Annotated in this window: 53 protein-coding genes (2 of these 53 cut by a window edge); 20 read left to right on the top strand and 33 right to left on the bottom strand. The window is 32.9% G+C overall.

What is annotated here, in order from left to right; genetic code table 11:
* Both nrdE and nrdI read right to left on the bottom strand, forming a co-directional pair.
* Window positions 1–362, bottom strand: partial view of a class 1b ribonucleoside-diphosphate reductase subunit alpha gene (gene nrdE, locus D9V42_RS06590; protein ID WP_122064036.1) — the 5' portion only. 1,744 nt of this gene lie to the left of the window's left edge; only the first 362 of its 2,106 coding nucleotides appear in the window; the start codon lies at window positions 360–362; its stop codon lies beyond the left edge, outside the window.
* Window positions 325–723 (bottom strand): class Ib ribonucleoside-diphosphate reductase assembly flavoprotein NrdI, encoded by a 399-nt coding sequence (gene nrdI, locus D9V42_RS06595; protein WP_017722526.1) that lies wholly within the window; start codon window positions 721–723, stop codon window positions 325–327. Before nrdI ends, nrdE begins: the two co-directional genes overlap by 38 nt.
* Window positions 724–1,443: 720 nt before the next feature.
* Between nrdI and D9V42_RS06600 the strand changes: the two genes are divergently transcribed.
* From D9V42_RS06600 to D9V42_RS06620, 5 genes are all read left to right on the top strand, one after another.
* Window positions 1,444–2,325: a DMT family transporter gene (locus D9V42_RS06600; RefSeq protein WP_122064038.1), complete on the top strand. Its 882-nt coding sequence runs from the start codon at window positions 1,444–1,446 to the stop codon at window positions 2,323–2,325.
* A 20-nt stretch (window positions 2,326–2,345) separates the two neighbouring features.
* Window positions 2,346–2,846: a preQ(1) synthase gene (gene queF, locus D9V42_RS06605; protein ID WP_029377697.1), complete on the top strand. Its 501-nt coding sequence runs from the start codon at window positions 2,346–2,348 to the stop codon at window positions 2,844–2,846.
* Between the two features lie 184 nt (window positions 2,847–3,030).
* On the top strand, window positions 3,031–4,545 hold the full coding sequence (locus D9V42_RS06610) for a peptide MFS transporter (RefSeq protein WP_107554932.1): 1,515 nt from the start codon (window positions 3,031–3,033) through the stop codon (window positions 4,543–4,545).
* A gap of 497 nt (window positions 4,546–5,042) precedes the next feature.
* The gene (locus D9V42_RS06615; protein ID WP_122064041.1) at window positions 5,043–6,551 is read left to right on the top strand and encodes a peptide MFS transporter; all 1,509 of its coding nucleotides are present in this window, start codon (window positions 5,043–5,045) and stop codon (window positions 6,549–6,551) included.
* A 622-nt stretch (window positions 6,552–7,173) separates the two neighbouring features.
* Window positions 7,174–8,148 (top strand): diacylglycerol/lipid kinase family protein, encoded by a 975-nt coding sequence (locus D9V42_RS06620; protein WP_167456092.1) that lies wholly within the window; start codon window positions 7,174–7,176, stop codon window positions 8,146–8,148.
* Between the two features lie 158 nt (window positions 8,149–8,306).
* On the opposite strand, the gene D9V42_RS06625 is transcribed toward D9V42_RS06620, so the two are convergent.
* The 6 genes from D9V42_RS06625 to D9V42_RS06650 form a co-directional block, all read right to left on the bottom strand.
* Window positions 8,307–8,855 (bottom strand): 5' nucleotidase, NT5C type, encoded by a 549-nt coding sequence (locus D9V42_RS06625; protein ID WP_017722532.1) that lies wholly within the window; start codon window positions 8,853–8,855, stop codon window positions 8,307–8,309.
* Between the two features lie 249 nt (window positions 8,856–9,104).
* Complete coding sequence (gene hisC / locus D9V42_RS06630) at window positions 9,105–10,160, bottom strand: histidinol-phosphate transaminase (protein ID WP_107554935.1); 1,056 nt, start codon at window positions 10,158–10,160, stop codon at window positions 9,105–9,107.
* 181 nt (window positions 10,161–10,341) lie between these two features.
* Window positions 10,342–11,856 carry an ABC transporter permease/substrate-binding protein gene (locus D9V42_RS06635; RefSeq protein ID WP_107554936.1) on the bottom strand — a complete coding sequence of 505 codons (1,515 nt, stop codon included), beginning with the start codon at window positions 11,854–11,856 and terminating at the stop codon, window positions 10,342–10,344.
* Window positions 11,853–12,815: an ABC transporter ATP-binding protein gene (locus tag D9V42_RS06640; protein WP_107554937.1), complete on the bottom strand. Its 963-nt coding sequence runs from the start codon at window positions 12,813–12,815 to the stop codon at window positions 11,853–11,855. The genes D9V42_RS06635 and D9V42_RS06640 overlap by 4 nt, the downstream gene beginning before the upstream one ends.
* Window positions 12,816–13,248: 433 nt before the next feature.
* Complete coding sequence (gene recQ, locus D9V42_RS06645) at window positions 13,249–15,027, bottom strand: DNA helicase RecQ (RefSeq protein WP_107554475.1); 1,779 nt, start codon at window positions 15,025–15,027, stop codon at window positions 13,249–13,251.
* A gap of 13 nt (window positions 15,028–15,040) precedes the next feature.
* On the bottom strand, window positions 15,041–16,921 hold the full coding sequence (locus D9V42_RS06650; RefSeq protein ID WP_122064046.1) for an ABC-F family ATP-binding cassette domain-containing protein: 1,881 nt from the start codon (window positions 16,919–16,921) through the stop codon (window positions 15,041–15,043).
* A gap of 112 nt (window positions 16,922–17,033) precedes the next feature.
* Between D9V42_RS06650 and D9V42_RS06655 the strand changes: the two genes are divergently transcribed.
* Window positions 17,034–17,852, top strand: a complete 819-nt coding sequence (locus D9V42_RS06655; protein WP_017722538.1) for a ZIP family metal transporter — start codon at window positions 17,034–17,036, stop codon at window positions 17,850–17,852.
* Between the two features lie 581 nt (window positions 17,853–18,433).
* Here the strand turns inward: D9V42_RS06655 and ltaS are convergent.
* The 6 genes from ltaS to D9V42_RS06695 form a co-directional block, all read right to left on the bottom strand.
* A complete protein-coding gene (ltaS, locus tag D9V42_RS06665; protein WP_122064049.1) occupies window positions 18,434–20,374 on the bottom strand; it encodes a polyglycerol-phosphate lipoteichoic acid synthase LtaS in 1,941 nt (646 codons plus the stop codon).
* 700 nt (window positions 20,375–21,074) lie between these two features.
* Window positions 21,075–22,079 (bottom strand): 5-oxoprolinase subunit C family protein, encoded by a 1,005-nt coding sequence (locus D9V42_RS06670; RefSeq protein WP_107554478.1) that lies wholly within the window; start codon window positions 22,077–22,079, stop codon window positions 21,075–21,077.
* On the bottom strand, window positions 22,067–22,774 hold the full coding sequence (locus tag D9V42_RS06675; protein WP_107554479.1) for a 5-oxoprolinase subunit B family protein: 708 nt from the start codon (window positions 22,772–22,774) through the stop codon (window positions 22,067–22,069). The genes D9V42_RS06670 and D9V42_RS06675 overlap by 13 nt, the downstream gene beginning before the upstream one ends.
* A gap of 341 nt (window positions 22,775–23,115) precedes the next feature.
* On the bottom strand, window positions 23,116–23,724 hold the full coding sequence (locus D9V42_RS06685; RefSeq protein WP_122064050.1) for an aminotransferase class IV: 609 nt from the start codon (window positions 23,722–23,724) through the stop codon (window positions 23,116–23,118).
* The gene (gene pabB, locus D9V42_RS06690; RefSeq protein WP_122064053.1) at window positions 23,724–24,866 is read right to left on the bottom strand and encodes an aminodeoxychorismate synthase component I; all 1,143 of its coding nucleotides are present in this window, start codon (window positions 24,864–24,866) and stop codon (window positions 23,724–23,726) included. The genes D9V42_RS06685 and pabB overlap by 1 nt, the downstream gene beginning before the upstream one ends.
* On the bottom strand, window positions 24,850–25,443 hold the full coding sequence (locus tag D9V42_RS06695; protein ID WP_122064057.1) for an anthranilate synthase component II: 594 nt from the start codon (window positions 25,441–25,443) through the stop codon (window positions 24,850–24,852). The genes pabB and D9V42_RS06695 overlap by 17 nt, the downstream gene beginning before the upstream one ends.
* Before the next feature lie 256 nt (window positions 25,444–25,699).
* Between D9V42_RS06695 and queC the strand changes: the two genes are divergently transcribed.
* The 5 genes from queC to D9V42_RS06720 all read left to right on the top strand — a co-directional run bounded on the left by queC (window position 25,700) and on the right by D9V42_RS06720 (window position 28,659).
* Window positions 25,700–26,371 (top strand): 7-cyano-7-deazaguanine synthase QueC, encoded by a 672-nt coding sequence (queC, locus tag D9V42_RS06700; RefSeq protein WP_107554484.1) that lies wholly within the window; start codon window positions 25,700–25,702, stop codon window positions 26,369–26,371.
* A 2-nt stretch (window positions 26,372–26,373) separates the two neighbouring features.
* The gene (gene queD / locus D9V42_RS06705; protein ID WP_107554485.1) at window positions 26,374–26,802 is read left to right on the top strand and encodes a 6-carboxytetrahydropterin synthase QueD; all 429 of its coding nucleotides are present in this window, start codon (window positions 26,374–26,376) and stop codon (window positions 26,800–26,802) included.
* Window positions 26,795–27,511 carry a 7-carboxy-7-deazaguanine synthase QueE gene (queE, locus tag D9V42_RS06710; RefSeq protein ID WP_122064059.1) on the top strand — a complete coding sequence of 239 codons (717 nt, stop codon included), beginning with the start codon at window positions 26,795–26,797 and terminating at the stop codon, window positions 27,509–27,511. The genes queD and queE overlap by 8 nt, the downstream gene beginning before the upstream one ends.
* 236 nt (window positions 27,512–27,747) lie before the next feature.
* Window positions 27,748–28,341 carry a hypothetical protein gene (locus D9V42_RS06715; RefSeq protein ID WP_039068792.1) on the top strand — a complete coding sequence of 198 codons (594 nt, stop codon included), beginning with the start codon at window positions 27,748–27,750 and terminating at the stop codon, window positions 28,339–28,341.
* 63 nt (window positions 28,342–28,404) lie between these two features.
* Window positions 28,405–28,659, top strand: coding sequence for a GlsB/YeaQ/YmgE family stress response membrane protein (locus D9V42_RS06720; protein WP_017722549.1), 255 nt, complete (start codon window positions 28,405–28,407; stop codon window positions 28,657–28,659).
* Window positions 28,660–28,838: 179 nt separating this feature from the next.
* On the opposite strand, the gene D9V42_RS06725 is transcribed toward D9V42_RS06720, so the two are convergent.
* The 11 genes from D9V42_RS06725 to norA all read right to left on the bottom strand — a co-directional run bounded on the left by D9V42_RS06725 (window position 28,839) and on the right by norA (window position 42,593).
* The gene (locus D9V42_RS06725) at window positions 28,839–29,900 is read right to left on the bottom strand and encodes a glycosyltransferase family 2 protein (RefSeq protein ID WP_107554486.1); all 1,062 of its coding nucleotides are present in this window, start codon (window positions 29,898–29,900) and stop codon (window positions 28,839–28,841) included.
* A gap of 371 nt (window positions 29,901–30,271) precedes the next feature.
* Window positions 30,272–31,111 (bottom strand): aldo/keto reductase, encoded by an 840-nt coding sequence (locus D9V42_RS06730; protein WP_122064061.1) that lies wholly within the window; start codon window positions 31,109–31,111, stop codon window positions 30,272–30,274.
* A gap of 330 nt (window positions 31,112–31,441) precedes the next feature.
* Window positions 31,442–32,791 (bottom strand): hemolysin family protein, encoded by a 1,350-nt coding sequence (locus D9V42_RS06735; protein WP_107530469.1) that lies wholly within the window; start codon window positions 32,789–32,791, stop codon window positions 31,442–31,444.
* Between the two features lie 268 nt (window positions 32,792–33,059).
* Window positions 33,060–34,220: an N-acetylglucosamine-6-phosphate deacetylase gene (gene nagA / locus D9V42_RS06740; protein ID WP_107554488.1), complete on the bottom strand. Its 1,161-nt coding sequence runs from the start codon at window positions 34,218–34,220 to the stop codon at window positions 33,060–33,062.
* A gap of 189 nt (window positions 34,221–34,409) precedes the next feature.
* Entirely contained in the window at window positions 34,410–36,359 is a 1,950-nt protein-coding gene (locus D9V42_RS06745) for a PTS fructose transporter subunit IIABC (RefSeq protein WP_122064064.1), read from the bottom strand.
* 1 nt (window position 36,360) lies between these two features.
* A complete protein-coding gene (gene pfkB / locus D9V42_RS06750; RefSeq protein WP_122064066.1) occupies window positions 36,361–37,284 on the bottom strand; it encodes a 1-phosphofructokinase in 924 nt (307 codons plus the stop codon).
* The gene (locus D9V42_RS06755; protein WP_107530473.1) at window positions 37,281–38,039 is read right to left on the bottom strand and encodes a DeoR/GlpR family DNA-binding transcription regulator; all 759 of its coding nucleotides are present in this window, start codon (window positions 38,037–38,039) and stop codon (window positions 37,281–37,283) included. The genes pfkB and D9V42_RS06755 overlap by 4 nt, the downstream gene beginning before the upstream one ends.
* A 636-nt stretch (window positions 38,040–38,675) precedes the next feature.
* Window positions 38,676–39,161: a Cys-tRNA(Pro) deacylase gene (ybaK, locus tag D9V42_RS06765; RefSeq protein WP_122064068.1), complete on the bottom strand. Its 486-nt coding sequence runs from the start codon at window positions 39,159–39,161 to the stop codon at window positions 38,676–38,678.
* Between the two features lie 106 nt (window positions 39,162–39,267).
* Entirely contained in the window at window positions 39,268–40,137 is an 870-nt protein-coding gene (gene galU / locus D9V42_RS06770) for a UTP--glucose-1-phosphate uridylyltransferase GalU (RefSeq protein ID WP_107530475.1), read from the bottom strand.
* A gap of 183 nt (window positions 40,138–40,320) precedes the next feature.
* Complete coding sequence (locus D9V42_RS06775; protein ID WP_122064071.1) at window positions 40,321–41,055, bottom strand: hypothetical protein; 735 nt, start codon at window positions 41,053–41,055, stop codon at window positions 40,321–40,323.
* A 377-nt stretch (window positions 41,056–41,432) separates the two neighbouring features.
* Window positions 41,433–42,593, bottom strand: coding sequence for a multidrug efflux MFS transporter NorA (gene norA, locus D9V42_RS06780; protein ID WP_122064073.1), 1,161 nt, complete (start codon window positions 42,591–42,593; stop codon window positions 41,433–41,435).
* A 204-nt stretch (window positions 42,594–42,797) separates the two neighbouring features.
* On the opposite strand from norA, the gene D9V42_RS06785 reads away from it, so the two are divergent.
* From D9V42_RS06785 to D9V42_RS15445, 3 genes are all read left to right on the top strand, one after another.
* Complete coding sequence (locus D9V42_RS06785; RefSeq protein WP_122064076.1) at window positions 42,798–43,217, top strand: PPC domain-containing DNA-binding protein; 420 nt, start codon at window positions 42,798–42,800, stop codon at window positions 43,215–43,217.
* A gap of 387 nt (window positions 43,218–43,604) precedes the next feature.
* Window positions 43,605–44,222 carry a DUF1361 domain-containing protein gene (locus tag D9V42_RS06790; protein WP_107554495.1) on the top strand — a complete coding sequence of 206 codons (618 nt, stop codon included), beginning with the start codon at window positions 43,605–43,607 and terminating at the stop codon, window positions 44,220–44,222.
* On the top strand, window positions 44,219–44,494 hold the full coding sequence (locus tag D9V42_RS15445; protein WP_107554496.1) for a hypothetical protein: 276 nt from the start codon (window positions 44,219–44,221) through the stop codon (window positions 44,492–44,494). The genes D9V42_RS06790 and D9V42_RS15445 overlap by 4 nt, the downstream gene beginning before the upstream one ends.
* A gap of 383 nt (window positions 44,495–44,877) precedes the next feature.
* Here the strand turns inward: D9V42_RS15445 and mdh are convergent, their stop codons facing one another.
* From mdh to D9V42_RS06820, 5 genes are all read right to left on the bottom strand, one after another.
* The gene (mdh, locus tag D9V42_RS06800) at window positions 44,878–45,813 is read right to left on the bottom strand and encodes a malate dehydrogenase (protein ID WP_107530481.1); all 936 of its coding nucleotides are present in this window, start codon (window positions 45,811–45,813) and stop codon (window positions 44,878–44,880) included.
* Window positions 45,814–45,913: 100 nt separating this feature from the next.
* On the bottom strand, window positions 45,914–46,525 hold the full coding sequence (locus D9V42_RS06805) for a DedA family protein (RefSeq protein WP_122064079.1): 612 nt from the start codon (window positions 46,523–46,525) through the stop codon (window positions 45,914–45,916).
* A 33-nt stretch (window positions 46,526–46,558) separates the two neighbouring features.
* On the bottom strand, window positions 46,559–46,858 hold the full coding sequence (locus D9V42_RS06810; protein ID WP_107554499.1) for a hypothetical protein: 300 nt from the start codon (window positions 46,856–46,858) through the stop codon (window positions 46,559–46,561).
* Between the two features lie 25 nt (window positions 46,859–46,883).
* Window positions 46,884–47,792: an aldo/keto reductase gene (locus tag D9V42_RS06815; protein ID WP_122064082.1), complete on the bottom strand. Its 909-nt coding sequence runs from the start codon at window positions 47,790–47,792 to the stop codon at window positions 46,884–46,886.
* Between the two features lie 34 nt (window positions 47,793–47,826).
* Entirely contained in the window at window positions 47,827–48,753 is a 927-nt protein-coding gene (locus D9V42_RS06820; protein ID WP_122064084.1) for a CobW family GTP-binding protein, read from the bottom strand.
* A 227-nt stretch (window positions 48,754–48,980) separates the two neighbouring features.
* Between D9V42_RS06820 and mgrA the strand changes: the two genes are divergently transcribed.
* The gene (gene mgrA, locus D9V42_RS06825; RefSeq protein ID WP_017722569.1) at window positions 48,981–49,424 is read left to right on the top strand and encodes a global transcriptional regulator MgrA; all 444 of its coding nucleotides are present in this window, start codon (window positions 48,981–48,983) and stop codon (window positions 49,422–49,424) included.
* Window positions 49,425–49,713: 289 nt separating this feature from the next.
* On the opposite strand, the gene cydC is transcribed toward mgrA, so the two are convergent.
* Both cydC and D9V42_RS06835 read right to left on the bottom strand, forming a co-directional pair.
* The gene (cydC, locus tag D9V42_RS06830; protein ID WP_122064087.1) at window positions 49,714–51,393 is read right to left on the bottom strand and encodes a thiol reductant ABC exporter subunit CydC; all 1,680 of its coding nucleotides are present in this window, start codon (window positions 51,391–51,393) and stop codon (window positions 49,714–49,716) included.
* Window positions 51,377–53,020 carry an ABC transporter ATP-binding protein/permease gene (locus D9V42_RS06835; protein ID WP_122064090.1) on the bottom strand — a complete coding sequence of 548 codons (1,644 nt, stop codon included), beginning with the start codon at window positions 53,018–53,020 and terminating at the stop codon, window positions 51,377–51,379. The genes cydC and D9V42_RS06835 overlap by 17 nt, the downstream gene beginning before the upstream one ends.
* Before the next feature lie 295 nt (window positions 53,021–53,315).
* Here D9V42_RS06835 and D9V42_RS06840 point away from each other — a divergent pair, with 295 nt between their 5' ends.
* From D9V42_RS06840 to D9V42_RS06855, 4 genes are all read left to right on the top strand, one after another.
* Window positions 53,316–54,191: an undecaprenyl-diphosphate phosphatase gene (locus D9V42_RS06840; RefSeq protein WP_122064092.1), complete on the top strand. Its 876-nt coding sequence runs from the start codon at window positions 53,316–53,318 to the stop codon at window positions 54,189–54,191.
* A gap of 213 nt (window positions 54,192–54,404) precedes the next feature.
* A complete protein-coding gene (locus D9V42_RS06845; protein WP_107554504.1) occupies window positions 54,405–55,106 on the top strand; it encodes a hypothetical protein in 702 nt (233 codons plus the stop codon).
* A 5-nt stretch (window positions 55,107–55,111) separates the two neighbouring features.
* Window positions 55,112–55,576 (top strand): YaiI/YqxD family protein, encoded by a 465-nt coding sequence (locus D9V42_RS06850; protein WP_122064094.1) that lies wholly within the window; start codon window positions 55,112–55,114, stop codon window positions 55,574–55,576.
* A 2-nt stretch (window positions 55,577–55,578) separates the two neighbouring features.
* Entirely contained in the window at window positions 55,579–56,145 is a 567-nt protein-coding gene (locus D9V42_RS06855; RefSeq protein ID WP_122064096.1) for an LOG family protein, read from the top strand.
* 59 nt (window positions 56,146–56,204) lie between these two features.
* Here D9V42_RS06855 and D9V42_RS06860 read toward each other — a convergent pair whose 3' ends face one another.
* Window positions 56,205–56,819 carry a LysE/ArgO family amino acid transporter gene (locus D9V42_RS06860; protein ID WP_107554507.1) on the bottom strand — a complete coding sequence of 205 codons (615 nt, stop codon included), beginning with the start codon at window positions 56,817–56,819 and terminating at the stop codon, window positions 56,205–56,207.
* A 118-nt stretch (window positions 56,820–56,937) separates the two neighbouring features.
* On the opposite strand from D9V42_RS06860, the gene D9V42_RS06865 reads away from it, so the two are divergent.
* Window positions 56,938–57,671: the 5' portion of an aminotransferase-like domain-containing protein gene (locus D9V42_RS06865; RefSeq protein ID WP_122064099.1), read on the top strand. Its footprint extends 718 nt past the window's final position; only the first 734 of its 1,452 coding nucleotides appear in the window; it begins with the start codon at window positions 56,938–56,940; its stop codon lies beyond the right edge, outside the window.

Genomic DNA, 57,671 nt, shown 5'->3' on the forward strand with positions numbered 1-57,671 from the left:
TGCTTGTAATCTTCTAAATATTGACTTTTATCGTTTGTTTTTAAAGCATAATCTTTGAAAAACTTACTTGCAGACATGTAACTCGCAAATTTAAACGGAATACTTTTAGCGTAATCTGTTATTTCTATCAAATCTGCTTCTGAATATTTTGCAAATAAGTCAAAATAGAAATCATTATCAACGAGATAGTGAAGGCGTTCGATTTCAGTATCAAAGTATATCGTTTTGTCTTCTATTTCTTCTAAATATACTGCTAATGCTTCTTGATCCTTTTCTAAATTAAAAAAGCCATTATCTTTACGTTTAGTAACCTCGTTATTTAACTCAATATGATTGTATTTCTTCTCGTCCATAATCTTCATTGAAATGCCCCACCTTATCTTTAAATTCGCTAATATCATTTTGTGTTCCTTGTACCTCAAATTTCATTAATAAAGGAACTTGATATTTTTCTGATATAGACCGTCCAGCTTTCGCAAAGTTTTGACCCCAATTGCGATTTCCGCTCGCTGCAACGCCTTTTAATAAATTTTTATTTACATCTAAAAATGACTGAACTGGTTGTGGTACTTCACCAAATCCTATCGTTCCAGTGACCAATATGAATGGTTCTTCAATTTTCTCAGAACAATTACTCTGTGTAATTTCCATCACATTTGTAAGCTCAGTTTTTTTGATGAATCTGCGCACATTGCCGGAAAATGAAAAATAGACAACCTTCATTGGACCACCTTCTTTCTATATTTAACTCATATTTTATTAATGAAAAATCACAACTATAAAATCGAACTATTGCAATTCATACTTAAAGGATGATAGGTAACATTAACTTTTGGAGTGAACCACTATATATAGTAAACTTGTTATCTATATATTGGTATGTAAAAAATCATTAATTAAGTATTTATGCTTGATTTGTCATTATTAAACGCTCTCAATGGTGTTATTTTACTTAAAATTTGGTTTATTATAAATAAAGTGACCACGTATATAAACCACAATATATTGTGGTTCGTTTTGACCATCAATACTATATTATGTGTTTCATTATACATAATTCAGAACCTTATTTAAAGACCTTTGTTTTTGACAAAATGTTGAAGAACAGAGATAAATGGCACCAATTCAACTTTAAACTGATATTTTCGGTTACAAAAAAATTTTTTTCTAAATTTAAGGTTTTTTCATTTGCTTTTTTTGAAAATCTTGTAACGCTTGATTTAGCGTGGTTTAGGTATTAAACCCCTTCACATTGTCCACAACACATATCACACAAACTATAAATTCTATTTGGATAAATTATAAATCGCTATACCAAAAACAGAACATTTGTTCGTTTATATAATCATAATATAGTTTCCTCAGACTTTCAAGGATATATACATATTCTAGAAATATATGCTAATATATATACGTTAAAAACTAACAATTGAGGCGATACATGTGAATCCTAAAGTTAAGGGTATCATTGCTATACTAATTTCAGCAGTTGGTTTTAGCTTTATGTCTGTTTTCTTCAGGCTAGCTGGTGACTTACCAGTATATCAAAAATCACTTGCTCGAAATTTAGTGGCAATGTTTATACCTATGTATTTTATTTTCAAATATAAACAACCCCTATTTGGTAAACTCAGTAGTCAACCCCTGTTGATTTCACGTTCAACATTAGGTTTGATTGGTGTTTTGCTAAATATTTATGCCATAGATCATATGATTCTAAGCGATGCTGATACTTTAATGAAGTTAAATCCATTTTGGACTATTTTACTTAGTTTAATATTTTTAAATGAAAAGGTTCGTAACTATCAATTTATAGCTATGATCGTAGCTATAGCAGGCATGTTATTTGTGATAAAACCAGAATTTTCATCATCTATGTTTCCAGCTATAGCAGGGTTATTATCTGGTATATTTGCAGCAAGTGCTTACACTTGTGTCAGGGCACTTAGTACACGCGAAGCACCCTATACGATTGTATTCTATTTTTCATTCTTTTCCATTATAGTTCTGATACCATTTACTATATTTACATTTGAGCCAATGACAATGACTCAGGTATGGTATTTAATCGGTGCTGGTCTATCAGCTGCCGCAGGTCAAATCGGTATTACGCTTGCTTATAGCTATGCACCTGCTAAAGATATTTCTATCTTTACTTATGCATCTATTATCTTTACCGCTTTATTTGGTTTCATCTTATTTGGTGAATCACCAGACTTTTACGCAGTACTCGGCTATATGATTATCATTGGGTCTAGTTACTATATGTTTGAAAAAGCACGAAGACAACCTACTACAATTCAAAAAGCAGAACAAAAACCATAAATTTAAAGGAGTTTTCAATTATGAGCGAAGGACGTAACACAGAAGATTTACAAGATATTACTTTACTTGGCAATCAAAATAATAAATATGAATTCGACTATGACCCAGCAGTCTTAGAATCATTTGATAACAAACATCCAGGACGTGACTACTTTGTAAAATTTAATTGTCCAGAATTCACATCACTTTGTCCAATTACGGGCCAACCTGATTTTGCGACAATTTATATTTCTTATATACCAAATGTAAAAATGGTTGAGTCAAAATCATTAAAACTATACTTATTTAGTTTTAGAAATCACGGTGATTTCCATGAAGATTGTATGAATATCATTATGAATGACTTAATTGAATTAATGGACCCTCACTATATCGAAGTTTGGGGCAAATTCACGCCTCGTGGTGGTATTTCAATCGATCCTTATACGAATTATGGTCGCCCAGATTCTAAGTATGAAAAAATGGCAGAACATCGTTTAATGAATCACGATTTATATCCTGAAAAAATAGATAACCGTTAATTCTCTATTTCCATAAACTATCAAAGAAACTTGACTACATGACATCTTTGATAGTTTATTTTTTTATATTTTTTTATCATTAATTAACTGATTATTCATTAAATTTTGTACTTTTCATATATACACTTGTTATTTTTGTAAAAACGGTATAGAATAAATCCAACCGTTTAGGGGGAGGGAATTTATGAAAAAGATTGATTACACACACGAAGAAATAATGAAAAGTATTCCAAACAAAGGTTTCTTCGGACATCCAAAAGGACTAAGCACACTATTCTTCACTGAATTTTGGGAGAGATTCAGTTACTATGGTATGAAAGCCATTTTAATCTTTTACTTATATTATAGTGTAGCTGAAGGTGGTTTCGGATTAAGCCAAGCCGTCGCGATGCAAATCGTTGCAATATACGGTACCTTAATCTACATGTCAGGCGTGATTGGCGGTTGGATTGCTGATAGGGTTACCGGCACTCAAAATGCCGTTTTCTATGGTGGTATCCTAATCATGCTTGGTCATTTATTACTATCATTACCAAATAATTTAACATTAGTCATGATTGCATTAGCTGTCATCATTGCAGGTACGGGTTTGCTAAAACCAAATATCTCAACTACAGTTGGTGAATTATATGATCGTAATGATGTACGCCGAGACGCTGCATTTACATTATTCTATATGGGAATCAACTTAGGTAGCTTACTTGCACCGTTATTAACTGGTTTCTTACAAACTAGAATTAGTTTCCACGCAGGTTTCTTAGCTGCTGCAATCGGTATGTTCTGTGGTTTAGTTGTCTATGCGATTAAACGTAAGAAAAACTTAGGTTTTGCTGGACGTAACGTCCCAAATCCATTAACAAGACCAGAGCTTAAGAAATTCGGTTTTATATCTGGTGGTGTCATCTTATTATTTTTAGTTTATTTATTAGTTTTACATTTATTCAATGCACTGACGCTTGAAAACTTCAGTTTCTTAATTACTATTTTAGGTATCGTATTACCTATTTACATTTTTATTAACATGATTGTAAGTAAAGATGTAACTAAAGATGAGCGTTCACGTGTATATAGTTACGTACCACTGTACATAACATCTGTAGCTTTTTGGATGATTCAAGAACAAGGCTCAACCATTTTAGCAACGTTTGCAGATAAAAAAACACAATTAGAAATGTCAGTCCTTACCAATGGATTATTTGACTTTACAATCCCAGCAGCTTGGGCACAATCCTTAAATCCAATATTTATCGTTGTATTAGCACCAGTATTTGCAACATTATGGATGAAATTAGGCAAACACAACCCGCCTACTGTATATAAATTTGCATTAGGTGCAATTATTGCTGGACTATCATATTTAGTCATGATTATTCCGTTAGCTACAGGCAATGAGTTAATTAATCCATTATGGCTTGTACTGAGTTTCTTATTAATAACAATCGGTGAACTTTGTATCTCGCCTGTCGGTTTATCAACAACTACAAAATTAGCACCTATTACATTCACAGCACGTATGATGAGCTTATGGATGCTTAGTAACGCAACTGCACAAGGACTTAACGCACAACTCGTTGTTGTCTATACTAAAATGGATCAAAGTGATTACTTCTTGTATTCAGGTCTTGTTGCGGTAGTTATCGGTGTATTATTACTGCTCATTTCACCAAAAGTGAAACGCGCAATGAAAGGCGTTTATTAATTAACTTAATTGAACAGATGACTAGGAGAAATAATTTTATATACGGTGTAACTATGCTTCTGTCATCTATATTTAACTTGATTAACAGCCCAAGACAATATTGTCTTGGGCTGTTTTCTCTTACGTTCAATTCTGACTACCTTTAAAAGCAGTTGATTTGAAATATCCCTGCCTTATATCTTTATCCCACTAATACATTGCTGATCCTTATACATATGCGCTGTAGCCAGATTACTCCTAACCGCATCTCTAACCTCTTTCAGCGTGAGCATACCATTCTTAACTAAAAATCCAACAGAAGCATCACCAATTTTATACATTCTATGAACACCACATTTTATATTTACTGGAATATAAAAATTATGCTATATTAACTAAAATTTATCAGAATATTCAGAATATTGCTATTTTGAGAATATTATTGCAATTAAATTTAATTAAGCGTAAAATCTTTTTTATACATTTTTATTGGGAGCAAGGAAGGACGGGAATGTTTTATGCAAGATAAATATACCTCACAAGATCCAACAGTCGAATCAATTCCTCAAAAAGGTTTTTTTGGTCATCCTAAAGGACTCGGTGTTTTATTTTTCGTAGAATTTTGGGAAAGATTTAGCTACTATGGTATGCGTGCATTATTAATCTTCTATATGTATTTCGCTATCAAAGATGGTGGCTTAGGCATGGATAAAAGCACTGCACAATCAGTAATGGCTGTGTATGGTGCATTAATTTATATGACCTCAGTACTTGGAGGTTGGATTTCAGATAGAATTACCGGTACACGAAAAGCCACATTTTATGGTGGTGTATTAATTATTATTGGTCACATTTTCTTAAGTTTACCATTAGATGTTATCGGACTATTTATCTCAATGTTTTTCATTATAATTGGTTCAGGTTTAATGAAACCAAGTATTTCAAATATTGTTGGTAGACTATATCCAGAGAATGACACGCGCATAGATGCAGGTTTTGTTATTTTCTATATGTCAGTAAACTTAGGAGCATTAATTTCTCCTATAATTTTAAATCAATTTGTAGATAGTGGGAATTTCCATGCCGGCTTCTTAATCGCAGCCTTTGGTATGGCACTTGGTTTAATTTGGTACATGATTTTCAACAAGAAAAACATTGGCGATGTGGGTACAAAACCTACTAATCCATTAAATCAACAAGAAAAGAAAAAATATGGCTTAATATTTGCAGTTATAGCGCTAATTATTGCCGCTGTATTAATAATTACTGGTTTAACAGGTACACTTTCATTTAATATCGTCAGTACAACTGTATTAGTACTCGGTATCGCATTACCTATCATTTACTTTACAATTATGATACGCAGCAAAGAAGTAACAGACGATGAACGTTCACGTGTTATTGCTTTTATACCGTTGTTTGTTTTAGGTGTTTTATTCTGGTCTATTCAAGAACAAGGCGCAAATGTGCTTAACTTATTTGCCTTTGAAAGCAGTGATATGAAATTAAATATTTTTGGATGGAAGACAGACTTCGGTCCAACACTTTTCCAATCTATTAATCCATTGTTTATCGTATTATTAGCTCCAGTTGTTTCAATTATATGGGCGAAAATGGCTCGACGCCAACCAAGCATAGCCACAAAATTTGTTTTAGGTGCCTTATTAGCTGGTGCTTCATATATCATGATTGGTTTAATCGGACACTCCGCAGACGGTTCAATGTTAAGTGTTAACTGGGTTATCCTTTCCTATATCATCTGTGTAATTGGTGAACTATGCTTATCACCAACTGGTAATAGTGCCGCTGTTAAATTAGCACCAAAAGCGTTTAACACACAAATGATGAGTTTATGGTTATTAACAAATGCATGTGCACAAGCGATTAATGGTACACTTGTTCATTTAATCGAACCACTAGGCTATAAAAACTATTTCTTATTCTTAGGTGCTATCGCAATTGTCGTAAGTCTTATTGTGCTTGCTTTTGTACCAAAAATTGTTAGAGGCATGAGAGGCATTAAATAATTTCAATTCGAACATAAATAAACCTCAGGTGATAGTCACCTGGGGTTTATTGTTTATATTCGTATAGTTATTTTTGAAAATAACATGGGTATTTCTGATTAAAGTTGACGCTTTTATCAATGGATATATTCGACATAAGAAACACTGCCGCTATTTAATTTATATTTTATAATCTTTTTAGTGTAATATGAGCAATCATTTGGGGAGATGCCTGTGGGAAGCGTACTAGCCAAAGACTAAAGGCTAATACTGTTCTTACGGAAAGCCTGTACAACAAAACTGCCGACAAATTCGAAGACTTTATCGACAGTAAGAAATAAACCAAATGCTTAAACAAGTGTTTAATTTATTTCTAATTTATCTATAGGTGTAAAATACAGGTCAGCGCTCATTTTTCTAACATCAACCAATATCAAATTTACGCGTTAACTTTAGAATATCTTAATACATGTACATAAAAAGAACCAAATACATCATCTCACTACGAGCTCATATTTATGAATACGACTTGCTATTTGCTTACTAGATGATTAAAGTCTATACTTTAATCTCTGAACGTTATGTATTTATTTTATAAGAGAATCGGGTACATAATAAAATAGAACGCAAAATCAAAAGAAATATGGTGAATAGATTGACTAAAGCAAAATACAAACACGGTGTGTTATTTTATCATGAACACTCAGGTATAAAAGATATTTACAGAGGTTTAGGGGATGTGGCATCTTCTTTAACAACATTTTGTAAACATTTATCTATCCAACTAAGTGAAAATGAAGGTGATATCATCACTTTCTGCAAAAAAATAAAAGACCAAAGCTATAGCGACGATGTTGATATTATTTTCATTCTTGGTGGTGATGGTACAGTCAATGAACTGATTAACGGACTAATGCAAAGCGAATTAGACGTCCCTATTGGTATTATTCCTGGCGGCACGTTTAACGATTTCGTAAAAACATTAAATCTTAATCCACGCCATAAAACGGCTAGTCAGCAATTAATCAATTCAGAATTGCAATCTTATGATGTAATGAAGATAAATGATCAATACGCGCTTAACTTCGCCGGATTAGGTCTTATAGTGCAAAATGCAGAAAATGTACAAAATGGGAATAAAGATGTTTTCGGAAAACTGAGCTATGTCGGTTCTACTGTTAAAACATTACTCAATCCAGAGCACTTTGATTACAAAATGACCGTAGATGGAAAAGAAATCAATGGCAATACAGCAATGATCGTTGTAGCAAATGGTCCATTTATAGGTGGAAGTCGTATTCCGTTAACAGACCTCTCACCTAGTGACGGCTATTTAAATATATTCATTTTTGAAGAACATAGTTCAAGTGTAATAGCTGATATATTTAAACAACGTGATAGTATGAATTGGAATTACATGACGGATGGTATTAAACACATCCTAGCTAAAGAAGTCACTATCGAAGCTGATCCACAAATGAAAGTAGATATAGATGGAGAGATTGCCTTAAATACACCACTTAACATTGAAATTGTACCAAGCGCAATTAATATTTTAACTCTACCAGACTCAAATATAGATACACAACAAACAGACGAAGATGAGTATAGATACTGATTTACAATCTAATAACATATATAAATAAGATCTTATTATTGGCCATGATGTCATTAATAAGATCTTATTTTTAATGCTTGCACAGTGCTCAATAAATTTATAAATAAAAGCAGCAAAGAAGGCAACAAGATTCACCCTCTTCACTGCTAAAAAAGTATTTAAATTTTGTATTCGCTATCTCCTAAAAAATACTGCTCTACATCTTTCCAATTATTAACGCGTGCAAATCTATCATCATTGATATTATGTGTTGCTGTGTACATAATTGGTGTTCCAGTAAAGATACTTAACTGTCTTGGATTATCATCAATTAAATAATCTGCGTTAACGATATCTTTTCGACCGCAAAACACAAAATGTTGAGGATCTAGAAACGGGAAATACTCTCTTAACCAATTATATTTATCATGAAACGACGTCGGTACATCCATTGCAGCAGTCGCGATAAACACATCATAATGTTCAGTTAACTTCTTCACAACTTCTTGTGCATCAGCCATCACTTCTAATTTTTTGAAAAACCCAGGTTCGCGTAAAATTTCAGTCAGTAAGCCATCATGTTCAGGCATTGCATGCCTTAATTTAATACCATCTAACATATCTATAGAAATACCTAAGTCTGTACGCTTATTTACATCTTCAATTAATGCACCCACTGTATCAGCAAGTACCTCATCCATATCAATCGCTATTGATTTTCTAGTCATGTACTACTCTACTCCCTTTTCCTACTTAATATACTTTAATTTGTAACGTACTCTAGACGCATAACAAATTTATCCCTATACGCCTCAATTATAGCAAAATACGTTCAACTAAACCAAAATTGAACATGGCATTATTATGATCATCTTCAAGTATTTTACTAGGCCCATAGGATAGTCATATAATAAACACCCTACTTTATTAATCAAATGCCAAATTTTGTATCGTTGAACGTTCATTAAGAATTATTTTTAGAAGTTAAACGCTTTAAGTACTTCTATCATTTTTGCATTTTGCTCTGGGAATCCAATTGTAATACGCACACCTTTAGGGAACTCCCTTGTAATACATCCTACATTTAACAATGCTTCATACAAATCGTGTGGTTTATCTGTTTTCACATATATAAAATTCGTTTGACTAGGATAAAACGCATCACTTTGAGATAATTCAAAGAATTTAGCTCTCTCTTGAGCATTACGCTCACGTATAGAAGCTAAATATGCTTGATCCTCTAATGCAGCTAAGGCAGCATATTCTGATAGACGGCCAACATTAAATGGTGGACGTATAATGTTGTATTTTTCAATAGCTTCTTTAGCAGCGACAACATATCCGATACGCATACCCGCTAATCCATATGCTTTTGAAAATGTACGTAATAAAAAGGCATTGGCAAATTGTTGTTGTAATGCTAATGTATCTGGGAAATCATCAGCAGTTACAAATTCCACATATGCTTCATCAATAATAACCGGGATATCACTCGGTACACGTTCTAAAAAGCGCTGTAATTCATCATGTGAAAAATAAGTCCCCGTTGGATTGTTTGGATTACATAACCAAACTAACTTGGTAGCTTCATCAATTTCCGATAAAATACCTTCTAAATCAAAATGCCCCTCTTTGAGTGGCACTTGTGTTACGTTTGCAGATTCTACAATTGCATTATGGTAATATTGTCCAAATGTCATTTCACTTGTCACAATTTTATCTCCAGCTGTCAGTACTGCACGTGAAATCATTAAGATAACTTCATCTAAACCAGCACCGAATAATATACGTGATGCATCTACGTTTAAGTGTTTGCTTATTGCTTCTTTTAATAATGGAGAACCCGTCTCAGGATAAAATTGTAGCTCATCTAAATGTGCTTGAATTGTCTCATTAACTTTTGGCGTTGGACCATATAAATTCTCATTAGAAGCTAATTTATATAACTCACCTTCAATTCCGTATTGTTCTTTTAATGCTCGAGGTGATAGTCCTGGTTCGTAAGCTGATAATTGTTCAATTTGTTTCTTCATAGTTGCTTCGGTCCTCCTTGAATTTACAGAAATTTCAAAACTTAGTAACTATTATAAACCTAATAACAGACTAAAATCAATGCATCATTATAGCGCCTGTCATTTATAAGGATAAAAAATATGAGACCAGATAATTTAGTATTATATTTAAATACTAAGTTAGTAGTCTCATATTATCTTATTAATCGATTAAATTATGTTCCTCTAAATAATTTTTTGCAACATTATATGGGTCTTTCTTTTTCACTGTTACATCATAATTCATAGCTTGCATATCTTCATCTGAAATTTTGCCAGCTAAGCGATTTAGTGGTTTTTTAATTTCAGGATGTTCTTTCAGATAAGATGTTTTAAACATAGGCGCTCCTTGATAAGGAGGGAACACATGCTTATCATCTTCCAACACAACCATATCATATTGTTTTAATTCGGCATCTGTTGAATAAGCATCAATCAGATTAATATCTCCATTCTCGACCGCTTGATAACGTAATTTGGGTTCCATTGTTTTCACATCACCTACATCTAGATCGTAGGCTTTTTTAACAGCTGGATATCCATCTCCACGATCATTAAATTCCAATGTAAAGCCTGGTTTAATCTCATCGCTTACTTTATTTAAATCGCCAATTGTTTTGATGTTATGTTTTTCAGCAAAATCTTTTTTCACCGCTAATGCATACGTATTGTTGTATTTCATAGGTTTCAACATCGTCATATCATATTTATCTTCCAAACTAGATTTCGCTTGATTATATACTTTTGCTTCTTGCTTAGATTTTAAATCTTCTTTAGTTAATTCACCTAATACTGTGCCAGTGAATTCTAAATAACCATCGATGTCATCAGATTTTAGCGCATTAAAAAGAAATGAAGTTTTACCCATACCATCTTTAACTTCTACTGAATTGTCTGTCTCTTCTTCAATTAATATTTTATACATATTTGTTATTACAGATGGCTCTGAACCTAATTTTCCAGCTAAAACAATTTTGTCCCCTTTTTGAGCTAACAATGGTGCAATAATTACTAACAGTAAAATAATAACAATCGCACTGAGTGACACCAAAAGTTTTTTATATGATAGTTTTTGCATAAAACGTAACACTAAATCGAATAAAATAGCTAATAATGCCGCTGGTATGGCACCAATTAAAATCAGTGAGGAATCATTTCTATCAATTCCTAATAAAATTAAATCACCTAAACCACCTGCACCAATAAGTGCAGCTAATGTAGCTGTACCAATAATTAATACCATTGCCGTACGGATACCGGCCATAATGACTGGCATAGCAATTGGTAATTCTACTTTAGTCAATCTTCTACCCGGTTTCATACCGATACCTTTTGCCGCTTCAACTAATGATGCATCTACTTCATTAATACCAGTATATGTATTTCTTAAAATTGGTAACAATGCATATACAACTAATGCTATAACCGCCGGCACTTTACCTATACCAAACAACGGTATCATTAGCCCTAACAATGCTAATGAAGGTATTGTTTGAAGTATTGCCGCGATATTCATAACAATTTCGGAAAGTTTACGTGTTTTTGTTAAAAATATACCTAACGGCACACCAATTAGTGCTGCAATCAAAAGTGCTATAAAAGATAATTGTATATGTTCAAATATCGTTGTTATTAATTGTCCTCTACGCTCTATAAGTGTATTAGTGAAGGTATTCATTCATTATGACCTCCTTTACGCTCTGACAAAATTTGAAAAATATCTTGTCGTTTCAACACGCGCTGTGTTGAGGCAGCTGAATCATTAATAATAACGGCTTCATTGTCTATCAAATCTGTATATACGTCTTTAACATATAAATTACTTTCAACGATTGGATAACCTTCTTTTGTCTCTCCTTCTTGGATAGATAACTGATCTATTATTTCGGAAAGTTTTAACTCATTAATTGATCGGTTTAATTTGTCCCCCATAAATTGTTTAACAAAGTCATTTTTAGGATTTGTAACAAAACCTTCTGGTGTGTCTATTTGTTCTACATGTCCTTTATTCAATAAACATATGCGGTCACCCATCTTCATTGCTTCTTGAATATCATGAGTTACAAATATGATTGTTTTTTTGATTTTTTGTTGTAGCTCTATTAAATCATCTTGTAATTTTTCACGACTAATTGGGTCTAGGGCACTATAGGGTTCATCCATTAAAATGACTGGCGGATCAGCTGCCAGTGCACGAATAACCCCTACACGTTGCTGTTGACCACCAGAGAGTTCATCGGGTTTACGATCTTTATATATTTCAGGTTCTAGTCCTACCATATCCATTAATTCATCAATACGTTTATCTATATCTTCATCTTTCCATTTTTTCATTTGTGGCACTTGTGCAATATTCTCTTTAATTGTCATATGTGGGAATAATGCAATTTGTTGTAAAACATAGCCAATATCCCAACGCATTTCATATATTGGATAATCACTTATCGGTTTATCTTTAAAATAAATATAACCTTCAGAAAGAGAAATTAATCGATTTATCATTTTTAACGTAGTCGTCTTACCGCAACCTGACGGCCCGATTAAAACAAAGAATTCCCCTTCTTTAATATTAAAACTAATATCATCAACAGCTACTTTATCACCGTAGCGTTTAACTACATTCTTAAATTCTATCACTTTGTCACCTTCATTATCTTATATTCATTTAATAAAAAATTAGATTTTCAATCAAATGACATATTCCCTATTTATATTGATTTTATGTATAATTCAATTAATTTATTCATAGGATTTAACTTACAGGTCCTTATTCCAATCATTTAAAAAAAGCGAAGTTAATTCGAAATAAAATTATATCTATGACTTATGATTTTGCATAGTATATTAGTTATTGTCAAATTAACTTCGCTTAATAACTTTAGTTTACTTGTTATTCACTTATGATAATCAGCAGACGGAGAACTATCTATTTTTTATTAATAAGATAGTCGTAAACGTTAGGCTTCAAGGAAACCATATTTTTAGTGTACATACCGTCGTTAACAACTTAATAGCGTATAAGTGACGCATTCTATTGCTGGGCTTCACATATATCAGTTGCTTGATTCTATTAAATTTTAGATTTATATGATTGAATTTTTTCCAAAAACATCGGGCAATAATGTTTTAATTTATAACTACCTACACCTTCAATTAAAATCATTTCTTGTTTTGTTTCTGGTTTTCTTTTAGCAAATTCTTCTAGTGTAAAATCTGAGAAAATACTAACAGGTGGTATACTCAAATTCTCACTTAATTCTTTACGGACACTAATTAATTCGTCAAATAATGCACGGTCCACGCCTTCTACCGTATTTATATTTACTTTTTCTCTTGTTTTACGTTTGAATGGCGTTGTAAATATTTCAATTTGCCCACCGAGCAAATGCTTAACAGATTGATCACACGTTAAAATCTCATCGTGTTCATTTAAAAATCCTTTAAATCTCAATTCATCTATCAAATGACTAAGTTCTGACGTTGTATAATTTTGCATAATGCCATGTGTTGATAATTCGTTATAATCACAATAACGAATGTAATCAGAATCTTCGCCTCTTAACACCTGTATAATGACACTATAGCTTTCTTTTTGTTTCATACGAGCAATACAACTTACAATCATTTTCGCTTCATCTGTCATATTATAAGTCTTATTCTCAATGACGCAATTACTACATTGCTCACATTCTTCAAGTTTTTCATTCGGTTCAAAATAATGAACTAAAGTCGCCTCTAAACATTTTTTCGTTTTAGTATAGAGAATCATTTTCGTTAATTTTTCACCCATTTTATCTTTATAGTCATCATCGGCTTTTGACGATGAAATAAAATATTGATGTAATCCAATGTCTCGTTCACTAAATAATAAGATACAATCACTGTTCAAGCCATCACGACCCGCACGTCCTGCTTCTTGATAATATGATTCTAAATCGCCGGGCATATTATAATGTATAACAAATCTCACATTGGATTTATCTATACCCATACCAAAAGCGTTCGTTGCGACAACAACACGTACACGATCATACACAAAATCATTTTGTGCTGCTTCACGTTCTTTGTTTGTTAATCCAGCGTGATAAATCGTGCTGTTGATATCATTGCTCTTTAAAGCTTCATGTAATTCTTCAACTTGTTTACGTGTAGAGCAGTAGATAATGCCTGCTGCCTTTTTATGTTGTTTCACATACTCCATCACAAATTTTTGACGTTGATAAGTAGGATTGACTTGAAACACGAGATTCCGTCTTTTTGTACTCGTTTTCACCTCATCATTTTTCCCTATATTCAAACGTTCCATGATGTCTTTTTGTACTTCAATCGTTGCTGTTGCAGTTAGTGCAACAATCGTAAAGTCTTGTGGTAATGCAAATACTTTATGGATTACATCTTGATAACTTGGTCTAAAGTCATGACCCCATTTAGAAATACAGTGCGCTTCGTCAAAAGCAACTAAATGAATTGATAGTTGTTGTAATAAGCTAATAAAATAAGCATTATCAAAACGTTCTGGTGCAACATATAAGAATTGAATTTCACCATTTCTTAATTGTTTTTCAATTTCTTTTTGCTGCTTTTGCGTTAAACTACTATTTAAATATGCTGCACGAATACCCATGGCCTTTAATTGATCAACTTGGTCTTTCATCAATGAGATTAATGGGCTGATTACAATTGTTGTGCCACCCAACATTAATCCTGGTACTTGATAACAAATTGATTTTCCCCCACCGGTAGGTAAAACGCCGAGCACATTTTGATGATCTAATACTTTTGATATGATTTCTTTTTGACCAGGACGGTATGTGTCATAGCCAAAATAATGCGATAAAGTTGACTCCATGTTATAAAATCCCTCATTGTTCTTTTTGTTCTTCAAGTTCGCTCCATCTTGCAATATCTTCTTCATACAACGCATTTAATCTTCGTTGTTCTTCACTTAGTTCTTTAATCTTGGCATAATCAGAGGTTGCCTCAATCATCTCTTTTTCTATAGTTTCTAATCGTTCTTCAGTTGTATCAATACGTTCGATAATCATTTCATACTCTTGTTTTTCTTTAAAAGATAAACCTTTTCTCTTTTTCTTGTCAGGTTGTTGTTTAACTTTAGGTTGTTGACGCTTTTGCTCGTTTAACTGCTGTTGTTCCTTTTTGTAAGCTTCATAATCTTCAAAAGTACCTATGATGCGCTCCATTTGCCCATCATGAATATACCAATACTCTTGCGCTACTTTATTTAAGAAATATCTATCATGGCTAACTGTGATGACGGCGCCACCAAATGTTTCAATATAATCTTCAAGAATTGTTAGTGTTTCTGTGTCTAAATCATTTGTTGGCTCATCTAGAAGAAGCACATTCGGTTGGTGTACCAATAATCTTAAAAGGTATAACCTTTTTTGCTCTCCACCTGATAATTTATAAATCTTTTTACCATGAGTTGCACTTGGAAACAAGAATCTTTCGAGTAATTGAGTGATAGATACTGACGTGCCATCTTTTTCTTTAGCAACTTCACTTTCTTCTCTCAAATAATCTATCATTCTTATATCACGATCTAGCCGTTCTTCAGTTTGTTTAAAATAAGCGACTTTTACCGTTTGACCGATTTTAAGGTCACCTTCAAAATCTTTATCTTCACCATTTAGGATATTCAGTAACGTTGTTTTACCTGCACCATTAGGACCAACAATACCAATTTGTTGCCCACTTTGGATAATTTGAGTTATATCTTCAAATAAAGTTTTTTGGTTAATACGTTTCGTTAAGCCGTCTAATTCGAAGACCTGTTTTCCTAATCTAGAATAAGCAAGGTTTAAAGATGCTTTCTCTTGTTGGTGTTGATTTTTGACATCTTGCTCTAGGTCATTAAATCTATTTTTACGAGCTTGCTGTTTCGTCGTACGTGCCTTAACACCAGCACGCATCCATTCAAGTTCCTTTTTATACAAGGATTGCTGTTTCGCTTGTTGCTTTCGTTCTATAATTTCGTTTTCTGCTCGCTGAGCGATATAATCTTCGTAATTTCCTACATAGGTAGTCAACTTACCTCTATCTAATTCAATAATACGTGAGGATACTTCATTTAGGAAATAACGATCATGTGTGATAAATAATACTGTATGCGGATATTGTTTCACATAGTTAATTAGCCAATTGATTGATTCAAAATCTAAATGGTTTGTTGGCTCATCTAATAGTAATAAATCAGGTTGTTCGATAAGCGTTTTAGCTAAACCAACACGTTTTTGTTGGCCTCCTGAAAGTTCACTCACTTCCTTGTTTATATCATAGATACCTAATTTAGAAAGAATCGTTTTAATTTCAGCACTATAATCCCATGCTTGATAGTTATCCATTGCTTCTTGCGCTTGCATCATTTTTTGAAAATCTTCATCACTTTGGGTAGCTGTATATTGCGCCAAAGCATTTTCATACGTTCTTATAACCTTAATCGTTTCAGTTTCTGAAGTTAATACCGCTTCAAACACCGTCATATTTTGATCAAAATCATGTTTTTGAGAAGAATATCGGATGCGATAAGCATTTGGATGTGATACTTCTGCTTCAAAGTCTTCATCCAATCCAGCGATCACTTTCAATAATGTACTTTTACCCGTACCATTTATACCTACAAGTCCTATTTTTTCACCTTCAGAAATTGACAACTGCAAATTATCAAAAATGGTTTTAGCGGCATATGATTTATGTAAATGTTCAATTTTGTATGCTTCCATTGCCCAACATCCTTTTTAATATCGAAAATTATAATTATTTCTGTTAAACTTAATTTCAGTTCTACATATTATACACCTTTTTTAACTCAAATGATACAAAGGAGCAATGCTTATGTCGGAATTTTTCCAAAACTTGCCTCCTTATATCCAAGCATTAATAGCAGGTATTATTACATGGCTACTTACTGCATTAGGAGCTGCAGCTGTTTTTATTTTCAAGAGAGTCAATGATAAGATTTTAAATTCAATGCAAGGTTTCGCTGCAGGTATAATGATTGCAGCTAGCTTTTGGTCACTCTTACAACCAGCTATTAATTATGGCGAAGGTACATCATTACCGTGGTTACCAGCTGCTATCGGTTTTCTATTGGGCGGAGTATTTATTCGTGCACTAGATTTAGTTATCCCACACATACACCCAAACACCCAAGACACAAACCAATATCAAGAAGGTGTAGGTACCAAAAAACTCAATAAGAATACGTTACTCGTTTTAGCTATAACGCTACACAATATACCCGAAGGTTTATCTATTGGTGTTGCCTTTGGTGGTATCGTGGCTGGCAATGGGCAAGCTACATTTTTAGGCGCCCTTGGTTTAGCTATAGGAATCGGTATCCAAAACATTCCTGAAGGAGCAGCCTTGTCTATGCCAATAAGAGCAGCTGGCGCTTCAAGATGGAAAGCATTTAACTATGGTCAAGCTTCTGCTATTGTTGAGCCTATATTTGCTACCATTGGTGCAGCCGCTGTATTGGTTGTTACTCCAATGTTACCGTATGCCCTCGCTTTTGCTGCAGGAGCAATGATATTTGTAGTTGTTGAAGAACTTATTCCTGATTCCCAAGCTAGTAATAATACTGACCTTGCAACAATGAGTCTCATGCTAGGTTTCACTATTATGATGATTTTAGATGTTGCACTTGGATAAGGACAAACGATACGATTTGATATTGTCATTTTTCAAATTAAACATTACACAAGGCGACATAATTTAACAGAGGCTGGGACATAAATCCCAGAAAAATAGCACTCAGATGATTTAATTCATCTGAGTGCTCCTTTTTGTTTATTCAATACTTCGTATTGTTTGGCTCGCTTTCTTAGGGGGACAGCTTCAGCCTGTAGTCTTCAGCTAGTCCTGTTCCCTCAAGAGTCTCGCCAAAAATACGTCACATTAATATGTAATTTTACATTAAAACACTTTGAAAAAATAAGGCCCTTTCGTATAATTTAATAAACATCACTAAACTAAATTAACGAGGTGCCTTATGTATAAAGATTATAACATGACTCAACTTACACTACCAATGGAAACTTCAGTTCTTATCCCCTTTTTCCTACGCTTAAAATGTCAAACGTTTCTCAATTTGACGCTTTAAGCAATATACAAACCATAGCATAGTCAATACCTCTTATTTTATGATTGCATTAATACAAACTTTCTCCGGTAGGTATCTATAATAAATAAAAATACCGACGACTCTAAATTAGAATCGTCGGTATTTTTATTTATTTTTTCTCTTGTCCTTTTGGACCTGCTTTGTATTCATAATCTGAAGGCTTAATTTTATCGAAATCAGGATTATCATAGAATCTCAATAAATCACCGTTGAGGACATCATCACTCATTTGTAAATCTTTCTCAGATTGTTGTTTACGCTTATCAAAGTCTTTAGGTTTTTCTGTCATAGGTTCATTATTCTTATTATCATAAATTCTACCGTTAACATATTTATAATCTTTCGTTACAAAGTCACCATTTCTGAATGGTACTGTATCATTGTGATCTTTAGATAATAAATCTGTACCCATCATTAAATAGTTCTTCGTATCGATACCCATTAAGTGCAATAATGTAGGCATTACATCAGCTTGTCCTGCATAAGTTTTATCTACAGTACCTTCCTTACCAGGAATCTTCAACCAGAAACCTGTACGGTTTAAGTCGTTGAATTTAGCAGGTGTAATTTCTTCACCTAATAATTTTTCCATTGCTTTATTATGGTTTTCAGAAATACCATAGTGGTCACCGTAAATCATTATTACTGAATCATCATATAAACCTTTTTTCTTCAGTTCATTGACAAACTCTTCTAATGATTCATCAAGGTATCTTGCTGTTTGTACATAACCATCTACTGTTGAATCGCCTGTGTTTGGTTTGTCGATTGATGCATCTTCTGGTTTCACAGTGAATGGATAGTGGTTAGTTAACGTGATTAAATGACTATAGAATGGTTCTTTTTCTTTTGCTAAATAATCTGCTGATTCTTTAAAGAACTCTTTATCTTTAAGACCTAAGTTTTCAAGATTCTCTTCAGACATATCGTAATAAGTTGCATCGTAGAATTTATCTACGCCAAAGTGTTTGTAAACTTGATCACGGTTCCAGAATGTTTTGTAGTCACCATGCATAACACTAGATGTATAACCTTGCTGTTGATCTAGTATAGCAGGTAGTGATTGGTAAGTGTTATCACCTTTCAATGAATAAGCTGAACCTTGTGGTAAACCAAACAAGCTGTTATCCATAGTAAACTCTGAATCCGAAGTTTTACCTTGTCCTGTCTGATGATAGAAGTTTGGATAATATCTGTATCCTTCATTACCAGACGAGAGTTTATTTAAGAATGGTGTAACTTCTTCACCATTTACTTTTTTATTTATTAAGAAAGTTTGGAAGCTTTCTAAATGAATTTTAATAACATTTTTCTTTTTAGCGGCACCGAAATATTCTTTATTTGGTTCAGTTCGCTTTTGTTTCGTATAATTCAATACTTTAGTTAAATCATCTTCATTAGCCAACGCTTTTTGTTGGTTATTTTGAACTGTTTTAACACCATCATATACAGTGAAATTATACGGCCCTAAATATTTAACTAAATATTTATGGTCAAATGTACGTGTTAATAATTCTGGGCGATCTGATTCAGCAAATGCTAAGTTTAAGAAGAATAGCGCAACTGACGCAGCCATTACGACTGGTACAAACTTTTTGCTAAATACACGCTTATCAAACCATTTTTGTTTAAAAATCAAAACAAACAGATACACAATAGTATCTATAAAGTAAACGAAGTCATACCATTTGAATGAAGCTGTTACCGCTCCACCCATTGATTCAACATTCCCAACCTGGTTTAATGTGCTGAATGTTAAGAAGTCAGAAAAGAATCTGAAGTATACAACGTTTGCGTATAATAAGAAAGTTAATAAAAAGCCACCAATAAAGATGAACCAAAAAGCTTTCTTACCCTTGAAAAACAAGGAAATACTCAATACTAATGCAATTAAACTGTATGGATTCATTAACAAGATTAGGTTTTGAACTAACCCTTTAACGCCTAAAGAAAAATCAACATAATATGAAAAATATGTTTTTAAGGTGACAGTTAGCACCGTTAAAATAAAAAACCCAAAAAGAGTTAATTTCTTTTTGTGTATACTCATGTTCTTATCCCCCGATATAAATTAATATAGGCTAGTACGCTTACCTAACCTTATAAAAAGTGGCAAAGTTACTATCTTAAACACTTATTAGCGATGTTAGTATCTCTAATAAACGAAAGTCGTTATTGGCTTGGGTAAATTGTTTTAGAATCATGCTTTAGTGTCATCTTTAATCATTAATTTAAAGTACACTGTTACAAGCATGCGTATGTTTCAGTTTTTAAGTTTTATTTGATATCTATATTATGAATCATTGATATTTGACTATATTAATTTCAATCCTTATGACTCATAATCATAAGTTGAAATTATATTTACAATTTTTATCATTTTGTAATATGCTCGTAATAAAACGCACATAGTTCAATTAATAAATATAAAGCAATGAAAGCTAAATATCAAGTAAAAAGACACTTTTTTATGTAATTTGGTATCAAACAAAAGCTTTATTAACGCCTTGTTAAACGGTCATTAACTTACTATTAAGTATTTATATGTTTTTTAATTATATCTTTATTGGATAGTATATTAATCGGACTATAGTCGTATTAGCAATTTCGCTAATACACGCTCTAACTTCTATGTACTTATATATTTGAAAACACCCAAAAAATTTAAAGGAAGCAAATAGAAAAAAGCAGCAACCCAAAACCTAGGCATATATTTGGCGTTACTGCTTTCAATTATTTATATATACTGGCTATTTCAACATCTCTAATTGCATTCTATATTCAATGCCGTGAAATAACTGATTCAACCAGTTTGTATATTTGATTAAATTCTTCTCCGCGCTTTCCACATCTATAAATTGAAATTTCAATTTAGTTCCTTGATGTTTTTGACCTAGTTTTGTTAAATGATAACTTGCAATCGTCCCAATTTGTGGGTAGCTGCCTAAAGTATAATGATCATTTAATAAAATAATCGGCGTGCCATCTCGTTTTACTTGTATCGTACCGATTTGTACTGATTGATGTTCTGGCATGTCTTCGTAAAAAGCTTTTACAGGTTCTCCTTCTAAATACATGCCAACTCTATTTGCTTTACTTGTCACTTTATATTCTCCAGAAGTAAATCGATTCAATACTTTAGCTTTAAAATCTTCTGTTCCTTTATTCTTTATTACATGAAAAACATCTGACATATAATTGAAAGATAACGCGTAACCATCAATCCCCCAATCTGTTTGATGTGTTTCTTTTAAGTTTTCAAATAATTTATGATGACGCTCAGTGTAGTCTCGTTTCATGTTAACTTCGTCACCTTTTTGTAGTTTACGACCATGGAAACCACCAATTTTCGACTTAAAGTCCGTTGAAGTTGACCCTAACCATTCATTAAGTTCAAATCCACCGCCTACTGCCAAGTAAACTCTGGATGTACGATTCGTTTCTGTAAACACAAGTACATCACCTTTTTCCATCAAATACAACTTATTGGGGAGTACTTTCATATGTTCAGTTTTAGCTTTAAAACTCCCTCCGCTCAATGCAATAAGTGTCGGTTCAGTAAAACGAAAACTCGCCATTCTATTTGTCATTTCTAAAGTAGCTTCATGCTTATCATTAGCTACAAGTCTATTTGCTATTTCATGAGATAGAGGATCTAAAGCACCACCAGGGATAACACCATCATGTTCATATCCTTTACGACCAAAATCTTGGAAACTTGAAAATAGCCCTTCACCTTCTATTATGATTGACATGGTTGAAACCCTCCTAAATCCAGCGCTTCCTCTTGAATCGCACAAAATTTAACGTTATCACCTAATTTTAATTTTGTGAAATCTTCTAATTCCGGATTAAACAATCGAACAGGTGTATACCCTATCACTAGCCAATCACCGTATGTATCTGTTGTAGTGATTCCTGTCTTTTTACCTTCAATAATTACAGAACCCGCAGGAATAAATGTCTTTTTCCCGCCTGTATGATTTACAAATAAACGCTTATTCATGCCAGTTAAATAAGGAAATCCTGGTGTATAGCCCATCATCGACACAAAATAATTTTGTTCCGTATGTAATTTCACAAATTTTTCGAAATCCATTTTATAATAAGTTAGTAAAGCGTCTAAATCAGGCCCATATTTCCCACCATACACGACTGGAATTTCAATAGGTTCAACTGTTTCTTCTTCATGCTTAATTTCCATTTGTACCGTTTGCATTAATGCTTTCATATATAAAAATGGAGATTGAATATGATGATGTTTAATCATGTCCCTTGCATCATAACAAATCATCATGTCTGATTCTGTAGGTACAATTTCTGTTATAAAAGGATACTGTTTGTCTGCTAAATATTTTTTCAAAGCTAACAGATCTTCAGTCAAATCTTTAGAGACTTCTTTTTCTATAGAAACCACTATTGCTTGGTCTCCTTGACTATATATCTTCATAGTTTCACCTCATAAATTGTTACTAACGATAAAATACATCAAATGCTTGTATCAAATAATGTACGAGTTCTTTTACTAGGAAATAGACAAATATAAATTGAAATATGCAGGATACTGTAATGATGCAACGTGTTAAATAAACACGTTGCCGCTTCAACAATTGATTTACGCCCCATTTGGTAAGCACAGAAATTATAATAATTGTAAATGCCCAAACCAAGATCATCATTTTGCCTCACTCACTGTTTATAAATTTTGTCTTTACTATTCTGTTTATAAAATTTGATTATTTTAAATTGCGTATGCGCTATCAATGACGCCATGTTTATACTTTCTATATTCTATAGATAAATTTCTACCTCGGCAACCTCTCGCAAACTATTTATTAGAAAAATCTGTATCAAATCACTATTTATTTTATCTTTTAATTCATTTATATCATAATCTTTTTCTATTAACTCACCTTTATCTAATAATTCTTGACGCATACAGCCACGCAAAAAATCTTCATTATAAATTGGTGTGTAGTAATGCCCATCTTCTCTTATCATTATATTCCCTATATCAAATTCTAATACTTTTCCTTCTTCATTATATAATAGAACAAGATCAGTTTGATGATTATGCTCTAAATGTGCTCTTTGTGTCGTCTTGTGAACTACGACTTGCTTATTCACATCAGGCGTTAAGGGTATCAGCTTTGCTGTAAATGTTGACTTTTCTGGTAAAGGGGCTGCAACGTAATGCATTGTTCCATCTTTATTCAACAAAATTTTTATGCGATAAACGCCCGTTGCATATTGTTCGCTAATTGATGTTGTAAGCTCTGACCAAGTCGACTCATCAAACAAAAACCCTAATTGTTTAGAAGCGTTTTTTATTCTTTTTTTATGATAAGAAATTCTTGGGAACAAACCTGACTCTAATTTCATCGTTTCAAAAAGTTGCATTATAATCGCTCCAATATCTTTGTTTTGTCTATAAATTCTTGAACTTCCTGCTCAGGTATAGAGTCAATTGTAATACCTGCACCGACTCCATAAACGGCTTGGTTATTTAAGTATTGTATTGTTCGAATCGGCACATTAAAGATTGATTTACCATTTGGAAGTAATAAGCCAATCGCACCGCAGTAAATATTTCGTGGTGTTTGTTCTAATGTTTTTATATAGTTCATCGTATTAAGTTTTGGGGCACCTGTAATTGAACCACATGGAAACAATGCACTTAGTATCTGATTTAAATCTGTATCTTTACATAAAGTGGCAGTAATCATTGATGTCATTTGAAATACTGTTTGATATGGTTCGATGTGAAACGGTTTATATACATGAACACTGCCAGTTTCTGCAATTCGACTCATGTCATTACGTAGTAAATCTACAATCATTACATTTTCTGCCCTATCTTTGCTTGATTGACTTAAAGTGTTTAGATTGTTCCTATCTTCTGTTTCATTACTACCTCTTGGCATCGTACCTTTCATGGGTTTACTTAACAATATATCTTCAGCTGCTTTAAATGGTCCTCGTTGGAAGAATAATTCTGGTGATAATGAAGCAATCTGTAACTCATCTGTTTCAATAAGTGCTGAATAAAAGCCGTGATTATCATTTAATAGATGATAATATAATGTTGCTATAGAATGATGAATTGAATCTACTAATCTCGTTGTATAATTCACTTGATATGTGTTCCCCTCCACAATAGCTGATTGTATCGTTCGAATATGTTTGATAAGTTCAGCTCTATTTAATTGGAATTGGAAGCTACATTGTTGTTGATATATCGTATCCTCAAGGTCATTTTCAGTTTCTGATGTATTTTCAAAAACATATGCCGCCGCGTATACATAGTTTTCTTCAGTCGGCACTGTTGCCATGTCTTTATTGAAGTAAGTTGCCGCTTCATAAGGTAAATATAAAGCTGCATAGTAGCCGTCATTTTGATAACTTTCTGCAAAGCACACGACATCGCCGACTTCTTCTATTGTATAAGCAATTTTTTTAGCAATACATTGCGTGAATAAATAACGATACGTCTCATGCGTTGTTTCATCAGTTATGTAACGATAATTAAAGTGTATTTGCATGGTAGGCCTCCACTATATCTATAAATATTTGAATCTGTTTAAGACCATATTCACTTAATATGGATTCTGGATGGTATTGTACTCCATAAATAGGTAATAATTTATGTTCCACAGCCATTATAATGTCTTCATAATTTGTAGCCGTCACAGTTAATGTTTCTGGAAAGGAGGATTGCTCCGCTTTTAAAGAGTGATAACGCATCACATCGAATGATTCTGGCAAACCATCAAAGATACCTATGCCATTATGTTTTATGCGTGTTGTATGACCATGAATAGGTTTATCACTTTTTACTATATTTCCACCGAAATAAGTCACAATTTGTTGAAACCCTAAACAAACGCCTAATATAGGTCCCTCTGTTGAAAATGTTTGAATTACTTCATTTAATATTGAATAGTCCTCAGGAGAACCCGGCCCCGGTGAAATTACAATTGCATCGGGTTGATGTAAATGAATTCGTTCATTTGTCACCATTTCTACATCAATAACCTCAACTTGCCCTCGATAACTTTGCTTAATATAATCTACGATGTTATAAGTGAACGAATCTTTATTATCTATAATTAGTATCATTTCGTCGCCTCTTTTTAAATATCTTCGTTATTCTGTTATACTTATTATCACAAATATTAACTTGATTTTACAGTTTAAATATATTATTCTAAATCACGTTATAAATGAATACAAAGAGGTTCCTAGCTGATACCCTCTATAAAAAACTAGACACATGATTTTCGTCTGTCTTTTTTATAGAGATGGACGTTTTTTTTATGCCGTCATAGCATGAGTTATAACAGCTAGTTTGACAATATGAAGGAGTGCAAGCAATATGACGCAACAATCTTTAGATAATAACAAGGCTATCGTAGTATTTAGTGGCGGACAAGATAGTACGACTTGTTTATTTTGGGCTAAAAAATATTTTGAAAGTGTAGAACTCGTTACATTCGCATATGGCCAAAGACACGATACAGAAATTGAAGTAGCAAAACGAATTGCAGAAGAACAACACGTTAAGCACCACATCTTAGATATGTCTTTACTTTCACAACTAACACCTAATGCACTTACGCAACATGATATGGAGATTGAAGTAGGAGAAGATGGCATACCTAATACATTTGTTCCTGCAAGAAATTTACTGTTCTTATCTTTTGCTGGTGCCTTAGCATACCAGACAAACACAAAAAATATCATTACCGGTGTATGTGAGACGGACTTTTCAGGGTACCCTGATTGTAGAGATAGTTTTATTAAATCCATGAATGTAACGTTATCACTATCCATGGATAAAGATTTTGTAATTCACACGCCTTTAATGTGGTTAGATAAAAAAGCAACCTGGGCATTAAGTGATGAACTCGGAGCACTAGACTACATTCGTTACAACACGCTTACTTGCTATAACGGCATTGTTGGTGAAGGCTGTGGAGAATGCCCTGCTTGCGAATTAAGAGCGCACGGTTTAAATACGTATTTAGCTGAAAAAGGAGAGAATTAATTATGTTCCAACAAAATTATCCTAGCGTACAACATCCATATACTTTCGAACTAAACAAAGACTTTAATTTTTCTGCAGCGCATTATATACCAAGTGACGATGCAGGCAAATGCATGCGCACACATGGTCATACTTATTTTGTAAATTTAACGATTGTTGGCGATTCATTAGATCACAATGGTTTTTTAGTAAATTTTAGCGAGCTAAAGCAATTAGTTCACGGCCAATTTGATCACCATTTACTTAATGATTTACCACAATTCGAAGGAAAAAGTCCTTCTACTGAAATTGTAGCTCAAACTATATATGAAATGGTTCAAACATCTTTAAACCAACGCAATAATCAACCTAAATGTGTACAAGTCTATGTCAGAGAAACGCCGACAAGCTATGTCGTATATAGACCAAAGGAGCAACGTAATCATGAGTAAAATACCTGTACTAGAAATTTTCGGTCCAACCATTCAAGGTGAAGGTCGTGTCATAGGCCGCAAGACCATGTTTGTACGAACTGCCGGCTGTGATTACCGTTGTAGTTGGTGTGATTCTAGTTTTACTTGGGACGGTAGCGCTAAAGAAGATATTCGTATGATGACTGCTGAAGAAATTTATGATGCTTTATACGACATTGCTGGCGACTCTTTTAACCACGTTACAATTTCTGGCGGTAATCCTGCCTTAATTAAAGGGATTCAACAATTAGTTGATTTGTTTGATGAAAAACACATACAAAGTGCTTTAGAAACACAAGGTAGTAAGTTCCAACCGTGGATGACTCAAATAGATGACTTAACGATCAGCCCCAAACCACCAAGTTCGAAAATGAAACCAAACTTACCTATATTAGATGAAGTCATTGAACAATGTGTACCAGAATCACTAAATCTAAAAGTTGTTATTTTCGATGACGAAGATTATGAATTTGCTAAAAAGATCCATCACAGATACCCTACTATCCCTTTTTATTTACAAGTAGGTAATCCTTACTTAGATGATGAATACGTAGAATCACACACTAAAAAGTTATTAACGTTATATGAAACGCTAGTAGACCGCGTAATGGTCAGTAGCGATATGAACAATGTATATGTTCTACCTCAATTACACACATTGCTTTGGAGTAACAAAAAAGGTGTTTAAATTGTGTAATCTATGCGATCCGTTGTATAATGCTCTTTGTCTATATAACGAATCGCTTTTTAGTGATGCAAAAATATATAGTTGGTCATCACTGTAAAATTATTTTTATTATGCATTTAACATCATTTTTAATCACATTTGAATGATGATGCTTTGAAGAAATTATGTAATTAAATGATTAACTTTCACTTAATTGATATAATGTTGCAGTGAAGTATCTAGGTTAGGAGAGCATCATGCTAATTAATATAATTATAAATATAGCTACGGTATTAATTGTGCTCGGCATTGATTTATATCGTCAGAATTTCAAACAACTAAAGTTTAGCTCTATACTGATTGCAATAACACTCAATGGTATTATTAATTTATTTTTAGTCGGTGAATATGATTACATCGCCTTTTATACAATTACACAATTATTTATTTGGACTTTATTACAACTTTATTTAAATCGTAAGATCACTGCTTTTAAAATTACAGATCAAAAATTTATTGCAGTTATTTTAACAATTATCATGAGTACATCATTAATCCTTACATATAGCACTAGCCATGACTCGTATTATATGTCTATCCCATACTTAGCCCCTGCTATTTTCCTAATTGGCGCAATCTTACTTTTCTATAGTACTTTTCAGCCAAATGAAAAAGAGCAACTTAAGCTATTGCAACGTATCAAGCACCCAATTTTAATAGGTCAAATATGTATGATTGGTGCTTTTACGATAATGATGCTATTAACACCTTATTGGTACGCCTTTATTATAGTCCATTTGCTATTTATATTTTTCTTATTATGGCAGAATATATTTTTTTCACATAAATGATTAACAGATTATATTTTGTGGTATAAATAAACAGTTAAATGATTTCTTAAAGGAGGTTAAATTATGTTTGGCTTTATACTTATGTTAATTGTCGGTGGCTTAATCGGCTGGATAGCTGGTGGCATCGTTGGTAAAGATATCCCAGGTGGGATTTTAGGTAATATTATTGCTGGTATCGTAGGTGCAGCATTAGGTTCATGGATCTTTGGTGACTGGGGTTGGCACCTAGGTGGCATCGCAATCTTCCCAGCATTAATCGGTACAATTATTTTAGTTGCAGTCGTTTCATTCATTTTCGGTAAATTACGTAAAAAATAATCAACCCTAATGAAACGTAATGATTAACTAAAATTAATATGGGGTGGCTCACAGAAATCTACTCGAGATTTTGTGGCTGCAAAGGCAAAGCGTCCGAGACATAACCATTGTCTCGGACGCTTACTTATTTCTTTGTCTTTTATAAATTCATAGTATTTTAATCAAGGACTCATTAAAATTCATCTATTTTTAATAAGTTCTTTTTTCTTTTTATCTTGTATTTTTGAAGACTTTCTACGCTCACTGCTTCCTACATCATCATTGATATCTTGGGTGATATTTTGATGATTTGTTTCATGAGCACATTTGAAATTAGAAGCCTGCACAATATATTTTGGTCGTTGTTTCACTTCGTAATATATACGGCCAATATATTCACCGACAATCCCTATTGAAATGAGTTGGATACCGCCAAGCAATAATATAGCAGCAATTGTAGAGAAATAACCAGGTGTTTCAACACCTCTGATCATAATACCTACCGAAATATAACCGATATATAACAAACTAATAAAGAATACAATTAGACCAAGATAAATCATCGCACGTAAGGGTTTATTGTTGAATGAAATCAGACCGTCAATGCCATAATTTAATAATTTACTAAATGACCATTTAGATTCTCCATCTTCACGCTCAACATTTTCATAGGTAAAGACTTTGGTATTATAGCCTATCCATTCGTACAGGCCTTTAGAAAATCTATTATATTCATCTAATTGGGTCAAAGATTGTACTGCACGTTGGCTTAACAATCTAAAATCTCCAACGCCATCCTCTAATTTAATATCTTCTACAAAATGATTTATTAATTTATAATAAATTTTTGTCATCATTTTTCTAGATTGCTTTTCACCCGTTCTATCTCTTTTGGCTATAACTTGGTCGTAACCATCCATATAACCTTCTATCATTTGAGGTATTAATTCAGGTGGATGTTGCAAATCTGCATCAATCATAATGACACCGTCACAATTTTCACTATGTTGATATCCGGCTATCATTGCTGATTCTTTACCAAAATTACGGCTAAAGGAAATAAATTTAACATGTTCATCTTTCGTGGCCATCTCTTGAATATAATTAATGGTCTTATCTTTACTTCCGTCATCTACAAATAATAAATCATAGTCATAATGATGATTCTGACTATCTTTCGATAATATTTCAGTCAATCGTTCATACGTCTTTACTATTACTTCACCTTCATTATAACAAGGTACTATAACTCTTATTTGCATATATAAACACCTTCATTTCAATTACTTCAATTTTTACTTTATCAATTCCCACCATCATTATGCTATATAAATCATTTAGATTTACATAATCTTTATATAGCCTTAATACTAAATATTAAAACTTAACTTTTAAGCGAAGTTTTTTAAAAATGAATTAATTTCAAGATGATTTTTAAAAAATAAAAAAATCATTCATCCATTGAATTTTTAATCAAAATGCTAATATTGACTGAAATATAAACTTATAAAAGTTATAAATTGTTACTTTAAGTCTATCAATTATTTCCATTATTTGAAAATAAAAACCATCAACACAATAAAGAAGAGACTATGTATTCAGAAATGAATTGAATACATAGTCTCTTTCAAAATTATTTTAATGTGCCTATACGAACCTTATCAGGATCATTGCCTTGTCGCTCATCTTTATTTAAGCTATCAATTTCAGCAATATCAGTAAGTTCTAAATTAAAATCAAAGATATCATAATTTTCTTTAATACGTTCAGGTGTCTTAGACTTTGGAATCACGAGTCTATTATGCGCTAGATGCCAACGTAGTACAATTTGAGCTGGTGTTTTATTATAACGTTCAGCTAATTTTGTAATGACATCATATTCAAGCAACCCTCTATTTCGCATTAACGGCATCCAAGCAGTAACTGCAATATCATGGCTATCACAATATTCTTGTAATGCTTGTTGGTTGAAATTAGGGTGCACTTCTATCTGATTCACAGCAGGTACAACTTCAGTTGCTTCCATAAGCTCTTCTAAATGATGTTGGTTAAAGTTACATACGCCAATGGCACGGATACGTCCCTCTTCATATAATTTCTCCATTGCTTTATAACTCTCAATAAACAACCCATCCGCTTCACATGGCCAATGTATTAAGAATAAATCTAAGTAATCAGTACCAAGGTTTTCAATTGATTTGGTAAAGAATTCAATCGTTTGATCATACCCTTGATAGTCATTCCATAATTTAGATGTAATAAATAGATCTTCTCTAGGTACGTCTGATTTTTTCAATGCATTACCTAATGCAATTTCATTTTTATAGAAATAAGCTGTATCAAATGCACGGTACCCAGCTTCTAACGCTGCTGTCACAGCTTGATCCATCTCTTCTTCTGTAATTTTATAAACACCTAAACCAACTTTAGGCATTGGGTATCCATTATTCAAATAATATACGTCTTCTATCATTGTTAATCCCCTTTCTGATTACTTTATTTATATAAGTAATATCTTTATTTTAATACGAATAGATATAAAAATATACTATCTATCACTTTTATCTTTAACAGCGCATAACATGTTAGCCTTTTAAACTTGATTACTTGCTGTATATTGAGTTCTCCTATTAAGAAAAGTCTATTGAAATACGGAGCCTCAATATGAACCAAAACGCCTTCGACGAATCTTTTTTAGCTTTATTATCAATACAAAAAAACAGGAGAGAAATCATTTTATCAAAAATTGATTTCTCTCCCACTTCATCATTCATGTGATGCTTCTATTATTAACTAGTGTATTTTAATTATTTTCTTCTTCCTCGACTTCTTCTTCTAATGTTGGTCTATTTTTATGATATTCTAATTCTAAAATAACAGTAATGATTTGATGGTTATCAATTTCAGAAATAACCCATCTATCATATTCTGTATCAACATAATCATTCTGTTGTAAATTCGTATTGTGTGCCTGTAACCAACCACCAATTGTATCAATGTCCTCTGAATCTTCAAATTCAATATCTAGTTGATCTTGTAGATCATCTAATAATACACGACCATTGATTTGATATCTACTGTCAGTTATTTTCACAATATCGTTGACTTCATCATCATCGAATTCATCTCGAATTTCGCCAACAATTTCCTCTAAGATATCTTCCATTGTTAAGATACCAGCTGTACCACCATATTCATCTATGATAAGAGAAATATGGACATGTTCTCTTTGCATACGGACTAATGCGTCACTAATACGTGTTGTTTCTGAAATCATAGGTAAGTCATGTACATAATTACTAACTTTCATTTGTTTACCTGAAGCGTATTCAGTTAAAAACTCTTTCACATTAATAAAACCTTTTACATGGTCTTTATCGCCATCAGCTGTAATAGGATAACGCGTAAATTGATGTTTTTTGATTGTATCTAACAATTCATCCACGTTAAATGGTTCATTCATCGTTATCATTTGTGTACGCGGCACCATAATATCTTTAGCTTGTCTTTCATCAAATGAAAAGATATTTTGCATGTAAGCTAATTCAGTCTGATTAATCTCTCCGCCATTATAGCTATTGTTGATTATTATTTTTATTTCTTCTTCTGACATTGCGTCATTATTAGCATCAGGATCAACGCCAAACATACGAATAATCATTCTTGCTGAACCATTCATTAACCAAATCAAAGGTTTCATAATAACACCAAAATAGAATAATGGTCTTGAATAGAACAGTGCTAATTTTTCAGTATGTTGTATTGCTAACGTTTTAGGTGCTAATTCACCGAGCACTACATGTAAATAGGTTACAATAATAAATGAAACAATAAATGATATTGTTGTCGTTAACGGATCTGGCAAGTGAAGCGCTTCGAATAACGGGTGTAATAGTTTATTAAAAGTCGGTTCACCTAACCAACCTAACCCTAAAGATGTTACGGTAATACCTAGCTGACATGCAGATAAATAATAGTCAAGATTTTTAATCATTTTTTTAACTACACGTGCACTACCATTACCTTCTGATGCAAGTTGATCAATTCTAGAACTGCGGACTTTTACCAAAGCGAATTCCGAGCCTACGAATACCGTTGTTAATGCTATTAAAAGAAAAAATATTACTAAATTCATTATGGTCACAGTTTCCAATTAGTTCCCTATTTCTAGGGATTCACCTCCAAAATATCGTGTCACAATAGGTGACCGAACATAAGTATTTATATTATTAATGATTACATTTTGACTTACTACATCCTTCCCATTGTGACACCTCCCTAAAAATACGCATTTCTTTTATCTTATCACAAAATGAACATTTCTTGTAATTTTTGCAATCAATAATTTCGTTAATCTAATTCATTATTGAAACGTAAATCTATGTTAAAGTCAATTTTTAAAAATTTTTTAGCCACAGCAATTATGAGTTGAAGTTGTGCACTTTACCTGATTTAATCGTTGTTAAAACTTGAATATCATCATCGACAACTACAATATCTGCGTCTTTCCCTATAGCTATACTTCCTTTGTCACCTTCAATCTTCAATGCAATTGCTTGGTTTAAACTTGTAACACGCCACAAGTCATCTAATGGCGCTCCTGTAAATTCAATTAAGTTCTTTAAGCCTTCATTCATTTTCAAAATACTACCTGCAAGCGCACCTGATGTCAGTCTCGCTTCTGAACCTTTAACTACAACATTCTGTCCACCTAAATCATATTCACCATCTGGCATACCTTTTGCCCTCATAGCATCAGTAATCAAAAAGAAACGTTTATTCCCTTTTTGTTTATAGGCTATTTTTACAGACGCGGGATGTGAATGAATACCATCAACGATTGATTCTGTACTAAGCTCATCGTTTACCCAAGCAGCACCAGATAAACCTGGGTTTCTATGTTCGAACGCTGTACCGGCATTATAAAGATGTGTCACATGCTTCGCACCATGTGCTACCGCTTCGTTTACTTCATCAAATGTAGCCACTGTATGACCAATAGAAAAATTAATTTGATCATGTAATATTGATAAGGTTTCATCTGCACCTTCTACTTCTGGTGCAAAAGTCATTACTTTTATTTGATTGTTAGCAATTTCTTGAAATTGTTGTACTTTTTCAACTGAAGGACGTTGAACGTATGCTGGATTTTGAGCACCTACTTTATACTCAGATATAAACGGTCCTTCTAGATGTATCCCTACAATACTAGCTGCATTTAATGCATCTTGTTGTGCTTGATAGTACACAATATTTTTTAAAGCTTTGATAATATTATCATCAGACTGCGTCATTGTTGTAGCCAAGAAACTCGTTGTACCTTCGGATAATAATGATTCTGATAAATGCTTTAAACCTTCAAATGAAGCATCCATAGCGTCTTCGCCATAGCCACCATGCATATGTATATCAATAAAACCTGGTAACACATGTTGCCCTTTTACATCTATGGTTGTTAAGTCTCCTTGATATTCACCTTCAGTAATTTGTGTAATTTTGCCATCTTCAACCAAAATGTAGCCATGTTCTATCGTTTCGTTTTCAGTATAAATGCGTCCATTTGCAATAACATATTTACTCATTTTTCTACCTTCTTTACGCTAATTTAATCTCATTAATTTCTTTACAACTTTATTAATATTTTACCAAATTCAATCACTTAATTATATTCAAAACTTTTCAATTCTAGTCATATCATATAAAAAGCCAGAAAATGAACTCAATTAAATGAGTTTTTTCTGGCTTTTCTTAATTACTATCAAGTATATATTCTAATCATTCATAGCTTCAGAAGTATGAATTTCGTCTTGTGTTAACTTAGTTTTTAATAAACCGTAGATAATTGCTGCAACTAATGAACCGATAATAATTGCAATTAATGATTGAAGTACGTGACCAAAGTCTGTACCTAATATAACGATAATACCACCATGTGGTGCTTGAATTGCAGAACCAAGTCCTAACGCAATAGCGCCAGCCACACCAGATCCAACCATCATTGAAGGTATAACTCGAATTGGGTCAGCAGCTGCAAATGGAATAGCACCTTCCGTTATAAATGATAAGCCCATGATATAGTTCGGTAGTACAGAACCTTTTTGTTCTTTTGTGAATTTCTTACGGAATAGAACCATTGCTGTTGCAATAGCAATTGGAGGAACCATACCACCAATCATTGCCGCCGTGATCGGAGCCGCATTACCACTTGTCAACGCTGCGACAGAGAATACATAAGCAGCCTTATTAAATGGACCACCCATGTCAATGGCCATCATTGCACCAACAACTAAACCAAGTAACATGATGTTTGTACCCGATAAACTTTCTAATCCGTTCAACAATGTATTATTCAGCCATGATGCTGGTGGATTAATGACATAAATCATTAATAATCCTGTAATCGTAACTGAAAGTACTGGGAAAATAAGTGTTGGTTTTAAACCTTCTAATGATTGAGGCATACCTGAACATAATTTTTTAATACCTAATGTTAAGTAACCTGCTAAGAAACCTGCAAGAATACCACCAATAAATCCTGAATCGCCTGTGCTAGCTAGAACACCACCGACAAGACCTGCTGCAAAGCCTGGTTTATCTGCAATACTGCGCGCAATGTAACCAGCAAGTATTGGAATAATTAACATGAATGCACTCTTATTACCTATATTCCATAATTGTTCAGCAAAAGCATTATATTCTGAACTTTTTGGATCAAAAGAATTAGCACCAAATAAGAACGCAATTGCCATCAAAATACCACCAGCAATAACAAGCGGTAACATATTAGATACACCATTCATTAAATGTTTGTATATTGTTTTACCGACACCTTGTTTTTCATTGCTTGTTGATTGACCACTCGCCTTATTACCACTACGTGCTACAAATGGCTTGCGAGATGTATCTTGCGCCAAGTTAATTAATTCTTCTGGTCGTTTTATACCATCTGCAACCGGTACTTCTACAACGTTTTTACCTTCAAAACGATCTGTCTCAACATGTACGTCAGCGGCTACAATAACACCTGAAGCACGTTGAATATCTTCGTCTGTAAGATGATTTTTTATGCCGCCTGAGCCATTTGTTTCAACTTTAATCTTAACATTCATTTTCTCAGCTTGTTTTTTCAAAGCGTCACGTGCCATATAAGTATGCGCAATACCTGTTGGACATGCTGTTACTGCTAAAACGTATGGTTCATTTGAATTTTCATTATCTGTGACAACACCTTGAGCCGCCTCTTCAGATGCTTCTTCTTCGGTTGCTTCATCATCAGCTTGATCTATAATTTGTAATACTTCTTCAGGTGAATTGGCATGAAGTAATGATTCACGAACTTTTTCGTCCATCAGAATACCTGACAATTTAGCTAATGCATCTAAGTGTGTTTGTGCTCCGCCTTCTGGTGCAGCAATCATAAAGAATAAATGTGCTGGTTGCATATCTAAACTTTGATAATCTACACCTGCTTTTGATTTCCCAAATGCAATTGCTGGTGTAGTAACTGCTGAAACCTTAGCATGAGGTATCGCTATACCTTCACCAATACCTGTTGTACTTTGAGATTCACGATTATGGATTGCTTCTTTAAAAGCAGTCACATCATTTAGCTTTCCGGCTTTATCTAATTGATTAACTAGTTCGTCAATGACACCATTCTTTTCTGTTGAAGAAAGATCCATTGCAATTGTATCTTTGGTTAATAATTCGGTAATTCTCATATTATTCACTCCCGTCTAGTGTCGTAATCACAACTTGTGTTTTTATGTCTTCAATTGCAGTTTTCGTAGCTAAATCATCATTAAATGCTGTAGCAGTACCTGCTGACACAGCTTGTTTAAATGATTCTTCAATTGTTAGACCTGCTTCTAAACCTGCAACCATGCCTGCTACTGTACTATCTCCAGAGCCAACAGTATTTACAACATGACCATTTGGTACACTTGCTTTATAACTGTATTGTTCATCGACATATACGGCTCCTTCTCCTCCCAATGAGATAATTACAGATTTAGCACCTTTTGCTAAAATTTCACGTGCAAATTGAATGACTTTTTGATCAGAATCAATGGTAGTATTAAACATTACTTCTAATTCATCTTTATTAGGTTTAATAAATAACGGATTATATTTTAATACAGATTCAACTAAATCTTTTTCAGCGTCTACTACTAGTTGTGCGCCCGTTGCTTTTGTAATCTTACCTATTTGTTCATATGCATCATTAGGCACACTTTTAGGAATACTACCAGCAACAATCACTGTATCTTTCTCTGTTGTATCTTTGATTTGCGATAATAATGTCTCAAACTGCACATTCGAAATTTCTGGACCTGGTGCATTAATTTCAGTTTCTTCACCCGTTTTTAATTTAACGTTAATTCTCGTATCCTCATCTACTTGGACAAAATCAGTGCCAATATTTGCTTTTGTTAAAGTGTCTGCAATAAATTGTCCGGGAAAGCCTCCTGCAAAACCAAGTGCAGTAGATGGTACGCCTAACGTCTTTAATACTCTGGAAACATTAATACCCTTGCCACCAGCAAATTTATATGTTTCTGTAGCACGATTTAACCCATTAAGTTCAAAGTCATTTGCAAACATAATGTAGTCAATAGAAGGATTAAATGTAACTGTATAAATCATAATGTTCCTCCAATAAAGTTATATTTCTCAGCAAATAATCTAAAATATTTATTTGTCATTGCCTTGTTAGATGTAATAAGTGATACATTAGCTTCTAACGGGACATGAGCAAAATAAACTTTTTCATATTTAGCATGGTCGATTAATACATAAACTTGTGTTCCTAATTCCATGGCATGATGCTTAATGATGGCTTCTTGTTCATCAGGTGTTGTTAAACCATATTTTAAATCGATACCATTCATTCCCAAAAATACTTTGTCAAAGCGATAACGCTTCAATGTTTCTAATGCGCTCGCACCGACTGTAGCAAATGTAGTGGATTTAACTTCCCCACCAATTATCAAAGTTCTAATCCCATATTTAAGGAGCTCTTCAACATGCGTTAGACCATTTGTCACTACGATGATGTCACTTGCGTTAATAAAAGGAATCATTTCGAGTGTCGTAGATCCTGCGTCCAAAAACACACAGTCGCAGTCTTCAATTTGACCCGCAGCGATTCTGCCAATTTCTTGTTTTTCTTTTAAATTAGTACCTCGTTTATCTGCCAGATTAGGCTCTAACACTGATGATTGATTGAGTGTCGCGCCTCCATGCAATCTTTTTAATTTCCCAAAATTTTGTAGCTTTGATAAATCACGGCGAATTGTCGAGGCACTACAGCCAGTTCGATCGATTAATTCTTGTAATGTTAAAAAATCTTTTTTTGACAATTCAGTCAAAATTAACTCGTGGCGCTTTTCCGTTATCATACATTCACCTCAGCTCATTGTCATTATAATGTTTCCGCTTTCTTTTTTCAATCATTTTTTGTCAAAAACAATCAAAAACAGTCAATTATGAGTTGAAAATTTCATGTTTACGTTATATTTTGTTCTTAATATATGTTCCTGCTTTAATTTCGTATACATTAAATTTAATAAAAGAAAGATTTGTACCTAAACCCCTCTCAAATATAAACATCATTTTTAAAATGGTCTTGGAACATAAACCCCAGAAAAATAGCACTCAGATGAATTTATTCAATTCATCTGAGTGCTATTTTTTATATTCAATGCTTCGTATTGTTGACTCACTTTCTTAAGAGACCGACTTAGCCTGTAGTTCAGTTTGTCCTGTTCCCTCAAGCGCCTCGCGAAAATACGTCGCATCTATATGTAATTTTACAGCTAAATACTTTTTTAAAATAACGCCTTACGTGTAATTTAATAAATACAGCTAAAGTAAATTAAAGAACTATCTTATAAATAGAGGTTATAAAGTGACTTAACATACACCGTGAATAAAAGCTTTAACATTCATACCTTTTATAGTAGCAAAAGCTCATTGCTGGCTAATACACTTTAACTTGTATGTTAAATCTATTCAATCACAATTTTATGTCCCTGTTACATTGGCTCTTGTGTGATATGCATGACTTTTGCTTGCGTTACTGCCATTAAATCTTTTACATGTATATTAATTTGAACACCTCTGTCCCCACCACTTATATATATTGAATCTAATGCTTCAGCATTTTGCTCAATTACTGTTGGATACTGACGCTTCATTCCTATTGGAGAACAACCACCTCTAATATAACCAGTAACTTTTTTTAAATGATCAAGCGGCATTAAGCTTAACTTTTTTTCTGTCACTGACTGGGCTGCTGCTTTCATATCTAATGTTTTATTTACTGGTATAATAAATACGAAATACTCATGCGCTGCATTTTCTAATACAAGTGTTTTATATACATGATCTGGGTCAACACCTACTTTTTGTGCTACATGTTCCCCATCCATATGTTGTGTACTAATATCATATGTATTCACGCTATAAGCTATAGCTTGTCTGTCTAATATTCGCATCGCGTTTGTTTTCTTTTGTTTCATTTCATCACCTCATAGTATATCAACGCTTTCAGTCGATACATATTACAGCACAAATGCTCGGATTTTATCCTTATCTATGATGTTTGAATGATTTTAGCGCAAGGATTTAATCTATTTTCAAACGTTTAATAAAATCTACTAATTCATCACGCATTGATTCATCTTTCAAAGCATACTCAATCGTAGTTTTCACAAATCCTAATTTTTCACCAACGTCATAACGTTCACCTTCAAAATCATAAGCATAAACTTGATCGTCAGTGTTTAAACGTTCAATTGCATCTGTAAGTTGGATTTCACCACCTGCGCCTTTACCTTGCGTCGCTAAGTAATCGAAGATATCTGCAGTCAATACATAACGTCCCATAATGGCTAAATTAGAAGGCGCTGTACCTTGTTTTGGCTTCTCAACAAATTTCGCCACTTCGTATTTTCTACCTGACTTTTTCATAGGATCGATAATGCCATATCTATGCGTTAAGTTTTCTTCAACTTCTTGGACACCAATCACTGATTTCCCAGTTTCTTCGTATGCATTCATCAATTGTTTAATCGCTGGCGTGTCAGATTCGACTATATCATCACCTAATAATACTGCAAAAGGTTCATTGCCTATAAATTGACGTGCGGAATAAATTGCATGTCCTAATCCTTTTTGCTCTTTTTGTCTAACATAAAATATATTAGCAAGCTCTGTAGAGTATTTTACTTTTTCAAGTAACGCTTGCTTATCTTTTTCTTCTAAAATCATTTCCAATTCTTTTTGATTATCAAAATGATCTTCGATAGCCCTTTTATGTTTACCTGTTACGATAATAATATCTTCAATACCCGCACGAGCCGCTTCTTCAACGATATATTGAATTGTCGGTTTATCTAAGATTGGCAACATTTCTTTTGGCATAGCTTTCGTAGCCGGCAAAAACCTCGTACCCAAACCAGCAGCTGGTATGATTGCTTTCTTTATTTTCCTCAAAACGCTCATCCTTTTCTCAAACAAAATTTATATACTGATTGAATATAATCTACGCTTCATTATTCATTTTAATCGTTAATATTATCATAACATTGAAACGTTTCACTTAATACTTTTTTCATTTGTAAAAAAAGAGCCACATAAACGTCACGGGTTAACGTTTGTGTGGCTACCTTTTAAGGATTAATCAAGTGCTGGTTGGCGAATGACATCTCCCGTTTCATTCACAACAACTTTATAGTCTTTTTCCTTCTTATATTCATGGAAAGTATAAAACATTCCATCTTTCGATTCTTTTACATCTTTTAATACTGCATTTTGACCTAGTTCATCAATAGCATATTTTTGCGCTATAACCTCAGATTCTTGAGGAGATATATTAGGTTTATCATTTTGCTGTTTGATTTGATAAGATTTATCAAAAACATTTGCTTTATTATCTTCATCTACAGTTACGCGATAGTACGTATTTGGCTTACTTTTATTTTCAAATGTAAAGATGTAATAATGAGCGCCCTGGCATGTTGTATCTATACCATAATCATTATAGGCGTTTGAATCATTATTATCTTTATCCACTACTGTTTGTGCTTTTTTTAATGCATTGGAAAATGGAGGTAAATTTGCTTTTCCAATTTCGTCATCTTTTAAATCATGTGTTGTCAATTTGGCAATCGGTTTATAGTTTTCAGCGTTATATGGTTCTTTATTTCTTTCTTCTTTCGTTGCTGCTTTTATCGGATTCTCACTTTTTTCTTTAGTTACATCTTTAGCTTCTGCAATTTCATCCACAACAGAAAAACTAGAAATGGTTTCATGAACTTTGGCTAAGGCTTGTTGATTTGTAGCTATAAAAAGAAGAAAAGCTAAACAGCAAGCGAGAAGGAAAGCCATGATAGTTAAAATTAAATTTTTCAAGTTTATCCCCTTACTTACAATTATTACATTTCCTATCATGTTATCACAGATTATTGACGAAAAACTTATATAGAACACAATTTAAAAGAATCGTAACCTTTGTTACATGTTTATTACGTAAAGCCTATCTTATTTAATACAAGTGTCATATTCACCACTTTATTCCACACAAATAATGTAAATATCACCGTTGATACAATTAAATTCCTATGTAAAAAAGCGGGGACAATGAAAGCTAATGACTGTGATCAGCTTTCGTTGCCCCGCTTTTATTAAAAACAAAATTTATTTCAAAAAACATCCTTACCCCCTATAACATATATAGGATCTGGACATGTCATTCTCATTATCATCTATTCGCTCTTTCTTACGTTGAATTATGTTTTTCTGAAGTGTGATCTTAACTGACTCTCTATAAAGATGACCAACATACCTAAAACCATAACGAATATCGACATGTATAATGGAAATTCAAAATTAATATCATATAATGTACCTGCAACTAATGGACCGATAAAATTCCCCATACTAGTAAACGTAGAATTTAATCCACCTGCGAAACCTTGTCTATTACCCGCTATATTCGAGAAATAATTTGTAATGGCTGGACGAATCATATCAAAGCCAATAAAAACAATAAAACTAATAAACATGATCGACCAATAGCCATGAACAAAAGTTAATGCTAATAGAATAATTGCTGAATATAGCAATGAATAAGTAATAAACGTTAATTCTTTAAAATAGTTCATAAACTTATCAAAGAAGAACACTTGGAATACTGCACCTAAAATACCGCCACCAGTGATGGCAAACGAGATATCAATAGGAGAATATTGTGCTTTGTCTGCAGTATAAAGTGGAAACAGTGTTTCAAATGAAGACAACCCAAAAGCTAATACTAACGTTAAAATGATTGGCGTGAGAAAAACTTTCCAATCAATTTTTGCTAGCAACTCAGGTTGATATTTAGTAAATCCATCTTGCGTTTCATGTTTCGGATTTTTAATGAGTATAATTGAAAGTATTAAGGCTAAACAGCCACTAAAACCCGCTACATAGAATGGTAATCTATGTGAAACCTCTGCTAATAAACCACCAAGCCCTGGTCCTAAAATAAATCCAGAATTAATTATTGCTGACATATAGCCAAAGTTTTTAGCTTTATCTCTACCTGATGAGATATCTGCAATCATGCCTGTGACACCTGGCATAACCATACCTGCACTAAATCCCCCAAGTATTCTAGAAACAATTAGAAGTGAGAACGTATGACTTGCAGCGAACAAGAATTCTGAAATCGCAAACAGGCCTAAGCCAATACAGATGATTAACTTTTTACCTAATTTATCTGCGAGTGTACCACCAAATGGCGAGATAATCATTTGAGCTAAAGCAAATACAGCTACAAGTATGCCTAAATCGCTACCTTTTAAGCCTAAATCTTTTAAATAAACAGGAAGCACAGGAACAACTAAACCAATACCTAAAAAGACAAGAAAAATATTAAAATATAAAATAATAAACTGCTTCTTCACGTTGCTCGCTCCTTTCTTTTTATAAATTGTTTAAAGTGACTTTCAATTCTCTAATATACGAGAACAAGCCTAATATTAGAACATTTTATAACAGTTTCATGAGAAATGACAATAAAAAATTTATTTTCTAATCACTATCATATAATATCGTAATTATAACTTGTATAATAAAGATGTATCTAATTTTCAGAATGGGGGTTTCCTATGATTTATCAAGTAGATGGTAAGACGATTGTTTTAGTATTAGAACAAGGTGAAGACATTGTAACTGCAGTAACAGATATTGCAACAGAACAAGGTGGGCGATTTGGCACAGTTAGTGGCATCGGTGCATGTGCTAGCGCAGAACTTAACTTCTATAATTTAGAAACCAAAACTTATGAAAAGAAAACCATCGATGAACCTTTAGAGCTCATCAGTTTAATGGGTAATATTTCTCATATTGACGATAAGCCTTTTGCGCATTTACATGCGACATTCGGAACTAACCAATATGAAACATTGAGCGGACATTTAACTAAAGCCGTCGTTTCTGCTACAGCAGAAATTGTAATCACAATGACAAATTTAGATATAAACCGCAAACACAGTGAAACAATTGGATTAAACCTGTTAGATTTATAATTTGTTAATCAAAGTAAAAAATATAACTTTTGATTAAACGTTCCTCAATCAACAAGATGAGTAGTAAGCATAAGCAGAGATGTTTCAATATAATAGAAGCATCTCTGCTTTTATACTTGTATTTATCCTCCTATAAATCACATGCTTTAATACGCTACTACAACGCTATGTCTGTTTGTTTAACATGTATAGCTTAAGTTAATAATTGAAATTTATATTTAAAAAATGTATCATGTAGTCTCATATTTCAAAAACATAGGTTAATATTTATCTTCGCCTATTAGCACAAAAGAAGTTTTAGATTGCATTTACTCATGTACAACCAAATTACAATTCATTAGTAATCTATTATATTAGCGCTTAATTAAAAAGAAAGTAGGTGTATTTATGCAAGCGCGTTATATCGCTAGAAGCATTTTCCTTATATTGATATTAATTTCAATATTTTTCAATAATTATTTCCAATTTATGACGCTTAATCTATTTCTAGCGTATGTGCCGTTTGAACTATGCTTACTGTTAAATTTATTTAAACCAAAATACAAATATGAGTGGCCATTATTCATTATTTTCACACTTATTTTTGTCTTGATGGTACCAAATACTTTGTATATGATTACTGACTTAATACATTTAAATCAGTTTAATTTCAATTTCTATCAAGGTTTAGTAATTAGTGAATGGGCATATTTTGCATTCCTTGTATCTGGCGTATTACTAGCTATTTACCTATTAATTCTAATGTTTTTAGAAATGGAACAATTCACGCAACATCTCTGGCTCAATAGATTAATTATTGTAGTTATGATGTTCTTAAATGGTCTCGGTATATTTATTGGACGCTTCTTACGTCTACATTCAGTTTATCTTATTCATGAACCACTTCGTATTTTTAATGAAGTATCTTCGAGCTTAAATACTGATACGTTACGTTTTATTTTATTACTTATTGCATTACAAGTGATTATATTCCTATTTGCGAAAGGAGTGCGTAGCGTAAAATGACTTTGAATATTTTAGTTCTCATTATTGTTTTAATACTATGTCAATTAATCATCGGACATTTATTACATGATGTAGGTTTTTCTTATCTTCATAGCATTATATTGATGTTGTTCCCATTAGGTATTGGTTTATTTTATCTACAACTATTTTATTATGAACGTCGTTATCCAAATTGGAGCGTTCCTATCAACGTAAAATTAAGATTAAAATATATGTATATATTGACGTTTTTTGAATACGTAACTTTATATATTTGTGTTTTTAGATTTTAATAGATTTACGAAGCATTTATTTTTATGATTATAAACAAACGGGCTCATACCTATAAATATATGTAATAATTTATATACTTTCCTAAATAGGACTAAGCTGTCGACAAGCCTCAAGCATTTGTCGACAGCTTTTTATGTGCCTATACATTGGTTCATCCATTATGATAATGTGATTAACAATCAATTCATTTTCCTAAATAAACCAACTACATTCTGTCACATTTTCATACTTTTATTAGCTGAGCAAACCTATGTTAACGAATCTTTACTACTACCTTACCGCTATCAAAATTAAGGGCTGAGGCATGTTATTATGCCCCAACCCTTAACTTAAGCGTTATATATAAATCACTAATTAAAATGATAGCATTATGCCATAAATTTTAAAGCTTTAATGCTTGTTTAACTTCTTGAACTGACTCTGCAGAAACTTTTAATTGTTCATATTCATCATCAGATAAATTTAAATCTACAATACGTTCAATACCATTTGAACTTAATATTGTTGGAACACCTAAGCATATATCTGTAAATTGATATTCCCCTTCTAGTAGTGCAATACTAGGCAGTAGTCTATGTTGGTCCTTCAATATCGCTTCAATCATACTGTATACTGCTGAAGCTGGCGCATAATAAGCTGAACCATTTCCGAGTAATTCTACGATTTCTGCACCACCCTTACGCGTGCGTTCAACAATTGCCTCAATTTGTTGTGCATCAAGTAGTTTATGAAGTGGTACACCATTAACATTAGTTGAATCTACTAACGGAACCATCGTATCGCCATGACCACCTAATACTAAACCTTTGATATCTTTAATAGAAACATTTAAAGCTTCAGCAATAAACGTTAGATATCTTGATGTATCTAATACACCGGATTGTCCTATTACTCTCTCTTTCGGAAAACCAGAAGCTTTTAATACTGAATAAGTCATAGCATCTACAGGATTTGTAAGTACGATAATCTTACAATCAGGTGAATATTTCACGATTTCTTTTGTAACATCGTGCATAACCGCCTCATTAACCTGTACTAAATCGTCACGACTCATCCCAGGTTTACGTGGAACACCTGCTGTAATCACTACAACGTCTGAATCTTTTGTATCAGTATAATCAACGGATCCTTTTACATTTACATCAAAACCATAGACCGGACTACTTTCTAAAATATCTAGTGCTTTCCCTTTAACTTGACCTTCATTTGTTGGACGGTCAATCAGTACAACGTCAGCCAACTCTTGTTGAGCAACAATAAAAGCCAATGTTGCACCCGTATTGCCACCACCGATAATTGAAACTTTTTGTTTTGTCATAAAAGCAACTCCCTCATACAATCTCTTGATTACGTTACTTAAATTATATCATCTCTAACTACCGATAATGATTTCATTTCGTTAAGTTAAATTATCAAATTTACTTATGTGTTTTTTGCCTTTTAATCCATTTCCAAATTATAAAAATGACTAAAACAATTAAAACGAAATAAATAATTTTGGAATAGATATCCATGTAGTAAACAATTGCATGCCAATTGCCGCCCACAGCTTGCCCTAAATAAATCAGCACGATATTCCAAATTAACGTACCAAGCGTAGTAAACAAAATAAACAAAGGTATATTCATTCGAGTTAAACCAGCTGGGATAGAAATTAAACTTCTTAACAGTGGCACGAAACGACAAAAGAAAACTGTCCAATATCCATACTTTTCAAACCAATTAATCGTTCTATCTATATCCTTGGTTTTCACACGTAAAAACTTACCGTAACGATTTACAAAGCGATATAAGTTTCGCTCACCAATCCAGGCACCAATACCATAGAGAACCATAGCACCAATAACAGAACCAAGCGTTGAAGTGATTGTCACACCAATAAAGCCTAAATCAGACTTGGTTGTCATAAAACCACCAAACGTTAAAATAATTTCAGATGGTATTGGAGGAAATATATTTTCCAAAAAAATTAATAATCCTATACCTAAATAGCCATGTTGCTCCATAAAATGCGTTATCCACTGTTCCATTCATTTCCTCCTAAAGGTCGTTAAAACAAAGCATTAAAATAGATTATTTGTTAACGCATATAAATACATTGATAAGCCAAATAGAATCATACTTAAAATTGTTAGTATCAATGCTAAAACAATTGTCCGTTTATAATGTTTAATAAATGCTATGAATAAAATAGCACCATTATAAAAGAAAAACAGTCCAAAAAGTGTCATCATTATATTAATATCAGGATACACAATATTTAATATTGCAATGACTAAGGCAAAACCTAAAAACGGAAAATTAATAAAATTACGTTGAAACTTATGTTGATTTAATTGATGCTGTTCGTTCTGTGTATTCATTATCTTTACTCCTTCAAACTTTAAACTACGGGATGTCATGACCTAAAGAAGCCGTATAAATATCAAACCATTCTTGATCTGTCAGTGACACCTTCAAGCCATTAATCGCTTCATCAATACGTTCAATTTTATGTGTGCCTAACACAGGCATGAGTGATGCTGGGTGTTTATTTAACCATGCCATAATGATACCGTTCGAGGTTACATTATATTTTTGTGCTAAAGGAGAAACAACTGCCATGATTCTAGCAGATTTTTCGTCTGCTAAATCGAATAATTTACCACCTGCCATAGGGCTCCACGACATAATTTTAACATCATCTTTATACATATGATTAATGATACCATTTTCAATAGCGTCTAAAGTATATGGCGACACTTCTAGTTGATTTAAAGTGATATGCAATTTATCACAAACTAGACATTTACTTAGTAAATCATATTCAGATTTATTGAAGTTTGAAACACCAAATGACTTAACTTTCCCTTGTTTAACCAATGCTTTTATTGCTTCAGTCACTTCGTTAGGATCCATTAAAGGTGATGGTCTATGAATAAGCAGAGAATCTAGTTGTTCAACTTGTAAGTTTTGTAGTGAACGATCAACAGATTGAATAATATGCGCTTTACTATGATCATAGCGATGGCCACTTGTTTCATGAAGTGGACTTGATGGCAATACGATACCACATTTAGTTACAATCTCAATTTGATTGCGCAGTTGTGGTGATAGTTTTAGTGCTTCACCAAAGATACCTTCACAGCTGTATGAGCCATAAATATCAGCATGGTCCATAGTAGTGATACCTCTTTCAACTAATTCATTCAAATATCTATTTAATTGTTGAGATGTCCAGTTCCAGTCTTTCGCTCTCCAAAACCCTTGTATTACATTCGAAAAAGAAACGTATTGATTAATTTTCACTTTATTCATATATCTTCAACACCCTTTTTATTTTATTCAATAATCAAGTGAACTGTAGCATATCCAATTTATTGCGCAGTTGGTTTTCATCTATTTGTTCACCAATCATTACAATTGTTAACGGCATCGTTGTATCGATGACTTCATAATCTGGCAAACCAAATGCATATTGAAATTCATATATATCATTTGGTGCATCGTGAAACTTTACGTATCCCTTTAATCTTAGAACATTATCAGGTAGTCGTAAAATAAACTGATAGAATAATTGACGATCAATTGGTCCAGTAAATTGATACTGCATGCTCTTAATACCATGATGATGCATTGGTTGACCTAAAGGTGACATACTATCATCTGTAGTTAAAATTAAGTTATCCATATCTAAATCAGCAAATGATGTATAAAATTTTGGTGCTTGTGGATTAATTTTTTCAATTTCTTTTATCTTATCGTACTCAACACTTTCCAACAAATCCATTTTATTGATCACAATTGCATGACTCACTTTTAATTGTTCTTCCATCAATTGTATTGTACTATTAGTATATTGGGCTCTAGCCAAAAATCTCGGCGCATCTGCTAGGCCTATAACTACCGGTGTGGCAAGGTGTTCAACGATTTCAGGATCTTGGCAAGCCGCAATAATTTCAACTGGGTGTGCGATACCCGTCGCCTCAATTATAATATGGTGCATTGCACTTTTGTTAATAAAATGTTTTAATTGTTTTATTAAATCCCGTTGCAAGTCACAACATATGCAACCATTTAATATCGATGCAACCTCTATATCATGGCTTAATGCATTGCTATCTATATCTAAATTGCTGTATTCATTTACGATGATACTTGGGTTTTCATTTTTATTTAGTAAATATTTTACATAATTACTGAGAAAAGTTGTTTTCCCACTACCTAAAAAACCTGTTACTACGGTAATAGCTATTTTAGGCTGTTTAATATTTTTCAAAAATCTCACTCATTTCATAAATTTAAATGTTTGTGTAAAAGATAATTTTTTCGTATAATTAATCTTTCACTTGATAAAATATTAGATATCTTCTAAACTTTATACACGCTATATTTTAGCATGGCACAGTGCAAAAGTATGTTTGAGGAAGTGTCACACACAACGTTAGACGGATTCAGGTCCGATGCAAAGTAAAGAAAACGGATAGAATGTCTGGAGGAGAACTTATGTCTGAACCACTTAATTTAAAGGAACAACTTTGTTTCAGTTTGTATAATGCTCAAAGACAAGTAAATCGCTACTACTCAAATAATGTCTTTAAGAAATACAAACTAACATACCCACAATTTTTAGTACTTACTATTCTTTGGGGTGAATCACCTGTCAATGTCAAAAAAGTCGTTACAGAATTGGCGCTTGATACTGGTACTGTATCTCCATTACTTAAGAGAATGGAACAAGTTGATCTAATCAAACGTGAACGTTCTGAAGTTGATCAACGTGAAGTATTTATTCATTTGACTGATAAGAGCGAAGCAATTCGTCCAGAATTAGATACTGCATGTCAAGATGTTGCAGTTGCATCTTCTCTTGATGAAGATGAATCTAAAGAATTAAATAGATTACTTGCAAAAGTAATCGATGCCTTTACTGAAGAAAAAGCAAAATAAGCTTTTCTACCTAAATTAAAGGTCAAAGATATATCAAAATGATTCCTTAAATATACTTGATTTAAAGAGAGAGCTCAAACACTTTGGTGTTTGAGCTCTTTTTTGACTATTATAAAACTTCATACTGTAAACTATAAATCTTAAACATCCTTGTTTGCAATACCACTGATTTTTCGACTTAGAAACCCTTAAATGCTTGCCTTCCATAAAATTGAAAGTAAGCCTTATTTTGGTATTTTTAAACCAAGTTAAAATCACATAATTTTAGAATTTATAATGTTTCATAACATTACGAAGCATTAATCTTAATCATTTGTTGTAGATAGCCATTTTCTTTAGTAGCTAAAGTTTCATAACTACCTTCTTCTAGAATAGCACCTTCTTGCATAACAATAATTTTATCAAAATTTGGTAACAACCTTAAATCATGCGTAGCTACAACTAAAGTTTCAGCTTGCTTTTGTACTAAATCCATAACTACATTGGTATGATGCACATCTAAAGCAGTTGTTGGTTCATCAAGTATCCAAAGTGAAGCAGGTTTTAATAATAGTCTTGCTAAAGCCAACCTTTGTATTTCTCCTCCAGATAATGTCTGACCAGAAAGTGTGATCACTCTATCTAAATCAATGTGCGCTAATCCAATTCGGTCTAATACTTCTCTAAGGGCATCGTCTTCTTGTTCTGAAAATAAATTCTCTCTTACAGTACCATCAAACAATTGTTGGGATTGTAAGAGTGCATTGATATAACTATATTTAGCTTCATTTACTATTTTAGAAATATGTTGTTGATGTAAAAGTATTTCCCCTTTATCGCTTTGATATAGACCTAGCATAAGTTGTAATAAAGAGCTTTTACCTGAACCAGACGGCCCTACTATCGCTACGTGTTCTCCTTGATTTATGACTAAGTCAATCTGGGATAATACAGGTGTGGACTGGTTCCAATATTTGAAATCAACGTCTCGTAATTGCATTAAAGGCGATGCATCGGACGTTCCCATTTGCATCGATTCATCACCTTGTGTCGTTGGATGTGCAATCACTTCATTAATATCAGTTAATGCTTGGTCCGTATCAGCTTTATAATAAGCCACGTTACTCATTGGAATCGCTTGTTCAAATAATGTTAACATCATTAAAACAATACTCGTCAAATACACAACATCTAATTGCTGGTTTTGTACTTGAACAACACCTAAGTATAAAGTGAAAAATAATGCAATCATCGCTACAACATTCAAGCTATATTCATAAAGCGATAGAAAACGTTGCTCTTTAGCTTGTACACTTTCATACGCATCTAATTGCTTTATAACTTGCTTTTTATAATATTCCGTTTGATTAAATCGTGTTAATTCATCGTAACCTTCTTTATAATCATAAAATTGACTTAAAAATTTACCTTGGACTTCATTTACTTGTCTTTTTAATATACGTGCCCTTTTAGCACTTAGCCAAGGAATAACAATTAACGTAGCAATCATACTCAAACAAATAATCACTGCATGTATATATGAAAAATAAAATATCGTAACCATTGTGACGATTGCTGTTAAACCGATGACTACAGGCGGATAGTAAACTCTTAAATATATGTTTTGCAAAGACTCTACTCTACCAATCATACGTGCAATCAGATCACTAGAATTGAATTTTCGATAAACATCCGGCACAACTGGTAGTAACTTTTTGAAGAATTGAACTCTCACATCGCGTAACATTGTAAATGTCGTTCTATGAGAAAGTAGTCTCTCAATATATCTCGCTACGGCTCTAAGAAATCCAAACATTTTCACCGAAACAATCAATACCATCAGCGCAAACAGTGGCGCTCCTAAAGCACTTTGAGTAATCATATAACCACTTAAAAGGAACATACCTAATGCGACTAAACTACCGACTACACCAACTAAAATAGATAATATTAAATCCTTATCTATACTAAATTTAATCCGTGGTTTCATATTCATCACCGCCTTGTTGAGGGTCGTTTAATTTACGAATCTCGCCTGACTTTAAAACTCCCTGTTCAATCAAAATACGTCTGTCTGCATTTTTAATCGTATGTGCTCTATGTGCAATCGTAATCATAGTAATATTAGAAAACTGTCGTTCAATCACATTTTGTATTACATTTTCAGTTTTTACATCTAAGCCTGTTGCTGGCTCATCAAAGATTAATAGGTCTGGGTGCCCCAATAATATTCTTGATAGCTCTATACGTCTCATTTGACCGCCTGAGAGCATCTCTCCACCTTCACCTATGCTTGTGTCTAAACCATGTTTTAGTGATAATACTTTTTCTTTTAATTCTACATCGTCTAAAACTTGTAATATTTGTGCTTCCTCTACTTGATGAAACATCGTTATATTATCTCGTATAGATGCATTGAAAATATAAGGATCCTGACTAAGGAATCCTATATTTAAATTTTTCTGATTGTAAGTAATCGTGCCACCACTAGCTTCCAAATTTTGCGCAATCAGTTGCGCTAATGTTGATTTCCCTGCGCCACTTTTTCCAATTAACGCGATATGCTCCCCGCTTCTTATACTTAAATTAATATCTTTTAATGCATACATAGAAGCGTCTTTATATTTAAAATCCACTTGGTCTAATCGAATCAACGCACGCTGATTTAAATTAATTTGAATTTGAGGTTTAGGATCTTTATTCTCCTTGTCCAACACTTCGAACAACACATCACTAGAACCTTCACTTTGTTTACCAGTATGGAAAGATTGGCCAAGGTCTTTAATTGAATTGTAAAATTCTGGTGCTAATATAATCGCAATTGCCGCTGTCTTAAAGTCTAAATTATGAAACAAAATCAAACCTAAACCAGCCTCTAATGCAACTAAACCAATACCGAGCATACTAATAAATTCGAGCATTAAGCCAGATAAAAAGGCACTTCTTAAAATACGCATCGTTAAATCTCTAAACGTAGTACTTTCCTCATAAAGTTCCTTTTCTGTATGTTCAATTCTATTAAAAAGTTTTAACGTGATGAGGCCTTTTATTTTATTTAAAAATTGTTGGCTAAATTGATTTAAATAAGTCATTTTATCTTTAGATTCATCACGGGTTTTCAAACCAAAAATGATATAAAAAAGTGGAATGAAAGGCGCTGTGACCATCATAATCAACGCCGTATTTAAATGAACAAAACACATAGCAATCATTATTAATAATGGTATCATCATTGATTTAAATACTTGTGGAAAATAACTATTAAAAAAAGGAACAATGCCATCAACACTTTCGGTTAAAGTGTTCATTTGCACACCAATTGGATCTTTGGATTGCTTTATAATAAGTTGCTTTCTTAAATCACGCTTAACTTTCGCTGCCATTTGATTGCCTATCATTTGATTTATAGTATTAAATGTAGCACGTGCTATTAAAACTACTAATGTAAACATTAATAAATTGAATAAATCACGATTAGCGCTTAATAACATTGCGTTTAAAATTTCTGCAATAGAAATATTTTGTACTACAACTGTAATTGCTAAAAGTGTACTAACTATAAACATAAAGATAGGATATATTTTATATTGCATTGCTAAACTTGTTAATCTTTTCACAAATATCACCTACCTCACATTATAGACTGCGTGTATAAAAATTAAATTAATTCGCTCATTGTTTTCTATACTTTTTCATGATGTTTTCATATTTTAGACATAATTAATTTTTATAATTTTAATTGGAATTTTACTGTAACTTTACACATGTCCTTTAAAATGACTATTATCTATTAATTATATACATCTTTAGTCTAAAATCACATTTTTAAGTGGCATAATACATTTTTATTGTGCTATCATTAAAAAATGAAAATACACAAAATTTTATAAGTACTATGAAAGTAGGTAAATTATGTTAATACTTGAATTGATTAAAGGTATCATTCTAGGTATCGTTGAGGGTTTAACAGAATTCGCGCCCGTTTCATCAACAGGTCATATGATACTCATAGATGATATGTGGTTGAAATCGAGTGAGTTTTTAGGGTCTGAATCGGCATTTACATTTAAAATTGTCATCCAACTAGGTTCAGTATTCGCAGGCGCTTGGGTGTTTCGTGAGCGTTATTTCGAAATGTTACATATAGGTAAATACAGAGCAGAACCTATTGATGGTATTGGCCAAAAGCCAAAACGTCTAAACTTATTACATATCATTGTAGGTATGATTCCTGCAGGTGTGCTAGGTTTGCTCTTTGATGATGTTATCGAAAAATATCTATTCAGTGTACCAACAGTAATGATTGGGTTGTTTATAGGTGCCATTTATATGATTATTGCTGACATCTACAGTAAAAGAGTTACCCATCCACAAACTGTAGACCAAATCAATTATTTCCAAGCTTTTGTTATTGGGCTATCTCAAGCCATAGCAATGTGGCCAGGTTTTAGTAGATCTGGTTCAACAATCTCTACTGGTGTATTAATGAAAATGAATCATAAGGCTGCCTCAGATTTTACGTTTATTATGGCAGTGCCTGTCATGCTTGCAGCAAGTGGTTTATCACTAGTAAAAAACTTGGAATATATTCAATTAAATCACATTGGTTTCTATATTCTTGGCTTTATCGCCGCGTTTATTGTTGGATTAATTGCAATCAAAACTTTCTTATACTTAATTAGTAAAATTAAATTAATACCATTTGCAATTTATAGAATTATATTGGTCATTATCATCGCCATTCTATACTTTGGCTTTGGTATTGGACAAGGTATCACAGGAGAATAATTTAAAGTCTAATTTAAATGCTTGAACATTAAAGCGGATAAACATCACTCTATTTCTTAGATGTTTATCCGCTTTTTATTCTTTTCTTACAGATTGCTTAAATGTTAGTCTATTTCTCCCTAATAAATCCTATACTCAGGCTATATTTACCGTTTATTTTCATGTATGATAGGGTAATATGAAGATAGTATAAATTAAATGGAGGCAACGCATATGGACAAAAAGCAATTAATTAAAACAATAATCACAGTGGCTCCTGTGTTTTTAGTACCATTAATCGTTGAACGTAAACGAATTAAAGATCACCCCGACGTTAAAAAAGCGAGCGATGCAACCGTAAGCGCTTCTAAAACAGTTGCAGATAAATCTGTACAATTCAAAGATACTGTCGTAGAAAAATCATCTCATGCAAAAGAATATGTAGTAGATAAGAAACACGACATGGATCAAAAACGAGAACTTAAACGTATCGCTAAAGAACACGATCCAGCATATATTGAGAAAAAAGGCGAAAAATTAGAAAAAGAAAATCGCAAAGAAGCTCAAAAAATGGATAAGATTCTTCAAAAAAATATTGACAAACGTCATAAAGAAGAAGAAAAAGCACGTCAAGATAATGAAAAACAGCGTATTAAAGATATGAAAAAATCTAACAAACATATGGAGAAAGTTGGATTAACACCTGGCAAACTTGACGATGAAACTGAGAAAAAAGGCGAAAAATTAGAGAAAGAAAACCGCAAAGACATTCAAAAACTAGATAAAATCCTACAAAAAAACATCGACAAACGTCACAAAGAAGAAGATAAAGTACGAGCAAAAAATAAAAAAGCACGTTTATCTGAATTCAAAAAATATAAAGACTACGTTGCTAAAAGCGTTGTAAAACAAAACAACGAAAATAAAGGCGAATAACACTAATGACACAAGTCATTATAGATGGAGATGCTTGTCCTGTAATCAATTCAGTTATTGAATTGACTGAAGGGACAGGCATTTTTGTTACAATCGTTCGTAGTTTCAGTCATTTTTCTACTATAGAACAACCAGAACATGTAAAAACCATTTATGTCGATGATGGACCAGATGCTGTTGATTATAGGATTGTTAAACTAGCAGGAAATGATGATTTAGTAATTACGCAAGATTATGGTCTTGCAAGTCTATTACTCAATAAAACAAAGCTTGTCATGCATCATAAAGGCTATGTATATAACCACCAAAATATTGACACTTTACTTGAACAAAGACATACGAGTGCACAATTTAGAAAAAGTGGCGGCCGTACAAAAGGCCCTTCTGCGTTTGCAGAACAAGATTTGGTTAAATTTGAATCTGCATTTTCATCTATATTACAAGATCAATACTTTAACAAGGAGGATTAAACATGAAAAGAATTGCTGTTTACTGTGGCGCTAGTAAAGGAAATGACCCTTCGTATATGTCGGAAGCTTATCAGCTAGGTAAAACTATGGCCGAAAAAGGTTATGAATTAATCTTTGGAGCTGGTTCTGTAGGCATTATGGGGGCAATCCAAGATGGCGTACTAGATCATGGTGGTAGCGCTATTGGCGTTATGCCTAATATGTTAAATGAAAAAGAAATAACGAGTAAGAAATTAACGGAACTTATTTTAGTTGACTCTATGCATGAAAGAAAAAACAAAATGGCTGAATTAGCAGACGCATTTATCATGGCCCCTGGTGGTGCTGGTTCTTTAGAAGAATTCTTTGAAATGTATAGTTGGTCACAAATCGGTATTCATCAAAAACCGATTGCTGTATTTAATATCAACGGTTTCTTCGATCCATTACAATCCCTATTATCTCATATGATTGAAGAAGGCTTTATCGATGCTAAATACGATACTTTAGCACCATTATGTGATACAACGGAAACACTATTTGAAACTATCAATAATTATAAACCTTTAGGCGTTAGAACTTATGACTAACTAGCAAGGGCAAGGAAGTAAATTATTTTAAATTCGCTTCCTTGCCCTTTGCTTTTAATTTAAATAATTGCTATTAACTGTTTTAGTATCATCAATGCAACGATGATGATAATGATTGCTGAACATTTATTTAATACCAAAATATATTTCCCTGTTTTATCTACATGTCCTATAATCTTCCCTACTATCGCTAACAAGAAAAACCAAATCCATGATACCAATACTGTGACAATGGCAAAGACTATCTTTTCCACGTCTTCATATATTGCAGCACTTGTACCTATTACACCTATCGTATCCATAATTGCATGTGGATTTAGTAATGACACTGATAATGCGAAACCTATTTGCTTTTTAGCCGTCATAGGTTGATATGTTTGAAGTTGATATTGATGTGATGTCCATAAAGACCATGCCATATAAACTAAAAAGACCATGCCTATACAATATATACTTATCTGCAAAATAGGCAAAGACAATAAAATAAATGAGACCCCTAAAATAGCTAAAAATATTAATAATGTATCACATAAACCAGCGGTGATTATTACCGGTAGTGTTTTGTAGATACTTTTATGATTAGCACCTTGATTAAATACAAAAACATTTTGAGCTCCTAATGGCAATATAAGTCCTAAAGCCAAAAGTAATCCGTGAACTGCTGGTTGCAACATACAAAACTACGCTCCTTTAATTATTACATCTATACCGACTATGTTATACTATATGCACAGAAATTGGACCAACCAGATGCAAATTAAAATACCACCCAGATTGTATAGGAGTTATTTTATGTTCAAACCAAAATACAAACATATTATTGATGATGTCATTTCACAAATTGATACCGGAGCATTAGAACCAGGCATGCAGTTACCTTCTCAAAGAGATATGGCCAAAAAATATCAAGTGAATCGTTCTACCGTTATACAAGCAATCGATATCCTTAAAAGTCAGGGGATCATAAAAGGTAAAGAGAAACAACGCTTATATGTATCTGGAAATACTTGGCATACTTATATTAGAAACAATATCAATTGGCAAAACTATATTAGTAATAGTACAACTAAAAATAATCAATACTTTGTTCAACAAATCAACAAATTAGAATTCCACGCCAACATGATACGTTTAGGTACTGGTGAACTTGCTCCCAATCTTATACCTAATGAACAGTTCAAAGAAATTTTGAGTAAGTGTAATACTAATGTGTTAAACACTAATTACGAACCACCTCAAGGCAACCTCAAGCTTAGAGAAGCAGTTGTACACTATATGGAGAAATTAGGCATCACATGTACCGTTGACCACATTTGTATTACCTCTGGTGCACTACAAGGCTTAAAACTAATTGCAGATGGTTTACTTATCCCACAATCCAAAATAATTGTTGAATCTCCTTCATACATTAATTCAATACGTACTTGGCATAATATTAGAGCTGATATACAGAAAATAAGCATTTCTGATATTAAAAGTAATATTAACAATATATTTAAAGCACAAGCACAATACGCAAATAGCAT

Source organism: Staphylococcus pseudoxylosus (assembly GCF_003697915.1).
Lineage (GTDB): Bacteria > Bacillota > Bacilli > Staphylococcales > Staphylococcaceae > Staphylococcus > Staphylococcus pseudoxylosus.

Coding starts and splice junctions, on each gene's coding strand:
- nrdI (WP_017722526.1), bottom strand. CDS start 723: ATGAAGGTTGTCTATTTTTCATTTTCCGGCAATGTGCGCAGATTCATC.
- queF (WP_029377697.1), top strand. CDS start 2,346: ATGAGCGAAGGACGTAACACAGAAGATTTACAAGATATTACTTTACTT.
- D9V42_RS06610 (WP_107554932.1), top strand. CDS start 3,031: ATGAAAAAGATTGATTACACACACGAAGAAATAATGAAAAGTATTCCA.
- D9V42_RS06615 (WP_122064041.1), top strand. CDS start 5,043: ATGCAAGATAAATATACCTCACAAGATCCAACAGTCGAATCAATTCCT.
- D9V42_RS06620 (WP_167456092.1), top strand. CDS start 7,174: ATGGTGAATAGATTGACTAAAGCAAAATACAAACACGGTGTGTTATTT.
- D9V42_RS06625 (WP_017722532.1), bottom strand. CDS start 8,855: ATGACTAGAAAATCAATAGCGATTGATATGGATGAGGTACTTGCTGAT.
- hisC (WP_107554935.1), bottom strand. CDS start 10,160: ATGAAGAAACAAATTGAACAATTATCAGCTTACGAACCAGGACTATCA.
- D9V42_RS06635 (WP_107554936.1), bottom strand. CDS start 11,856: ATGAATACCTTCACTAATACACTTATAGAGCGTAGAGGACAATTAATA.
- recQ (WP_107554475.1), bottom strand. CDS start 15,027: ATGGAGTCAACTTTATCGCATTATTTTGGCTATGACACATACCGTCCT.
- D9V42_RS06650 (WP_122064046.1), bottom strand. CDS start 16,921: ATGGAAGCATACAAAATTGAACATTTACATAAATCATATGCCGCTAAA.
- D9V42_RS06655 (WP_017722538.1), top strand. CDS start 17,034: ATGTCGGAATTTTTCCAAAACTTGCCTCCTTATATCCAAGCATTAATA.
- ltaS (WP_122064049.1), bottom strand. CDS start 20,374: ATGAGTATACACAAAAAGAAATTAACTCTTTTTGGGTTTTTTATTTTA.
- D9V42_RS06670 (WP_107554478.1), bottom strand. CDS start 22,079: ATGTCAATCATAATAGAAGGTGAAGGGCTATTTTCAAGTTTCCAAGAT.
- D9V42_RS06675 (WP_107554479.1), bottom strand. CDS start 22,774: ATGAAGATATATAGTCAAGGAGACCAAGCAATAGTGGTTTCTATAGAA.
- D9V42_RS06685 (WP_122064050.1), bottom strand. CDS start 23,724: ATGCAACTTTTTGAAACGATGAAATTAGAGTCAGGTTTGTTCCCAAGA.
- pabB (WP_122064053.1), bottom strand. CDS start 24,866: ATGCAAATACACTTTAATTATCGTTACATAACTGATGAAACAACGCAT.
- D9V42_RS06695 (WP_122064057.1), bottom strand. CDS start 25,443: ATGATACTAATTATAGATAATAAAGATTCGTTCACTTATAACATCGTA.
- queC (WP_107554484.1), top strand. CDS start 25,700: ATGACGCAACAATCTTTAGATAATAACAAGGCTATCGTAGTATTTAGT.
- queD (WP_107554485.1), top strand. CDS start 26,374: ATGTTCCAACAAAATTATCCTAGCGTACAACATCCATATACTTTCGAA.
- queE (WP_122064059.1), top strand. CDS start 26,795: ATGAGTAAAATACCTGTACTAGAAATTTTCGGTCCAACCATTCAAGGT.
- D9V42_RS06715 (WP_039068792.1), top strand. CDS start 27,748: ATGCTAATTAATATAATTATAAATATAGCTACGGTATTAATTGTGCTC.
- D9V42_RS06720 (WP_017722549.1), top strand. CDS start 28,405: ATGTTTGGCTTTATACTTATGTTAATTGTCGGTGGCTTAATCGGCTGG.
- D9V42_RS06725 (WP_107554486.1), bottom strand. CDS start 29,900: ATGCAAATAAGAGTTATAGTACCTTGTTATAATGAAGGTGAAGTAATA.
- D9V42_RS06730 (WP_122064061.1), bottom strand. CDS start 31,111: ATGATAGAAGACGTATATTATTTGAATAATGGATACCCAATGCCTAAA.
- nagA (WP_107554488.1), bottom strand. CDS start 34,220: ATGAGTAAATATGTTATTGCAAATGGACGCATTTATACTGAAAACGAA.
- D9V42_RS06745 (WP_122064064.1), bottom strand. CDS start 36,359: ATGAGAATTACCGAATTATTAACCAAAGATACAATTGCAATGGATCTT.
- pfkB (WP_122064066.1), bottom strand. CDS start 37,284: ATGATTTATACAGTTACATTTAATCCTTCTATTGACTACATTATGTTT.
- D9V42_RS06755 (WP_107530473.1), bottom strand. CDS start 38,039: ATGATAACGGAAAAGCGCCACGAGTTAATTTTGACTGAATTGTCAAAA.
- ybaK (WP_122064068.1), bottom strand. CDS start 39,161: ATGAAACAAAAGAAAACAAACGCGATGCGAATATTAGACAGACAAGCT.
- D9V42_RS06785 (WP_122064076.1), top strand. CDS start 42,798: ATGATTTATCAAGTAGATGGTAAGACGATTGTTTTAGTATTAGAACAA.
- D9V42_RS06790 (WP_107554495.1), top strand. CDS start 43,605: ATGCAAGCGCGTTATATCGCTAGAAGCATTTTCCTTATATTGATATTA.
- D9V42_RS15445 (WP_107554496.1), top strand. CDS start 44,219: ATGACTTTGAATATTTTAGTTCTCATTATTGTTTTAATACTATGTCAA.
- mdh (WP_107530481.1), bottom strand. CDS start 45,813: ATGACAAAACAAAAAGTTTCAATTATCGGTGGTGGCAATACGGGTGCA.
- D9V42_RS06805 (WP_122064079.1), bottom strand. CDS start 46,525: ATGGAACAGTGGATAACGCATTTTATGGAGCAACATGGCTATTTAGGT.
- D9V42_RS06810 (WP_107554499.1), bottom strand. CDS start 46,858: ATGAATACACAGAACGAACAGCATCAATTAAATCAACATAAGTTTCAA.
- D9V42_RS06815 (WP_122064082.1), bottom strand. CDS start 47,792: ATGAATAAAGTGAAAATTAATCAATACGTTTCTTTTTCGAATGTAATA.
- mgrA (WP_017722569.1), top strand. CDS start 48,981: ATGTCTGAACCACTTAATTTAAAGGAACAACTTTGTTTCAGTTTGTAT.
- cydC (WP_122064087.1), bottom strand. CDS start 51,393: ATGAAACCACGGATTAAATTTAGTATAGATAAGGATTTAATATTATCT.
- D9V42_RS06840 (WP_122064092.1), top strand. CDS start 53,316: ATGTTAATACTTGAATTGATTAAAGGTATCATTCTAGGTATCGTTGAG.
- D9V42_RS06845 (WP_107554504.1), top strand. CDS start 54,405: ATGGACAAAAAGCAATTAATTAAAACAATAATCACAGTGGCTCCTGTG.
- D9V42_RS06850 (WP_122064094.1), top strand. CDS start 55,112: ATGACACAAGTCATTATAGATGGAGATGCTTGTCCTGTAATCAATTCA.
- D9V42_RS06855 (WP_122064096.1), top strand. CDS start 55,579: ATGAAAAGAATTGCTGTTTACTGTGGCGCTAGTAAAGGAAATGACCCT.
- D9V42_RS06860 (WP_107554507.1), bottom strand. CDS start 56,819: ATGTTGCAACCAGCAGTTCACGGATTACTTTTGGCTTTAGGACTTATA.